Genomic DNA, 48,300 nt, shown 5'->3' with positions numbered 1-48,300 from the left:
CCACCGAGGGGTGCCGCTCGGTGAGGGCCCGCACGACGTCCTTGCGCACGTCGGTGACGACCACGTGCGCGCCCTCGGCGAGCAGGTGCTCGACCAGGTGGTGACCGACCTTGCCGACGCCCGCGATGCCGACGGTGCGGTCGCGCAGTGTCGGGTCGCCCCACAGGTGCTGGGCGGAGGCCCGCATGCCCTGGTACACGCCGAAGGCGGTGAGCACGGAGGAGTCGCCGGCGCCGCCGTTCTCGGGGGAGCGCCCGGTGGTCCACTGGCACTCGCGGGCCACGACGTCCATGTCGGCCACATAGGTGCCGACGTCGCACGCGGTGACGTACCGGCCGCCGAGCGAGGCGACGAACCGGCCGTAGGCGAGGAGCAGTTCCTCGCTCTTGATCTGCTCCGGGTCGCCGATGATCACGGCCTTGCCGCCGCCGTGGTCGAGACCGGCCATGGCGTTCTTGTACGACATCCCGCGCGCGAGGTTCAGCGCGTCGGCGACGGCGTCGGCCTCGTTCGCGTAGGGGTAGAAGCGGGTACCGCCGAGCGCGGGGCCCAGGGCGGTGCTGTGGAGGGCGATGACGGCCTTGAGGCCGCTGGCCCGGTCCTGGCAGAGCACGACTTGCTCATGACCCCCCTGGTCCGAGTGGAACAGGGTGTGCAGTACATCAGCAGGTGCGCCGGTTACGTCGGTCACGGTGGTGACTCCTGTGTAGGTTCGGCGGGTGGAGACCTGTCCCCGTGAGGGTGGCGGGGACTGTGGCACGAGATTAGAGCCTGACGGGGTCCCCTCGCCGCACCGTGCTCAGGATCACCTCCGCACGGAGTACGGGCGTGCGACGATTTGCAGAGATTCCCGCGCGTTTGTGATCGGCTCCGGCAGGTTTTCGGTGCGGAGCGCGGGGGAGGGAGCAGGCGTGCCCAAGGTGTCCTCGGTGATCGTCCCCTATGCGGCGTACCTGCGTGTGTACGAACCGCTGGCCGCCTTCCGCGAGCCGGAGCGCGAGCACTGGGCCCGCTACGCCCGCCGCCCCGACCTCCCCTCCTACCAGGTGGAGCTGCGCCGCTCCCTGGCCGCCCTGCTGCCCACCCCGCCGGTGTCGGTGCCGGTGCACGAGAGCGCCGACGCCTTCGTGGCGGAGGTCGACGGAGTGGTCTGCGTCTGCCCCTGGCGGACCCGGCTGCGTGGGTGGCAGGCCCTGGGGGAACTGGCCGGGGACTTCCCGGAGCCCGTCCTGGACGCCCTGATCCCCCCGGTCGTACGCCGTGAGACCACGCAGGACTACGAGCGCTGGCTGGAGCGCAACCCCGACGCCCGCCCCTGGATCCGTACCGCCACCTGGCAGGTCCCGATCAACTGGTTCGTACTGGTCTCCGACGCGGAGCGGGAGTACGACAAGGGTGGCGGCGACCAGGGGCCGACCGCGCCGGTGCTGCGCTACCGGACGCCGATGGTGCAGGCCCGGCGACGGGTGGCCCGGGGGCTGCGGGCCCTGAAGGAGGCGGTGGACGAGGGTCCGCTGATCGACGGGCTGACGGACGTCGGGCGCTGGCTGGAGGAGTTCCACCCGCGCTCCCTCGTGGAGCTGGACTACGGCGGGCTCGTGCACGCCGTGCCGGCGGGAGAGCTGGAGGACGACCACTCCGCGGCGGACGTGGCCGAGGGGATCGAGGCGCTGCGCGACGGCGACCCGGCCACCGCGGGGGAGGCGTACGGGCGGCTGGTGGAGCGCTGGCGGGCGGTCCGGGACCGGCGCTCGGCGAACTGACGTTTGACGTACCGCCCGTTTTGAGGTTTCGTCTTCCGATCCGACACCCGTCACGGATGTGCTGATGCCTTGTCAACAAGGGACGTAGGTCCCGATCCGGGCGTATGCGTCAAGCGTGACGGACCGCACGTACATCACTCTTGCGCCGCTTCCCCCTCCTCATGCCAAAATAGGACAAGGAGCCCGGGGAGGGCTCCTTCCGTCCTGCTGTGATGCACTGTGGGCGGAATCTCAGCATTGCACGCTTTGGGGGGTCTCGTGACTCCTGATCGCCCTGTGACTGATCGTCACAGCGGCGTGACTGTCCGCTATGGCATGGTCCATCGGCTTCCGTCGCTGATGAACACCTGGGAGGGCAATTCCATCGGTTTGGCCGACGCGGCTGGACGGATGGTGTAGTTGTAGTGCCGAGGACAAGCCGTTCGTCCTATAACCGACTCGACTCGCGTCCGCCATTTCGGGCAACGCGGGTCAAGGTGCAGAATTTAGAGGAATGAACCGAGAAGGTTCGGTTCTCCCGAGGAGGCCGCTCATGACCGCTCGCACCCCTGATGCCGAGCCGCTGCTGACCCCGGCTGAGGTAGCCACCATGTTCCGCGTCGACCCGAAGACGGTCACGCGCTGGGCGAAGGCCGGCAAGCTCACGTCGATCCGCACGCTCGGCGGGCATCGCCGCTACCGCGAGGCCGAGGTCCGCGCTCTGCTCGCGGGCATTCCGCAGCAGCGCAGCGAGGCCTGAAACAACTGAATAACCGGGCAGAACGCCAGGTCCCCCAACCTGTCGAGGCGCTCGGAACCACAGCTCCAAGCGACGCCGTTCCTGCCCCAACAGGGGTGCGTCGTTGATCGCGCTGGACTCCGCCGGGTCCAGCGCGATCTTTTTGTGTCCGGGCCTGTGTCCGGGCCTGTGTGCCGGGGCGGGGCGGCGGCCGGTTCTGTGAGCGGCCTTGTCGGAGTCTGGGGAGGGGTGTCGGATCGGCTGTGCGGGCACTGCGAGACCCAGTGCAATTGCACATATTAAATTGACCAGTTGTAGGAGAGCCGTAAGTGCCACGGTTTCAAAAACTCATGCGGTGACACCCGTCACACGACGCGGTGGTTGTTGGCCGCCCTGCCCGTGCGCTAGTGGAGGCATTGCTTCCAGGAGGTCTGCGTGGCAAGGGTGTTGGGATCCTCCGGGGATCACGCCACGGGCACGCTCTCGTCCTCGAGGCCCTCTTGACGTCCGGTCGGTGACTGTGGCCCCGGAGCGTCCAGCGCCAGGCGCAACAGCCGGTGGCAGATCGCGCAGTGGCGCGTCGCGTGCCGGTACGACGACGCGGCCGACAGATGCGCGCGGAGCAGGGCCCGCGTCTCGTGCCTGACCGATGCCGCCATACGCCACCTCCGGGGCCCTGCGCGGGACGTTCCCTGTCCTTTTGGAGTACCGACCGAATGTGACCCCGTCAAGGCCGGGAGAGGGGCGCTGAGGGCTTCGGGGGGCCGGTGGGGTGCGGTACACCTGGAGGCAACAGAAGAGGCCCGCACCAGATGGTGCGGGCCTCATACTTGCGGTCCTGACGGGATTTGAACCCGCGGCCTCCACCTTGACAGGGTGGCGAGCACTCCAAACTGCTCCACAGGACCAGGTTTCGCGGCACCCACGCGACGGAGTCGCTCATCGATTCTGTCTGCGTTGCGCTGCGAGAAGAGACTGTACAGGAGGGTTGCGTCCAGAGCGAACTCACCCTCCGCACAGGCTCCGTTACGGGGCCGCGGCTACGGTGCGAGCGCGTCGATCGCCTTCACGATCCGCTTGTCGGAGACCGGGTACGCCGTGCCCAGCGCGTGCGCGAAATAGCTGACCCGCAGCTCCTCGATCATCCAGCGGATCTCCCGCACCTGCTGCGGCACCGGCCGGCCCTGCGGCAGCTGCTCCAGCAGCCACGCGTACTCGTCCCGCATCTCGTGGACCTTCTCCATGCGCGACGTGTCCCGCTGCACACCGGTCGGCATCTGCTGCAGGCGCCGGTCGGCGGCGACCAGGTAGCGCATCAGGTCCGGCAGCCGCCTGACCCCCGCCTCCGTGACGAAGCCGGGCTTCACCAGCGCGTCCAGCTGCCCCCGTACGTCCTGGAGGTTCGCCAGCAGCGCGGGGCTCCGTACGGACTTCAGGCGGCGCTCGCAGGCCTGCCAGGCCGCCAGCACCTGCTGTACCTGGCCCACCGTGCGGACGGTGGTGTCGACGATCTCCGCGCGGACCCGCTCGTAGAGCTTCCGGTAGGACTCCTCGTCCCACGCCGGGCCCCCGAAGTCCGCGATCAGCTTGTCCGCCGCGGCCGTCGCGCAGTCGTCGAACAGGGCCTGGATCGAACCGTGCGGGTTCGCGGAGAGGTTCAGCTTCTGCTGGTTGGTCAGCTTCTCCGACGCGAACTTCGCCGGGCTGACCGGGATGTTGCGCAGGATCAGCCGGCGCGTGCCCTTCCACATCGCCTGCGTCTGCTCGGCCTCGGTGTCGAAGAGCCGCACGGAGACGGTGTCGCCGTCGTCGACCAGCGCCGGGTACGCCTTCACCGGCTGACCGGCCCGCCGCGTCTCGAAGACCCGCGACAACGTCCCGATCGTCCAGTCCGCCAGCCCCGAACGCTCCACCGACTCACCGCCGCTGCGCTCCGCGGTGGCCGCCGCGGCCTGCGACAGCGCCTTGCGCGCCTTCGGCCGCAGCCGGAGCTTCAGCGCCTCCAGGTCCTTGTCCTCGGCCAGCTTGCGGCGCCGCTCGTCGACGATCCGGAAGGTGATCCGCAGATGGTCGGGGACCTTCGCCCAGTCGAAGTCCTCCGCGTCGAACGGCACCCCCACCATGCGCTTCAACTCCCGCGCCATGGTCACCGTCAGCGGCTCCTGCAACGGCACCGACCGGTCCAGGAACGCCTGCGCGTAGTTCGGGGCCGGCACGTAGTGGCGCCGGATGGGCTTCGGCAGGGACCGGATCAGCTCCACGACCACCTGCTCCCGCAGCCCCGGGATCTGCCAGTCGAAGCCCTCGTCCGTGACCTGGTTGAGCACTTGGAGCGGCACGTGGACCGTGACGCCGTCGGCGTCCGCCCCCGGCTCGAACTGGTACGTCACCCGGAACTTCAGCGGTCCCTGCCGCCAGGAGTCCGGATAGTCGTCCTTGGTGACCGCCCCCGCCTTCTCGTTGATGAGCATCTCGCGCTCGAAGTCGAGGAAGTCGGGCTGCTCGTGCCGCTTGTGCTTCCACCACGAGTCGAAGTGCGCACCCGAGACGACGTGTTCGGGCACCCGCTGGTCGTAGAAGTCGTACAGCGTCTCGTCGTCGACCAGGATGTCCCGGCGCCGCGCCCGGTGCTCCAGCTCCTCGACCTCGGTGAGCAGCCGGCGGTTGTCCGCGAAGAACTTGTGGTGCGTGCGCCAGTCGCCCTCGACCAGGGCGTTGCGGATGAACAGCTCGCGGCTGACCTCGGGGTCGATTCGTCCGTAGTTCACCTTGCGCTGCGCCACGATCGGCACGCCGTACAGCGTGACCTTCTCGTATGCCATCACCGCCGCCTGGTCCTTCTCCCAGTGCGGCTCGCTGTAGGTGCGCTTGAGGAGGTGGCCGGCGAGCGGCTCCACCCACTCCGGCTCGATCTTCGCGTTGACCCGCGCCCAGAGCCGGGAGGTCTCCACCAGCTCGGCGGACATCACGAACCGCGGGGGCTTCTTGAAGAGCGCCGACCCGGGGAAGATCGCGAACTTGGCGTTCCGGGCGCCCAGGTACTCGTTCTTCGCGCCCTCCTTGACGTCCTTCATGCCGACGTGGGAGAGCAGCCCGGCGAGCAGGGAGACGTGCACGCGGTCCTCGGGGGCGTCCTGCTCGTCGAGATGGATGCCCATCTGCTTGGCGACCGTGCGCAGCTGCGTGTAGATGTCCTGCCACTCGCGGATCCGCAGGAAGTTGAGGTACTCCTGCTTGCACATGCGGCGGAAGGACGACGAACCCCGCTCCTTCTGCTGCTCGCGGACGTACCGCCACAGGTTGAGGAAGGCGAGGAAGTCGCTGCTCTCGTCCTTGAAGCGGGCGTGCTGCTGGTCGGCCTGGGCCTGCTTCTCCGACGGCCGCTCGCGCGGGTCCTGGATGGACAGCGCGGCCGCTATGACCATGACCTCGCGGACGCAGCCGTTCTTGTCGGCCTCCAGCACCATCCGGGCCAGCCGCGGGTCCACGGGCAGCTGGGCCAGCTTGCGGCCGGTGTCGGTCAGCCGCTTGCGTACGTCCTTCTGCGCCGGGTCCAGCGCGCCCAGCTCCTGGAGGAGCTGCACGCCGTCGCGGATGTTGCGGTGGTCCGGCGGGTCGATGAAGGGGAACTTCTCGATGTCGCCGAGGCCCGCCGCGGTCATCTGCAGGATGACGGAGGCCAGGTTGGTCCGCAGGATCTCGGCGTCCGTGAACTCCGGGCGCGCCTCGAAGTCGTCCTCGGCGTAGAGCCGGATGCAGATGCCGTCGCTGGTCCGCCCGCAGCGGCCCTTGCGCTGGTTGGCGCTGGCCTGCGAGATCGGCTCGATCGGCAGCCGCTGCACCTTGGTGCGGTGGCTGTAGCGCGAGATCCGGGCGAAGCCGGGGTCGATCACGTACTTGATGCCGGGCACGGTCAGCGAGGTCTCGGCGACGTTGGTGGCCAGAACGATCCTGCGCCCCGTGTGCTGCTGGAAGACCCGGTGCTGCTCGGCGTGCGACAGCCGCGCGTACAGCGGCAGTACTTCCGTGCCGTGCCAATCAGCGCCTCCGGCGCGGGGGTACTTCTTCTTCTCCAGCGCGTCCGCCGTGTCCCGGATCTCCCGCTCACCGGAGAGGAAGACGAGGATGTCGCCCTTGCCCTCGCCCATCAGCTCCTCGACGGCGTCGGTGATGGCCGTGATCTGGTCGCGGTCGGCGTCGTCGCCGTCCTCCTCGAGGAGCGGCCGGTAGCGCACCTCCACCGGGTAGGTCCGGCCGCTGACCTCGACGATCGGCGCGTCGCCGAAGTGCCGGGAGAAGCGCTCGGGGTCGATGGTCGCCGACGTGATGACGACCTTCAGGTCCGGCCGCTTGGGCAGCAGCTGGGCGAGGTAGCCCAGCAGGAAGTCGATGTTGAGGGACCGCTCGTGGGCCTCGTCGATGATGATCGTGTCGTAGGCGCGCAGCTCGCGGTCGGTCTGGATCTCGGCGAGCAGGATGCCGTCCGTCATCAGCTTGATGAAGGTGGACTCCGGATTCACCTGGTCGGTGAACCGGACCTTCCAGCCGACCGTCTCCCCGAGCGGCGTGTCCAGCTCGTCCGCCACCCGCTCGGCGACGGTGCGTGCGGCGATCCGCCGGGGCTGGGTGTGCCCGATCATGCCGCGGACGCCACGGCCCAGCTCGACGCAGATCTTCGGGATCTGGGTGGTCTTGCCGGAGCCCGTCTCGCCCGCCACGATCACCACCTGGTGATCACGGATGGCGGCCGCGATCTCGTCCTTCTTCTGGCTGACCGGGAGCTGCTCGGGGTAGCTGACCACGGGCACCCGCGCCCGGCGCTCCCCGACGCGCTGCTCGGCCTTGGCCACCTCCGTCTCGATCTCGGCGAGAACGGCGGCGCGCGCCTCGGGCTTACGGATCTTCCGCGCACCTTCGAGCCGCCGGCCGAGCCGGTGCGCGTCGCGCAGTGACAGCTCGGCCAGCCGGGGCGCGAGGGTACCGAGGGCGGGGGCGGGATGCGTAGACATACGGGTTCCAGGATCTCATCCCCGGGAAAAACCTGGCGAACGATTTCCGTCCGGGCACGGCCCGGGCAACGTCCGAGCAGCGTTCGGACAACACAGAACCCCCGTCGATGATCTCGACGGGGGTTCAGATGTGGCTGGGGCCGGGGTCGAACCGGCGACCTATCGCTTTTCAGGCGATCGCTCGTACCAACTGAGCTACCCAGCCGCGAGGTTTCACGTGAAACGAAACCTCAGCGGTCCTGACGGGATTTGAACCCGCGGCCTCCACCTTGACAGGGTGGCGAGCACTCCAAACTGCTCCACAGGACCAAGCTTCGTACGACAGTGTCGCACATGTACTGCGTGCCCCCAACGGGATTCGAACCCGTGCTACCGCCTTGAAAGGGCGGCGTCCTAGGCCGCTAGACGATGAGGGCTATCGGCCCGCCTGGGCGCTTCGCAGCGCGTCGGGGACGTGAGAAGCATATGGGATGGCGGGAGGTATCGCCAAAACGCTTTACGAAGGGCTGGGGGAGGGGCGGGGGGGACGGGGTGGCACCCGGCTGGTTCTCCTTGGGGAGGTGGCGGCTGACCTCGGCCGTCGTCAGGCCCAGACCGCCCAGCTTGATCTCGTCCCAGGCCTGGAGGCGCCGGGTGTCCCGGTCGAAGTAGAGGATGGACGCCTGGATCGGGTCGGGGTACTTGCCCTCGACCGCGCGCAGTCCGCTGCCGCCGGTGGAGCCCTCCACGCGCAGACGGGTGCCGTACTTCATGACCTCCATGTCCTCGCGGTGGAGATGGCCGGCGAGGACCAGCGGCACCGCGCCGTCGACCTCACGGGCGGCCGACGGCTCGTGGGCGATGGCGACGTCCACGGGGGTGCCGGCGGTGGTCTGGTCGCGCAGGGCGGAGGCGAGGCGGGCGCCGGCCAGCTCCTGGGAGGCCTCGGCGCCGTCCTGCTTGGAGCGGTCGGGGGTGAACTGGGGGTCGCCGATGCCGGCGAAGCGCAGGCCCGCGACGTTCCGGGCTCGGCCGTCGTCGAGGACGTGGACGTTCTTCAGGCTGCGCAGATACTTCTGGGTCTCCCGGGAGTCGTGGTTGCCGCGGACCCACACGTAGGGCGCGCCGAGGTCCTCGATCGGGTCGAGGAAGCCGTTCTCCGCGGCGGTGCCGTGGTCCATCGTGTCGCCGGAGTCGACGATCACGTTCACCTTGTACTGCTGCACCAGCGAGGCGATGATCTTCCAGCTCGCCGGGTTGAGGTGGATGTCGGACACGTGCAGGACACGGATCGTGGTCGGGTCGGGCTGGTAGGCGGGGAGCGTGGAGGTGACGTCGTAGAGCTTGGTCACGTTGGTGACCAGGCGGGCCAGTTCCCTCTGGTAGACGTCGAACTCGGTCACGATGCTGCGCGCGTTGCCGACCAGGGAGGGCGCGGAGGAGAGCAGGCCGGAGAACCTGGGTTCCAGGACGGAGTCGGGGTTCCAGGTCGCGTAGGCGGTGCCGCCGGAGGCGACCAGGAGGGTGAGGGCGAGTCCGCCCGCGGTCAGGGCGCGCCGGGGGCGGCGGTAGACGGCGAGGCCGAGGGCGGTGGCGCCGGTGACGACGGCGACGCAGGAGCGGACGGCGAGGTCGAGGGTGCCGTGTTCGACGTCGCGGGCGACCTCGTCCTGGAGGCCGGAGAGGCGTTCGGGGTGGTCGACGAGGGCCTGGGCGCGGTCGGGGTCGAGCTGGTCGACGTTGACGTCGAGGCGGACCGGGGCGATGTGGCTGTCGAGCTGGAGGGCGCCCAGCGGGGACACGTTGATCTTCGTGCCGCCGTTGACGGACGGGCGCAGCGTCATCGTCGTGTTCATGGGGCCGACGGGGACGCGGACGTTGCCGACGACCAGCAGGCCGAGCCAGGCGCCGAGCAGCACGACGGCGACGAGGCCGACGGCGCGGGTCCAGGGCCGGGGGTGGGCGGCCAGCTCGGGGGTGGTGGTGGGCGTCCGGCGGGCGCGGAGCCGGTGGGTGAGGGCGTGCGGGGCGTTGCGGAGGGAGGTCATCACCTGGGCCAGGGCGTGCGGGGCTGCGGCTGGGACGCGGGCCATTGGTCCCGTATGCCCATGGCCCGGGGCGGATATGCGGGTCGTACCGCAAGGTCGTACCCGACAATGGGTCTGTGCTGGAGATGACGCGCGAGGAGTTCGAGGAACTGGTCGCCGAGGCCCTGGACCGGATTCCGCCGGAGTTGACGCGGCTGATGGACAACGTCGCGGTGTTCGTCGAGGACGAGCCGCCGGCGGAGGATCCCGAGCTGCTCGGGCTGTACGAGGGGACGCCGCTGACGGAGCGCGGGGAGTGGTACGCGGGGGTGCTGCCGGACCGGATCACGATCTACCGGGGGCCGACGCTGCGGTTCTGCGAGACGCGCGAGGACGTGGTGGCGGAGACCGAGGTGACGGTGGTCCACGAGATCGCGCACCACTTCGGGATCGACGACGAGCGGCTGCACGCGCTCGGCTACGGGTGACGCGCTCGGGTCAAGTCCGCCTCGCCGGGCGCGTGTCCTCTTGTGGGTGAAGGGAGTTGGGCACGGCGACTCCTTGAACCCCGGAGGTGGCCGCCCGTGCGCCCCTTGTACGTACCCGTCCGTCTGGCCGCCACGGCCATGGCCGTCGTCGCCGCCACCGGCTGCATGAGCGTCGGCGACGACGAGTCCGGAGGGGGCGTCAGGCCGTCGCACTCCGCCGGTGAGCGGGGCGGCGAGGCGCCCGAGGGCGGCCCCGCGGGCCCGGGCGGGAGCGCCGGACACGACGCGGCGGCCGGCGGCAAGAGGGACGGCAAGGGCAAGCGGGCCAAGGACGGGGCGAAGGGCGACGGCAAGGGGAAGGCCGGGGACGCGAAGGGGAAGGCCGGGTCCGCGTCCGAGCGGCCGGAGGAAGGCGCACCCGGGACCCCGCCGCCGAAGGGCGGGGGCGCCGGGCCGGGGCCCACCTGGACGCCGCCCGCGGAGCCCTCCCGGACCGTGGAACCGGAGCCGACGCCGACCGAGCAGCCGCCGACGACCCCGGCCCCGGAGCCGACGGTGGCGGAGCCCTCCTCGTCGGCGCACGAACCGCCGGGGACCCAGCTCGCGCAGCGGGAACCGGCACCCGCCGCCGGTGCGCCGGCCTAGCCTCATCCCCCGGCTGACCTGGGCATCGCGGGCCGGTTTGCCTTCGGGGGTGTGAGGTGCGTATGGTGGTAGATCGTTTGATCCCATTTGCCCGGCGCCACCGCAGAGCGCGCCGTGTGGCGCGTTCTCTCCCCCTGCCGTGGTGGACCGCATTGAGGCGGTCGTATTGCGAATCGCGATTCACGGAGTTGACGGGCGCGTGCCGACGAGAGACTCCGGAAGGTTTCGCATTCGCATGTCCATGACCAGTACCGATCACGCCGTCATGCCCGAGAACGCCGAAGGCGTCGAGGGCGCGACGGAGGCCGTAGAGGCCGCCGAGACCCCCGCGGCCCCCGAGGTGACCTTCGCCGAGCTGGGCCTGCCCGAGGGCGTCGTGCGCAAGCTCGCGCAGAACGGCGTGACCACCCCCTTCCCCATCCAGGCCGCGACCATTCCGGACGCGCTGGCGGGCAAGGACATCCTCGGCCGGGGCCGCACCGGCTCCGGCAAGACCCTCTCCTTCGGTCTGCCGACCCTGGCCACGCTGGCCGGCGGCCGCACCGAGAAGCACAAGCCGCGCGCCGTCATCCTCACCCCGACCCGTGAGCTGGCCATGCAGGTCGCCGACGCGCTCCAGCCGTACGGCGACGTCCTCGGCCTGAAGATGAAGGTCGTCTGCGGCGGCACCTCGATGGGCAACCAGATCTACGCCCTCGAGCGCGGCGTCGACATCCTGGTCGCCACCCCGGGTCGCCTGCGCGACATCATCAACCGCGGCGCCTGCTCCCTGGAGAACGTGCAGATCGCCGTTCTCGACGAGGCCGACCAGATGTCCGACCTGGGCTTCATGCCCGAGGTCACCGAGCTGCTCGACCAGGTCCCGGCGGGCGGCCAGCGGATGCTGTTCTCCGCGACCATGGAGAACGAGATCAAGACCCTGGTCGACCGGTACCTCAACAACCCGGTCAGCCACGAGGTCGACGCCGCCCAGGGCGCCGTGACGACCATGTCGCACCACATCCTGGTCGTGAAGCCCAAGGACAAGGCGCCGGTCACCGCGGCCATCGCCTCCCGCAAGGGCCGCACCATCATCTTCGTCCGCACCCAGCTGGGCGCCGACCGCGTCGCCGAGCAGCTGCGCGACGCGGGCGCCAAGGCGGACGCGCTGCACGGCGGCATGACCCAGGGCGCGCGCACCCGCACGCTGGCCGACTTCAAGGACGGCTACGTCAACGTCCTGGTCGCCACCGACGTCGCCGCCCGCGGCATCCACGTCGACGGCATCGACCTGGTCCTGAACGTGGACCCGGCCGGCGACCACAAGGACTACCTGCACCGCGCCGGCCGTACGGCCCGCGCCGGCCGCACCGGCACCGTGGTCTCGCTCTCCCTGCCGCACCAGCGCCGCCAGATCTTCCGGCTGATGGAGGACGCGGGCGTCGACGCCACGCGCCACATCATCCAGGGCGGCGCGGCCTTCGAGCCGGAGGTCGCCGAGATCACCGGGGCCCGGTCGATGACCGAGGTCCAGGCCGAGTCGGCGGGCAACGCCGCGCAGCAGGCCGAGCGCGAGGTCGCCCAGCTCACCAAGGAGCTGGAGCGGGCCCAGCGCCGCGCCACCGAGCTGCGCGAGGACGCGGACCGACTGGTCGCCAGGGTCGCGCGGGAGCGGGGCGAGGACCCGGAGACGGTGCTGGCCGAGGTGGCCGCGGCCGCGACCGAGGTCTCGCTGCCCGAGCAGCCCGGCGCACGTGACGTGGAGAAGGTGGAGAAGCCGGAGCGCGGCGCCCCGGCAGGCCGCGACCGCTTCGCCGACCGCGGCGACCGCCGTGACGACCGCCGCGACGACCGGGGTGGCCGTTCCTTCGAGCGCCGTGACGACCGCGGTGACCGTGGCGGTTTCCGCCGGGACGACCGTCGTGACGACCGGGGTGGCCGTTCCTTCGACCGTCGTGACGACCGTGGCGGCTTCCGCCGCGACGACCGTCGTGACGACCGGGGTGGCCGTTCCTTCGACCGTCGTGACGACCGCGGTGGCTTCCGCCGCGACGACCGCCGCGACGACCGGGGTGGCCGCTCCTTCGACCGCCGCGACGACCGCGGTGACCGCAACGACCGCGGTGGCTTCCGCCGTGACGACCGGGGTGGCCGTTCCTTCGACCGTCGTGACGACCGCGGCGGCTTCCGCCGCGACGACCGCGGTGAGCGCGGCGGGCACCGCGGCAGCGACCGCCCGTTCAACCGCGACCGCCAGGGCGACCGTCCCGGCTTCCGCTCCGGCGGCCACGACCGTCCGTACGGCCGCCGTGACGACCACCGCGGTTCGTCCGGTTCGTCCTTCGGCCGCCGTGACGACAAGCCCCGCTGGAAGCGCAACGGCTGACGCCTGAACGTCCGTACGCGCCGTGGCCCCTGCCCTGACGGGTGGGGGCCACGGCGCTCTCGTTTCGGCCACAGGGTGACGCATGTCACGCCCGCCCCGAGGGAATTGCTGGGGGCATGACAGATGACGCCAAAGTGAGTGGGCTGTCGGACGAGGAACGGCTGGCCCAGCTCGGCTACACCCAGGTTCTGGCCCGTCGCATGTCGGCGTTCTCCAACTACGCGGTCTCCTTCACCATCATCTCGGTCCTCTCCGGCTGCCTGACCCTGTACCTCTTCGGCATGAACACGGGCGGCCCCGCCGTCATCACGTGGGGCTGGGTCGCCGTCGGCCTGATGACCCTCTTCGTCGGCCTGGCGATGGCCGAGATCTGCTCGGCGTACCCGACCTCGGCGGGCCTGTACTTCTGGGCGCACCGCCTGGCGCCGCCCCGTACGGCGGCGGCCTGGGCGTGGTTCACGGGCTGGTTCAACGTGCTGGGCCAGGTCGCGGTGACCGCCGGCATCGATTTCGGAGCCGCGTCCTTCCTGGGCGCGTACCTGAACCTGCAGTTCGACTTCGAGGTCACACCGGCCCGCACGATCCTCCTCTTCGCGGCCATCCTCGTCCTCCACGGCCTGCTGAACACCTTCGGCGTCCGCATCGTCGGCCTGCTGAACAGCGTCAGCGTCTGGTGGCACGTCCTCGGCGTCGCGGTCATCGTCGGCGCGCTGACCTTCGCCCCCGACCGGCACCAGTCGGCGTCGTTCGTCTTCGGCGAGTTCGTCAACAACACCGGCTGGGGCAGCGGCGTCTACGTCGTCCTGATCGGCCTGCTGATGGCCCAGTACACCTTCACCGGCTACGACGCCTCCGCCCACATGACGGAGGAGACGCACGACGCGTCCACGGCCGGACCGAAGGGCATCGTCCGCTCCATCTGGACGTCGTGGATCGCCGGTTTCGTCCTCCTCCTCGGCTTCACCTTCGCCATCCAGTCCTACGAGGGCGCCCTCAACTCCCCGACCGGCGCGCCGCCCGCCCAGATCCTCCTGGACGCGCTCGGCGCCACCGCGGGCAAGCTGCTGCTGCTGGTCGTCATCGGGGCGCAGCTGTTCTGCGGGATGGCGTCGGTGACGGCGAACAGCCGCATGATCTACGCCTTCTCCCGCGACGGCGCGCTGCCCTTCTCCCACGTCTGGCACACCGTGAACCCGCGCACCCGCACGCCGGTCGCGGCGGTCTGGCTGGCGGCCCTGGCCGCGCTGGCCCTCGGCCTGCCGTACCTGATCAACGTCACGGCGTACGCGGCGGTGACGTCGATCGCCGTCATCGGCCTCTACATCGCGTACGTCATCCCGACCCTGCTGCGGGTCCGCAAGGGCGACGCCTTCGAGCGCGGGCCGTGGCACCTGGGCCGCTGGTCCCGGGTGATCGGCGTGGTCGCGGTGGGGTGGGTCGGCGTCATCACGGTCCTGTTCATGCTGCCCCAGGTCTCCCCGGTCACCTGGGAGACCTTCAACTACGCGCCGATCGCCGTCCTGGTCGTCCTCGGCTTCGCGGCGACCTGGTGGCTGGCCTCGGCCCGCCACTGGTTCCTCAACCCCGACCACGCCCGCACCCGAGCCCGCGCGGCCGCCCGCGCGAACGCCCCCGAGCCGGTGGACCCGTAGCCCGGCGCTCCCACCGCCCTCCGACGCGGCCGGGACCCCGATACCCGATCGGCGTCCCGGCCGCGGCGGGCTATGCTCGGTGTGGCAACATCACGCAGCACCGCGTGGTACCCCCTGGGCCCTTAGCTCAATTGGCAGAGCAGTGGACTTTTAATCCATTGGTTGTGGGTTCGAGTCCCACAGGGCCTACCGCCCGGACCCCGGCTCGGCGCAGCAACGAGCCGGGGTCCCGTTCGTCTAGTTCGTCCCGCTCGTCAGGCCGGCGGAACGTCTCGGCGGCCTACTGCAGTACGGCCTCCGACACTCTGTCGACCACCGAGAGCACCGACCCTCGTTCCACGCGCAGCCGCCGGAACTCCGGCGCGTCGGAGAGCAGCACCACATGGCGGGCCGGGGGCTGGGCCCGGACGAGATCGGAGAGCATCCGCAGCTGACCGGGCCGGTCCACCGGCACGTCGCGGACCGCCCAGCCCGACCTCTTCGCCACGCCCCGCAGCGCGGACAGCTTGTCCAGGTCGGGGCAGGTGAAGAGGCGCACGCAGGGCTCACCCGCGCTCAGCCACAGACTCAGGGCGTCGAAGTCGACCACGCGGCTGCGGTGCATCTTGAGCATCTCGCGAAGCCCCCACTGGTCCACGATCAGCAGGGTGCGGTCCGATTCGAGAACGTCCGGAGCCGTGCTGGGGCGGGGCGGTGGTACGACGTCGACGAGGGTGAGCCCGGCCCGCCGGTCGCTGATCAGCAGTCCGCCGTCGACGGCCGCCGCCCGCCACGGCTGCTCCCCGGGAAACAGGACGGCGGGGACGCTGTCCGGCGAGTCGGGCCACGCCCAGGCGCAGACGTCGCCGCTGTCCGTGAAGCACGCGAGCCACGTCCCGTCGCGTGCCACCGTCACGCCGCGCACGCCACGGCCCTCCGGCCGGACCGGGAGCAACTCCGTGAACAGGACGCCGCTCTCGGCGTCCCAGACCGCCAGCCTGCCTGACTTGTCCCCCGTCGCCACATGGCCGCCGTCCGCGGTGACGGCCAGGGCCATGACCTTGCTGTCGTGGACCCCGATGAAGCGGGCGCCCCCGTCGCGTGCCAGGTTCCAGCGCATCACGCTCACCGTGTCGTTGGCGGTCACCGCCCAGTTGCCGCGTGGCGAGACGGCCACCGCGCCGATGCGTCCCCCCATGTGGTACCCGACCGTCCGCACATCGGCGGAGACGGCGCCCGGCTGACCGTAGAACTCCCAGTGCTCCACGGCCTCGTCGTCGCGGGTGACCACTGCGGCCCGGGCTCCCGGCACCGGGGCCATCGCCGTCACGTCGCGCTTGCCCCGCACCACGCCGTCCTTCAGCACGGTGCGCCGCGGTGGGTCGGCCAGCTGCCAGTGCACGATCTGTTCGCCGGAGACGACGAGGGCCTCCTCGCCACCGTCCAGGAGGACGGCGTGGCGAAGATTGGCCGGGTCGAGGGCGTCGAGTCGGACGGCCCCCTCCTCGGTCAGTGAGCCGCGGTAGAGACCCCCGGTGCCGCCGAGCAGCACCGTGGAGCAGTCCGGGGTGGCCGCCAACTGCCAGATTCCGCCCGGAGCGGTCCCGGGTTCCGGGACCGTCAGGGGGCGGCTGCCGTCGCTGACGGACACGCCCCCGTCCCGTGAGGCGCAGTACAGCGAGGCGGCGGCGGGATGGACCAGAGCGCTGACCGCCCTGGGGCGGACTTCGGCCAACTCGGGTGCGCTGCCCGGCTCGTGGGTGTTCCAGCCCAGGACGAGGCCCGACGCGTCGCCGGCGAAGACGCGGGCGCCGTCCGGGCTGAGGGCGAGGCTCCACAGCTTGCCGGGGACCGAGCCGACCTGTTCGCGGACCGGGAGGTCGACGCCGAGGCGCCACCGGTCGACCGTCCCCGAGAAGCCGGTGAGGTAGAGGTAGGTGCCGTCCCGGGCCACGGCCATGCTGGTGAAGTGCGTGACCCGGCCGTACGAGGCGAGCAGCCGGCCGCCACCCGTGCTGGGCGACCACTCGCGTATCTCGCCCCGGTCGTCGCCGGTCCACACGGTGTCGCCGAGGGCCGCGACGCAGGTGATGGTGGACTGCTCGAGAGCGGCCAGCACGGACGAGCCGCCGCCGGGCCACGGGTCCCACACGATCACCCGGCCGTCACCGGCCACCGTCAGAACCCGGCCGTCGCCGGTCCACACCACGCCGTTGACCTGCTCGGTGTGGCGAGCCTCACCGGACAGGTCGTGTGTCACCCAGACCGGGTGCGGTCCGTCGTGACGCACGCTCACCCTGACCGTACCGGCCGCGTCGCCCGAGGCGAGCATGGAGCCGTCCGGGGACGGGGAGAGGGCCAGGACCCGGTCCGGCATACGGTCCACGGCCAGTGGTTCCTCCAGCGGCGCATCAGTCCTGAGCGCGACCACCTTGCCGTCCCCGTAGGCGGTGTACAGGAGCGGCTCGGCGTCGTCCGGGGCCATCGCCCAGATCTCCTCACGGAGCATCCAGACGGCGGGGCGCGTGGAGACGGCCGCCCACCGGGTCAGCAGTTGCGGCGGCCGGGACTCGGAGTCGTCCGCGTCGCGCGTCGTCCGCAGCCGCTCCCCGGCGGGCGCCGCGAAGTCGGCCAGGGAGGGGTCGGCATGGGCGGCGTATAGCAGCTGCTGGGCGAGGGAGGCCGCCGAACCCGGGTGCAGAGCGGACGTGAACGCTCCCGACTGGGTCTCCAGCGCTTCGACCAGCCGGCCGAGGGGCACACTCACGGGGTTTCCTCCTTGCCGTGGACAGGCTCTTCTCGGGGCGCGTCGGCAGGCTCTGCCCGGGGCGCGTCGGCAGGCGTGCCGCCCGCCGGGACGAGTGCGGCCGGGGCCCTCGTCGCCGGCTGCTCGTCGAAGGTCGCCACCAGGACGAACCCGCCTTCGACCGGCTCCACGTGGAGGGCCGTCTGCCGGGTCGGGCCGGGGCCCGGGCTTCGCGTCGGATCCCACACGAGCAGGCCCAGGCGCCCCTTCCGCAGCGCGCTCGTGGCCTTCGGGTACGCGTCGCGCAGCCACCTCAGCTGGGCCTCGGCCTCCGCCCGGGAGGCGTAGATCCACGGGCGGCTCGAGGACGGGTTGCCGACCGCCCCCCGCAGGGAGCGCGTGGCGCCCCAGTTGGGGTGCGGCTTGTTCCGACGGTGGTTCCTCTGCGGATGCTGCCTGGCGGGTTCCGGGCGTTTGGCGGCTTGAACCACAGTCCTCGTGCCCCGGGTTCTCGGCGTGAGCGCCATGTAGTGGCCCTGGTAGCCCAGTCGGCGTTCGTCCGTGCTGACCCGGTAGTTCCGCACCCACAGCACCAGGGAGTCCGGCGGCTCTTCGGCGGCCCGCACGTCCGACACCTCGAAGGTCTCCCGCAGCGCCCGCAGATGGGCGAGTGCGGCGTCCCGGTCGGGGAAGTTGGCGCCCCAGCGCACTCGCTTGATCAGCGGATGGCCGATCCACGCGTACCGGTCGTCGGGGTGCCCGGGCCGACGGCCGCCGACGCCTCCGCGCGGTGCCCCTCGGTCGGCGTCGGCGGCGTCGGCGGCAGGTCGCCGCAGCCGTGCGGGTGCCCGTAGCGGTCCGGTCGGCAGGGGCAGGACAGCGGCATCCCCCTGCCCCGCGCCGGACGGCCACAGGTCCAGCGACGAGGCCGGTGCCGCCAGCCGTACGAGTCCCTTGCGCATCGCGGAGAAGCCGAGCGGGACCGGATCGGACGGGTCGTGCCAGACGAGGCAGCACTCCATCCACTCCCAGGACTCGATCAGCAGCCGGCACCGGTCCAGCCACTCCGTCACGTCCGGGTCGGAGGGGTCGTCGGCGATGAGCTCCTCGAGCAGATCGGCCAGGACCAGCGGCGTGTCCTGGACGACGGAGCGGTGCGCCTCCCCGTTCCAGGGCGTGCCGGCGGGGAACAGCGGGGTCAACGCCCGGAGGTAGCGGGCGCGTTCCGACGTGACGCTGATCGACTCGCGAGAGGCGTCGCCGCTCAGGACGGCCTCGCGGACGGTGGGGTGGAAGAGCCGGTACACGGCGGCGCCGTCGGTCCGCTGCACCGCCAGGTAGCGCCGGACCGGCCCGGCCAGGACGGAGGCCTGGGCCTTGGCCCATCGTCGGGAGCCGTCCGGCGGGGGCTCGTTGCGCCACAGCTTGGAGACCTGGTTGTAGGCCATGGGTGAGCGGGTGACCGCGAGGACGGAGAGGATCCGTTCGGTGTCGACGCGCAGGGCGGTGGACTGGCTGATCCACCTGCCCGGCTCCCACATGCGCTTCAGCGCGTCCCGGAAGTACGTGGCAGCACTGGGCAGGGCCGTGTGGGCCCACAGGTCGTCGGGCACCTGGCCGTCGAGGATCTCGTCGACGTAGCCGGCGGCGACGATGAACAGCCCGTCGGCCCGCACGGCGATGGCCCGGGCCAGTCGGTCGACGTCGGCGGGGCTCAGGTCGTCGGAGGTGCCCAGCCGGGCCCGGGCGTAGGACCGGATCTCGTCGTCCGCCTTGGCCTCGATGTCGAGGACGTCGCCCGGGAACGCTTCGCTGACGCTCTCGTGCAGCGTCTGCGCGGACAGGATCAGGCGGACGCCCGCCGCGCGCAGCGTCTGCGCGTGACTGAGAAGCTCCCGCACCACGCGATGGTGGAACTCCGGCGCCTCCCACTCCAGTTCGTCGACGGCGTCGAGGACGAGGACCAGCACGGGGAGCGTGAGGTCGGGGTGGCGGCCGAGCACGGCGGCCCGTTCTTTCAGCACCGTGACCAGCCAGCCGACGGTGTATCCGCTGCCGTGGACGTCGACCTGCCCCATGGTGGCGACGTCGAGGCTCCCGTGCAGGTTCTCGACCCGCACGTCGACGTCGAGGCGCACACCCGCGGCGATGCCCAGCTGCTCGGGCAGCCCTTGGGCGGCGAACCCCGCGGTGGCCTTGACGACCTCGTCCTCGGACGCCGTGGACACCAGTCCGGCGCCGTGGTCCCGCAGGCTCCCGTAGGCGAGGGTCAGCCGCGGATCGTCCTCGACGGTGCGCACGACCTGCCGCAGCGCGGTGGTCTTCCCACTGCCGGGGCGGCCGCGCAGCAGCAGGACACCGGCGGCGGCCGGTTCCGTCAGCCATTCGATGACCGGGTCCACCAAGTCGTCTCGTGCGTGTCCGGCAGCATCCATCCGACAGCACCCCCCGTGCTGTTCCACGTGTTCGGAGAAAGAAGGCGGGCCGATCCGGCGAGGGCCGGGGAAGGGGCGGCGGGCCGCTTCCCCGGCCGGAGTCAGGCGGGGCCGCCTCCCGCGGGGCCACCGATACGGTCGATGCGCGCGACGGTCAGCTTCCCGTCCGGCTTCACGTCCTTGGCCCGGGCGACCACATCGACGTCGCCGCTCTCGACGGTGCCGATCCGGGCGATGTCGGCCTCGCCGTAGACGTCCTCCAGCGTCACGTCCACCGAGACCCGGGCGCCGGTGGCGGGCCGGTCCCGCTCTCCTCGGAAGGTGAGGGACTGTCCGTAGACGGACTCCATGAGGGTCCGCAGCCGGGCCATCGCCAGCAGCAGCTGCTCGTCCTCGGGGCCGACGGAGCGGAACCCCTCCGCGTAGGCGTTCAGCGCGCCCCGCTCGGAGGCGATGGCGTCGGCGAGCCCGTCCAGCCGCGCCATGTCCACCCGCGTGGGGTCGAACGGGCCGTCGAGTGGGCCGGTGAGCCGGCGGGGCCCGGCCGTGTCCGCGTCCTCCGGCGCCACAGTGCCGTTCCCGGCCCTCCGGTCCCTCCACCGGTTCAGCAACTCCCCCGCCTGACCGTAGAGGAACGAGACTCCCTCGGTGAGCAGCGCACCGCCCAGCAGGGACAGCGTGACAGTTTCGATCATGAATTCCCCCTCGGAATCCGGTGGCCGATCCGGTGGCCGAGCTGCCACCGGAGGCTGTGTTCCGTGCGGGGACTATGCCACCCGTGTACGCCATCGAAACGATTGTGTGTGTTTCTGCCTTCAGTTCCTTCTTCTGATCATCGGCGCCCTCGCGCCCGATTGGGCCGGGGAAGGGCGCCGCACAGCGCCGGACGCCGGGAGGTAAGGTTGCGCGGCATGACCTCAACGTCGTTTGCCACAGGCCCGGTTGGCCGGGACTGCCGGTGAACGCGCCTCGCCGGGTCACCCCGCGCCGGCTCGGTGCCGCTGCCGTCGTCTACGGCGTGTTCGTCGCCGGCTGGTACCTGGGGCAGCCCGTCACCCCCGATTGCCCCGTCGACCGGGCCGGCCTCGGCGGGGCCGCCGGGGAGTACGGGACGGAACCGTCTCCCGCTCCGCCGCCCGCACCCACGGAGACGTCCGCTCCCACGCAGTACCCCGATCCGGACTTCAGCGTCGTGGGGGTCGCCCGGGCCACCTTGTCCGTGACGATCGACTCCTACGCCGTCGCCTGCACCGACGACACGAGTGAACGCCCACGCCTGCGAGCGTGGCTCGACGGCCACTGGCGGTAGGGAGACGCTCCGGATGCCCGGCTGGACATCTCCGCGCCGACTCGGCGCCGTCACCACGCTGTACGCCGTGTTCCTGGCCGGATGGTGGCTGGGTCAGCCCGTGCGCTCCGACGGCTGCCTCGAAGACCGGCCCTCCGCCGGGGCGGACGCCCGTCTCGCACAGGTGGAACCCGCCGACCCCGGCCGGTACCTCGGAAACCTCGACCTCGACTTCGGCATCCTCGACTGGGCCGACGACATGGACGGCTACCGCGACGGCGAGTACGGCCCCAGCGACTACGGGTACGACCTGCGGGGAGGCCCCGAAACATACGCCGCGTCCGGCACCGGCCACGCCCCGTGCTCCTACAAGAAGCGCGCCCGCCTGCTCGCATGGGTCAACGGCGACTGGGGCTGACCGCACGTCGCCACGGCCCTCGCCGTTCGCGGCGATCTTCGTCTCCGGCATCGGCATCGTCTTCTCCGCTCTCGGCACGGGCGCCCCCGGGGACGCGACCGCCGACTCTTCGTGGAACCCTTCGACGCGATGACGACCACCTTCCGATGGAGCCGCGCGTGAGCTGGCCGCATGTGGACTACGACACCGACCTGTGGATGAAGCTCCCGGACGCGTGGGAGACGACCCCCTGGAAAGGACCCAAGCAGTGGGCCCGTCACATGTCCGAGGCGTGGTGGGGGGACAGCGACCTCGAACCGACCCGCAAGGACCTCAAGGGCCTGGCCGCCACCCTGCAAGCCTGCGCCGAGCAGCTCCCGGGCAGCCACCCCGGCTTCGACGTGTACCTCCACCTGCCGGACCCGCGCCTGATGCCCCTGCCCGTGTTCGTGGCCGCCGTCGAGGCGGACGGCGACCGCGGGGAGACCCTGCGGGCACTGGTCGCCACGGAGGACACACACCTGGTGGAGAAGCCGGTGGTCGAGGACTTCACCACCGAGCGGCTCGGCACCGGCCTGCGTTCCCTGCGCCACACGCGGACGACGGAGGAGGATCGCACGATCGTCGCGGGTGTGCGCTATGCCTGGCGGGTCGAGGAGGCTGACTGCGACGTGGTGGTCGTCGTCGCGGCCCCGGACCCCCGCCGGGTCCTCAGCGCCCTCGACGACATCGACGCCTTCGCCGGTCGGATCGACGTTCCGCTGTAGTACCCGGCGCCGGCCTCTCGCCGGGCCGGCGGCCACGAGCCCCGGGGCGGCGTGAGCCCCGTCCGTCGTCGGACCGACCGCGCCGGTCCGAGAACGGTTGCTCCCGCGTCACGGCGACGCCATCCCCGGGAGCCGGGGCCCGCCGGAGCCGGTGCGGTTCGACCGTCCCACCGGCCCGAAGTACCTTCATGGTCGGCCAGCCGGTCCACACGCCCCACTGGAGCGCCCGAGATGCCCCTGCCCCACGTCCTCCTCTCCGCCGCCGTCTCCCTCGACGGCTACCTGGACGACACCGGGCCCGAGCGCCTGCTGCTGTCGTCCCCCGCCGACTTCGACCGGGTCGACGAGGTGCGGGCGTCGGTCGACGCGATCCTGGTCGGGGCCGGGACGATCCGGGCCGACAATCCGCGGCTGCTGGTGAACTCCGCCGAGCGGCGGGCCGCCCGGACCAGGGCCGGGAAGGCCGAGTACCCGCTCAAGGTCACCGTCAGCGGCAGCGGTGAGCTGGACCCGGCGGCGCGGTTCTGGCACACCGGTGGGGAGAAGGTGCTGGTGACCACGGACGAGGGGGCAGGGCGGGCCCGGGCGCTGGGGATCGCCGGCGATGTCGTCGTCCCGCTCGGCGACTCGCTCCACTGGCGGGCGGTGCTCGAGTACCTGGGCGACCGGCGCGGGGTGCGGCGGCTCATGGTGGAGGGGGGCGGGACCGTCCACACCCAACTGCTCCAGCAGGAACTCGCCGACGAGCTGCACCTCGTCCTCGCGCCCCTGCTCGTCGGCGACCCGGCCGCGCCCCGGCTCTTCGGGCCCGGCGCCTACCAGGGCGGGCGGCTGCGGCTGGTGGAGTCGCGGCGGATCGAGGACGTCGTGCTGATGCGGTACCTGCCGACCGCACCCGGTACCGGCGACCGCGTGAGCGCCGCCGACCGGCACTGGCTGGCGCTCGCCTGCGAGCTGGCGGAGCTGTGCCCGCCGTCCCGGACGGCGTTCAGCGTGGGGGCGGTCGTGGTCGCCGCCGACGGGAGCGAGCTGGCTCGGGGGTACTCGCGGGAGGGCGGCGACGCCGTCGTGCACGCCGAGGAGGCCGCGCTCGCCAAGGCCGACCGCTCCGATCCGCGGCTCGCGGGGGCGACCGTGTACAGCAGCCTGGAGCCCTGTGCGCACCGCGCCTCGCGGCCCGCGCCCTGTGCCCGGCTGATCCTCGACGCCGGGGTGCGTCGGGTGGTCACGGCCTGGCGGGAGCCGGACACCTTCGTGCCCGGGGCGGACGGCGGTGAGGTGCTCGCCGCCGGGGGCGCCGCCGTCGTCGTACTGCCGGAGTACGAAGGGCGGGCGAAGGCGCCCAACCGCCACCTGGCGGGATAGAGGGATACCGATGTGCATTCGGCCCCCGGGATGACGTACAGTGGTGAACACAACGACGCGGGGTGGAGCAGCTCGGTAGCTCGCTGGGCTCATAACCCAGAGGTCGCAGGTTCAAATCCTGTCCCCGCTACTGAAGGCCGAGGGCCGGAATCCGAAAGGGTTCCGGCCCTCGGTGCGCTCCCCGCTGCGTTCACCCGCCCGGCCCTCACCGCTCGCCGCCCACCCCCGTCGCGGGAAACCTGGAGTACGGCACGGCAAGCGGCGCGGACAGGGGGCGGCGGGAGACCAGTGGTGCGGGCAGGTGATGTGGAGGACGAGGGAGCGTACGCCAGGGCCGGCGGCCGGCTCCCCGGCGATCCCGTGCCCGACCCGGGCCTCGGCGACGAGCCGGCGCCCGTGCCGCCCGTCGGGCAGCCGCGGCCGTGGCGCACGTCCTACGGCCGGGCCCTCGCGCGCTCGCTCCCCGTACTGCTGATCGTCGTCGCCGTCCTGTACGACATCTTCACGCCGCGCTACTTCACCGCCGGTCCCCTCTACACCGCCGCGCCGCTGGTCGCCGCCCCGATCTACTCCCGGCGGGGCACCGCGCTCACCGGGGTCGCCGTGGTCGCCTCGGTGGTCGGGCTGCAGATCGGCAAGGGCGTCATCCACTACGTCGACTCCCTCACCGAGCTGATCACCATCGCGACGGTCGCCGCGCTCGCCGTCTTCGTCAACGCCTTCGTCCGCCGTACCGACGAGCGCCTCGCCATCGCCCGGGAGATCGCCGAGGCCGCCCAGCGCGCCGTCCTGCCCGAGCCGGCCGAGCGGATCGCCGGCTTCGAGATCGCCGCCTGCTACGAGGCCGCGCAGGCCGGGGCCTTCATCGGCGGTGACCTGTACGCGGTGCAGGACAGCGCGCGCGGCGTCCGGCTCATCGTGGGGGACGTGCGGGGCAAGGGCATGGGAGCGGTGGCCGCCGTCGCCGTGGTGATCGGCGCCTTCCGGGAGGCCGCCGAGCAGGAGGCGACGCTGGAGGCGGTGGCGCAGCGCCTGGAGCGGGCGCTGGCCCGCGAGGGCACCCGGCGCGACGGGCTGGACGCCTTCGAGGGTTTCACCACCGCCGTCCTCGCCGAACTCCCGCACGGCACCGGGACCGTACGCATCGTCAACCGCGGCCATCCGCCGCCCCTGCTGCTCCACGGCGACGGCACCGTGGGACCGCTGCCCGCCCGGGAGGCGGCGCTGCCGCTGGGCATGGGCGAGCTGGGTGTGTGGCCCGACCGCGCGGAGGAGACGGCCTTCCCCGGTGGGGCCACGCTGCTGCTGTACACCGACGGGCTGTCGGAAGCCCGGGACGAGCGGGGGGAGTTCTACGATCCGTACGCGCGGCTGGCCGGTCGCGTCTTCCGCCACCCGGCGAAGCTGCTCGACACCCTCGCCCGCGACGTGCGCCGCCACTCCGGGGGCGGGATGGCGGACGACATGGCGCTGCTCGCCGTACGGCGGCCACGGCGCGGCGACCATGATCATTGTCACGAGCCGTGACGGGGTGGCCTCCCTCCGCATAACAACTGACGCACCATCAGAAAAAGGTGCTGTGAAAGGGAATACCGAGCCGCGGTCAACTCGCCCGGTTTTCACCGACCGTGAGGGGTACGTCCCGCCCGTTCTCGTTAATGATCAAGAGGAACAGCTTGGAATCCGGGCCCCGGGTCTATTAACGTTCGATAACGCAGCGCGGTCGTCCCAGCCGTCACAGAAGGCGGCTCCGTGCGCACGCGCCGAATCCCGCAAGGGAACCGGGGAACCACCACATTGGGGTGAATCGGGCGTTTGACGCCGTGGCAACACGGCTGCATGCGCCCGTAGGAGACCTTCCTGCTCCGAACCCGTCAGCTAACCCGGTAGGCGAAAGGAAGGAAAGGAGTACGCCCACGTGGCGTCCAACCGGCCTGCCCCCGAGGCCCCGTTCGTGCCGAACCGGTACGACTCCGACACCTTCGGCTACGAGAACAACCGCGCCGAAGAGGGCCCTTGGGAGGAGTGGAATCCCACCGAGGACTCCATCCGCCCCGTACGCGGCCGGCACCGCGTCGCCAAGCAGCGTGGCGGACTCGCCCGCAGCTCCACCGTCCTCGGCGTCGGTGTCATAGCCGCCGTCGGCGCGGGCGGTATGGCCAGCGCGCAGACCGGCAAGCCGCCGGTGTCGATCTCCATGCCGGACCTGCCCAACGTCGGCTCGCTCATCTCCGACGAGGAGCCGCAGCCGGAGGGTTCCAGCACCCCGCTCAGCGGCATCGGCGTGACCACCGCCGCCGACACCGCGGAGGGCACCGACACGGCCGGCGCGGGCGAGTCCCTGCGGGCCCGGATCATGGCGCAGGCCGAGCAGCAGCAGGCCCAGGTCGAGACCAAGGCCGCAGCCGCGGCCGCCGCGGCCGCCGAGAAGAAGGCCGCGGAAGCCGCCGCCAAGGCGGAGAAGGAGGCCGAGGCCAAGGCCGCCGCCGCCAAGAAGAAGGCGGAGGAGGAGGCCGCGAAGAAGGCCGAGGCCGAGCGCCTCGCCAAGCTGGCCAAGCAGTTCACGCTGCCGACCTCCTCGTACACGATCTCCTCGACCTTCGGTCAGGCCGGCGCCTACTGGTCCTCCGGCCACCACACCGGCCTCGACTTCGCCGCACCCACGGGCACGCTGCTCAAGGCCGTGCACAGCGGCACCATCACGTCGGCGGGCTGGGACGGGTCGTACGGCTACAAGACCGTGCTCACCCTGGATGACGGCACCGAGATCTGGTACGCCCACCAGTCCTCGATCAGCGTCAGCGTCGGCCAGGAGGTCACCACCGGTGACGTCATCGGCCGCGTCGGCGCCACCGGCAACGTCACCGGCGCCCACCTCCACATGGAGGTCCACCCCGGCGGCGGCTCCGGCATCGACCCGATGGCCTGGCTGCAGAGCAAGGGCCTCACCCCCTGAGCCACCGGCCCCTCCGCTACCCCGCTGGTCCCCGGCGGTCCTGACGGCAACCCCCCGACGTCAGGGCTGCCGGTTTGCGGGGTTTTTGCGTCTGTGCCGGAATGACCTGATCCGGTGCGTTCGTTGACGCCCTACATGACTTCTCTGCGCAAGCTCGGCTCCTCCGACCTGGAGGTCTTCCCCCTCGCCCTCGGCGGCAACGTCTTCGGCTGGACCGCCGACCGGGACCGGTCCTTCGCCGTCCTGGACGCCTACACGGCGGCCGGCGGCAACTTCGTGGACACCGCCGACTCGTACTCCGCCTGGGTCGACGGCAACAGCGGCGGCGAGTCCGAGACCGTCCTCGGCCAGTGGTTCGCGGCCCGCGGCAACCGTGACGACGTCGTCCTCGCCACCAAGGTCAGCCAGCACCCCGAGTACCCGGGCCTGTCCGCCGCGAACATCAAGGCGGCGGCCGACGCCTCGCTGCGCCGCCTGGGCACCGATCACATCGACCTCTACTACACGCACTTCGACAAGCCCGAGGTGCCGGTCGAGGAGATCATCGGCGCGCTGGACGAGCTGGTGAAGGCGGGCAAGGTGCGGCACATCGCCGCCTCCAACATCTCCGCCGAGCGGCTCGCGGCCTCCCTGGAGTTCTCCGACCGCGAGGGCCTCGCCCGGTACGTCGCCCTCCAGCCGCACTACAACCTGGTCTCGCGCGACACCTACGAGGGCGGGCTGCGTGACCTCGCCGAGCGGTCGGGACTGGCCGCCGTGCCGTACTACGCCCTCGCGGCCGGCTTCCTCACCGGCAAGTACCGGCCCGGCGCGAGCGTCGACAGCCCGCGTGCGGGCGGTGCCGCCAAGCACCTGGAGACCGAGCGCGGCCGGCGGGTGCTCGCCGCCCTGGACGAGATCGCCGAGGCCCACGACGCCCCCGTCGCCACAGTCGCCCTCGCCTGGCTCGCGGCTCAGCCGACGGTGGCCGCGCCGATCGCGTCCGCGCGCACGGTGGAGCAGCTGCCCGCGCTGCTGGGCGTGGCGGAGCTGAGCCTGACGGACGACGAGGTCGCGCGGCTGACGCGGGCGTCGGCCTGAGCGGGACGCCGCCGGGGCCCGCCTAGGGGCGGTGGGGGTGGGGACCCGGCGGTGCGTACGGGTGGGCGTACGGGACGTACGGCACCTGGGCCGGGTGCGGCGTCTGGGATGGGTACGGCATCTGGGTCGCGTACGGAGCCTGGGCCGGGTGCGGTGTCTGGGTCGCGTACGGCGTCTGGGCCGGGTGCGGTGCCGGAGGGCCGCCGCCGTACGGGCCGTACGGCCACCCGTACGGGTGGGCCCAGGGCGGCGCGGGCCGGGGTACGGGCGGTGCCGTGGAGCGGGCCGCGTGGTCGAGGGCCGGGCGGGCCGCGCCGCGGCGGTGCCACAGGGCGTCCAGCATCTCCCGCTCCCGCACGGCGTAGTCGGCCCCCGCCCGGCCCCGGCGGCCGCGCTGCCGCAGGAACGCCAGCGAGGTCGCGTACGCCTCGTACTGGGCCACCGCGCGTGCCGCCTCCTTCCCGCCGTGGAGCCGGGCGTGCCGCCGGGCGACGCGGCGGGCCCGCATCGAGCCGAGCGCCTGCGGTTCCACGGGCGTCAGCCACCCGGCCAGGACATATGCGGGCAGCTCGGCCCGTACGGTGCCCAGTTCGCGCTGCCGGGTCCAGATCACCAGCCAGGTCAGCAGGCCGAAGGCCGGCACCATGAACGCCGCGTACACGGCGTAGAAGCCGTACGCGCCGAACGCGGCCGAGCCGTTCCACAGCGCGTGCACGCCCATCGCGAGCAGCAGGCCGGACAGCGGGAGCAGAGCGCGGCGCAGGCGGTGGCGGCCCGCGGAGAGCGCGGCGATGCCGAAGCCGATGCCGGTGAGCACCGTGAAGAGCGGGTGTGCGAACGGGGACATCACGACGCGGACGAAGAAGGTCGCCGCGGTGACGGAGGCGATGCCGCTGCCGCCGGTGAGCTGGTCGGTGCCGAACGCGGTGCCGAGGTACAGGATGTTCTCGGTGAAGGCGAAGCCGGTGGCGGTGACCCCGGCGATCACCACTCCGTCGACGATGCCGGTGAAGTCACGCCTGCGGAACAGGAAGACCAGGAGGACCGCGGCGGCCTTGGCGGACTCCTCGACGACCGGTGCTATCACCGTGGCGCCCAGGGTGTCCGCGCTCGCCGGGTCGGCGGTGGCGGTCGCTATCCATCTGGTCGCGAAGCTGTTGGCGACGATCGCTATCAGCGCCGCCGCGCAGGCGCCCCAGGAGAAGCAGAACAGCAGGTTGCGCCAGGGGCCGGGGTCGACCCGGTCCAGCCAGCGGAAGGCGGCCACGAGCAGCGGCACGGGCAGCACCGCGAGGCCGAGCCCGACCAGGAAACCCCGCGTGCCGGTCTGTTCGCGGACCAGGGCCAGGATCACCAGGCCGGAGAGCGCGAGCAGCGTGATCAGTGCGCCGTACCGCACCCAGGACCGCTGCCACCAGTGCGGATGCGTACGCGGGAACGTGGGCTGACGCGTCGGACACGGGGGACTGGCCACGGCATGGACCCTAACCGGTGGGGGACTGCTCCTCGTGGGGATCGCGGAGCTGTACGCGGCGGAAGAGCAGGTCGTTCACCACATGTCCCTTGTCCAGTCCCTGGCCCTCGAAACGGGTCAGCGGCCGGTGCGCGGGACGCGGCGCGAAACCGCCGTCCGGGGCGGTGTTCTCGAAGTCGGGGTGCGCGGTCAGCTCGTCGAGCATCTGCTCGGCGTACGGCTCCCAGTCGGTGGCGCAGTGCACGAAGGCGCCCGGCGCGAGCCGGGCCGCGGCCAGGGTCAGGAACTCCTCCTGGATCAGGCGGCGCTTGTGGTGCCGCTTCTTCGGCCACGGGTCGGGGAAGTAGACGCGCAGTCCGGCGAGCGAGCCGGGGGCGAGCATCTCGCGGAGCAGGATGATCGCGTCGCCGTTGGCCACCCGGATGTTGGACAGGCCGTTCCGCTCGGCGAGACCGAGGAGGTTGCCCTGGCCCGGGGTGTGCACGTCCACGGCGAGGATGTTGGTGCCGGGGTCGGCCTCGGCCATCTGCGCGGTGGCCTCGCCCATCCCGAAGCCGATCTCCAGGACGACCGGGTGCGCGTCGCCGAACAGCTCGCCGAGGTCGAGGTCGCGCTGCCCGTCGATGTCCAGTCCCCATAGGGGCCACAGCCTTTGCAGCGCGTCCGCCTGGCCGGCCGTCACGCGGCTGCGCCGGGGCTGGAAACTGCGGATCCGCCGCTCGAAGTGCGATCCGGCGGGATCGGCCTTCGGCCCGTCCGGGAAGCGCGGCTCCCCCTTGGCGCGGGTGTGCCTCAGGGAGGCGCCGGTGTGGGTGGCGGCCGGCTGGTGGGCGTCGGGGGCGCTGGGCGCGCTGGGGAAATCAGACACAGTGCCCCCAATTTTACGGCCCGCCCGTGCCGGGCTCACGAGCCTCCCAGCAGGGTCAGTGCCCTGCGGCCCACCTCCCGCCCGATCGGCAGGGCCGCGGTGGCCGCGGGCGACGGCGCGTTCAGGACGTGCACCGCGTGGGGGCCCTCCTTGATCAGGAAGTCGTCCACCAGCGTCCCGTCGGCCAGCACCGCCTGGGCCCGCACGCCGGCCGGCGCCGCGACCAGGTCGCTCTCCGTCACGGACGGCAGCAGTCTGCGCACGGCGGTGGTGAAGGCCGCCTTGGACAGGGACCGGCGCAGCTCCCCGGTGCCGTACCTCCAGTGCCGCCGCGCGATGTGCCAGGAGCCGGGCCAGGCCAGCGTCGCGGCCAGCTCGCGGGGGCGGACGACACCCCAGCCGTACCCCTCGCGGGCCAGCGCCGGCACCGCGTTCGGCCCGAGGTGCACGCCGCCGTCGATGCCGCGGGTGAGGTGGACCCCGAGGAACGGGAACGCCGGGTCGGGCACCGGGTACACCAGTCCCCGCACCAGCTCGGGACGGGCCAGCTCGTAGTACTCGCCCCGGAACGGCACGATGCGCATCCCCGGGTCGTCGCCGGTCAGGCGGGCGATCTCGTCGCAGTGCAGCCCGCCGCAGTTGACCAGGACGCGGGCGCGGAGCACCTCGCCGGAGCGGGTGCGGACGGCGACGCCGAGGCCGGGGCGGCGGTCGATGTGCCGCACCTCGGCGCCGTAGCGCAGCTGTGCGCCGGAGGCCTGGGCCAGCTGCCGGGCCACGGCGACGTAGTCGCAGATGCCGGTGGTGCCGACGTGTATGGCGGCGAGGCCCCTGACCTCGGGCTCGTACTCCTGGATCTGGGCGGCGCCCAGCTCGCGTACCGGAATGCCGTTCTCCCGGCCGCGCTGGACGAGGGCGTGCAGGCGGGGCAGCTCGGCGCGGTCGGTGGCGACGATCAGCTTGCCGGTGACGGCGTGGTCGATGCCGTACTCGGCGCAGAACTTGACCATCTCGGCGGCGCCCCGCACCGCGTAGCGCGCCTTCAGCGAGCCCGGGCGGTAGTAGACCCCGCTGTGGATGACGCCGCTGTTGCGGCCCGTCTGGTGCCGGGCGGGGCCCGGTTCCTTCTCCAGCACCGTGACCCGGGTGCCCGGGGCGGCGCGCGTGATGGCGTACGCCGTCGACAGGCCGACGATGCCGCCGCCGATCACCAGCACATCGCAGTCGAACACTCGTTCCATCTCCCGGTCCACCTCCCGGCTTCGATAGTGCACTGCGCCACTGACAATGCCTTCAAACCCGGAAGCGGCGGTGCATCGGCCGGCCGCGTCAGGCCGGGGTCACCAGCAGCGGCCGCGCGCGCTCGCGCAGCTCGACCACGCGCGGCTCGTCGCCGTACGGCTCCAGGCGGTGCAGGAGGTCCTTCACGTACTCGGTGGTGCGGGCCGAGGAGATGCGGCCGGCCACCTCGACCGCCCGCACGCCCTGCTCGCAGGCCGCGTCCAGATTGCCCGACTCCAGCTCGGCCACCGCCGAGACGACGAGCCTGAGGCCGTGCGAGCGTACGAACTCCTCCGTCGGTTTCGACAGGGCCTGCTCGGTGAAGCGGCGCACCTGGCGTGGCGCCTTCAGGTCGCGGTAGCACTCGGCCGCGTCGGCGGCGAACCGGTCGTAGGAGTAGAAACCCAGCCACGACGGGTCGCTGTCGCCGGGGCGGGCGCGCTCCAGCCAGCTCTCGGCGGCCTTCAGTGCGGCGCCGGCCGCCGGTGCGTCCCCCGCGCGCGCGTGGGCCCGGGCCTCCACCAGGCGGAAGAAGCTCATGGTGCGTGCCGTGGCCAGGCCCCTGTTGCGCTCCAGGGCGGCCTGGGCGAGGTCCACGCCCTCGTCCCCGAAGCCGCGGTAGGTGGCCTGCAGGGACATCGAGGCGAGGACATAGCCGCCCAGGGGGACGTCGGCCGCCGCGCGGGCCAGGCGCAGGGCCTGGATGTAGTACCGCTGGGCCGCCTCCTGCTGACCGGTGTCGAAGGCCATCCACCCGGCCAGCCGGGTCAGTTCGGCCGAGGCGCCGAACAGGGCGCGGCCGACCTCGTCGGAGTAGGAGCCGAGCAGCAGGGGTGCCGCCTCGACGCGTAAGCACTCGGGGACCATCGACGAACGCCAGTCGCCGCCCCCGTACTTGGAGTCCCAGCGGCGGGCGTCCTCGGCGGCCTCCCGGAGTTTCTGCACATCGCTGTGGCCGACTTTGAGCGGTGCGCCGGAGCCCTCGGCCGGGCCCACGTCGCGCGCCACCGAGCTGTCGGCCGGGGTTATCAGCCACCGGGAGGCGGGCGTCGCGTACGCGCTCACCGCGAAGGAACCGGCCAGCGACTGCCAGATGCCGCCCCCGGCCCGGCGGCCGGCGAGGTCGAGACGGTACAGCTCGGTGGCGGACCGCACCGCCTGGCCGACGTCCCGTGGGAAGGCGAGGCCCACTTCGGGGGCGGGATCCGCGTCCGCCAGGCCGATCTCGTGGAGCGGCACCGGGCGGCCGAGCTTCTGGCCGATGGCCGCGGCGATGAGGTGCGGTGCCGCGCCCTGCGGCACCATCCCCTTCGACACCCAGCGCGCCACCGACGTCTTGTCGTAGCGAAGTGTCAACCCGCGTTGGGCGCCGAGGTCGTTGACGCGCCGGGCGAGTCCTGCGTTGCTGATTCCCGCGAGGGCGAGAACGGCGCCGAGCTTCTCGTTCGGCCCGCGTTGCTCCCTGGACATGCGCCACCCCTCGACACAGACGGCTGCCGCGCTGGCATAACCACGCGGCATTCGTAAACCCAGCGTAGTTCGCCGGATCCCAGGCGTTAAGAGGCATTGTTCCGGATGGCGGGATTGTGGTCCGCACGCAAGTGCGGTGCGTGCACGGTCCGTTGCGGCGTGCTCCCGGTGTGTGGCCGTGCGCCCGTCCGTGCGCTCTTCTCCGGCCATCTCGGGAGCGATTCCATGGGCGGTGCGTGGGTCGGCCCGCTGTACTGGATCCAGTGGGCTGGGGGACACCGCCGCCTACATCCCCGCGGGCGGCGGACCGGCCCGGGGGGCGAGTCCCGCCTCCCGGGCCGAACGCCGGAGGGTGGGCGGGGAGCCTGTACGCAGCGTGTTCGAGTCTGTCCGCGTGTCGTCGATTTGGCTGAAAATCGTTCCTGGTATTTCGGGCGTACATCCGTCCTCACCATGGGAGTTGAGGGCGCGTGGGGGAGCCAAACGGCGCGTTGCGGGGGCGCATTCGCGTCGCTTTCGCGCCCTCGGACGGAGCGCGGACGGAGCGCGAATCGAGCACGGATCGAGCGCCGAGCGGAAGCGGAAGGGGAGTTGACGTCCTCGCGCGAGTGACCGCGAGGACGCATTCACGGGAGTCGGTGCGGCTCCGCCGCTGCTCTGTGGCGCGCCCTTCATGGCAGCATGGGGAACCAGTTCGTACGGTGCACTGGTTGTCCCCAGCCTGTGGAGGCGTCGATGCGGTGGTTGGTGGGGTGGAGCAGCGCCGCCGTGGGAGCCGCGGGGATCACCGGCGCGGCCGGCTCCGCCGGCGCCACCGGGTACGACGGCGAGACCGTGCAGCCCGTCGGCGCCCAGCCGTTGTGGGGAGACCCCGACCCTCTGTGGGCGGTCGGCGACTGGCGCCCCGACGAGGTCCGCGTCGTCGAAGCCGACCCGCAGACCCGGATCGCCGTCCTCGGCATCTGCGGCGCCTCCGACGAGCAGCTGCGGGTCGCCCTGTTCGCCGCGCGCGGCGGCGCCCTCCGGCATCTGACGGCGTGGCCCGGCAGCTACACGGCCGTCGTCCAGGTGGGGCGGCGGATCACCGTCTGCGGCGATCTCGCGGGCGCGCGGCCGGTGTTCCACACCCCCTGGTCCGGCGGCACCGCCTACGCGACCGCCGCGCTGCCCCTGGCCGACCTCGTCGAGGCCAACCTCGACTTCGGCCACCTCGCCGCGCTGCTCGCCGCGCCCGACGTGCCCGCCGCGCTGGACGACTCCACCCCCTACGACGGCGTGAAGCGCGTTCCGCCGGGGCATGCGCTGATCCTGCGCGCCGGGGCGCGCGAGATCGCCGGGTACGAGCCGGTGGCCTCGCTCGCCGTCGCGGCGCCCTCGGCCGATCCCGACCGTGCGGTGGACGGGGTGCGGGATGCCCTGGTCGAGGCCGTGCGTACGCGGCTCGCCGCGCCTCGGCACGTCCCCGGCGACGGCATCGACCCGGGACCCGTCCCGGGCATGGGGCCCGCGGAACGGCGTGCCGCGCGCGGGATGCCGGTTCCGGGGATCGGGGCCGACCTGTCCGGCGGGCCGGCCTCGGGCACGCTGGCGTTGCTGGCCGCCGGGCTGCCGGGGATGCCGGGGACCGTGCTCGGGCACGGCACCGGGGCCGGGGAGCGACTGCTGGCCGTCACCTTCAACGACCTCGCCGTGGGCGGCCAGGAGTCCGAACTGGCGCGGGCGGGCGCGCTGGCGGCCAACCCGCGACTGCACCACGTGGTGGTCACCGGCGGGGAGGACATGCTGCCCTACGCCGACCTGGACGGGCCGCTCACCGACGAACCGGGCTCGTCCCTGGTCGCGGCCGCGCGGCACCGGGCGCGGCTGGCGGCGGGCAGCGCGGACCACTTCACGGGGTACGGGGCGCGGCAGGTGCTTGACGCCCATCCGGCCCGCCTGGCCGACCTGCTGATGGACCGCAAACGGCGCCATCTCGTGCGGCCGGTCGCGGCACTGGCCAAGGCCGACGGGTCGGTGCTGGTCCCCGCGCGCGTGTACGGGGCGGCGCGACGGCTGGCGCGGACGCCGTACCGGACGGGTCTGGAGGTGCTCGCCGAGCGGCTGCTGCGGCGGCGGTTCGAGGCGCTCGGTGACGGGGCGATGGACGCGTCCCTGGCCGCGCTGACCTGGGCCGGGCCCGGGCCGGCGGCGCGGTGGCTGACCGGAGAGGCGCTGGCTGAAGTATCGGTTCGCCTCCAGACCTCGTCGCAGCGGTCGGGGGTGGGCCCCGGGCAGCGGCCGGGTGACTTCCGCGCGCGTACGGCGCTGGCGCGGCAGGCCGCGGACGTGCGGGTGCTGGAGCAGGCGGCCGAGATCCGCTTCCAGCGGCTGCACGCGCCGTTCCTCGACAACCAGGTCGTGCGCGCGTGCCGTGCCCTGCCGGAGGCGCTGCGGGTGCAGCCGGGGGCGCGGGCGTCGATTCTGCGGACGGTGCTGGAGGGGGCGGGGGTGAGCGAGCTGCCGAGCGGGTGGGGTGCGCCCACGCAGGGGCTGGCCGCGGCGGCGTCCCGGGCGGGGCTTCGGATGTCCGCGGACTCGCTGCTCGGCCTCTTCGACACGCCGTTGCTCGCGCAGGCGGGGCTGGTGGAGGCGCGGGTGGTGCGCAAGGCGGTGCGGGCGGTGGCGGCGGGCGAGGCGCTGCCGCTGGACGGGGTGGCCGACCTGGTCTCCCTGGAGCTGTGGCTGCGGCGGCTGCTGGCCCGCCGGGGCACCTGCTGGACGGGCACGCCGGCGCGGCAGCGCGCGGTACCGGGCGGGATCGCGCCGGAGCGGGGGGCGTTGGGTGGGGCGGGGGCTGTGGTGCGGCGGGGGTAGCGGCGATGCCTGCGGCGGCCTGTGCGGGTGGGGTGGGGGTGCGCGTAGCGCGGTGCGTTGCGTTGTGGGTCGGGGTCGCGCCGGAGGGTGTCCGTCCTCGGAACGGCGCGAAATCGGTCGGCCACAGAAGTGCCGTTCGTTGACGCGCCAACCGCTGCGGGCGGACACCCCCCGACACGCCCCCTTCTCGCCGTACGCGGCTCTCCGCCGTCCCAGCTGCGGGCAGTCGTGCCGCTGGGGCGGCACGGGTGGGCGCAGCGGCACCCGGCAAGCGCCGGCCCGCGACACCCACCCCCGGCCCGCACCCGCGCCGGATACCGCGTTGTGCCGGGACGTGGAACCCACCTCGTAATCCCTCCGGCGCGCGGGCCGCGTAAGCCCACCACCCGCCTCCGGCGACAATGAACCCGTGCGGTACAGAATCCTGGGGGTCACCCAGACGGAGGACCACGGCACCGTCGTCACCCCCGGCGGGCCCCGGCTCCGGACGCTGCTCGCCGCCCTCGCCCTGCGACCCGGCCAGGTCGTCACCCCCGCCACCCTGATCGACGAGGTCTGGGCGGAGGATCCGCCGAAGGACGCCCCCGCCGCCCTCCAGGCACTGGTCGGCCGTCTGCGCCGTACCGTCGGCAGGGACGCCGTCGCCTCCGCCCCCGGTGGCTACCGGCTCGACGCGACCCGGGACGACGTGGACCTGTACGTCTTCGAGCGCCTCGTACGGCACGGCACCGCCGCCCTCCAGCGCGGTGACGCCGCGGTCGCCGCCCGGCAGCTGGACGAGGCCCTCGGGCTCTGGCACGGGCCCGCCCTCGCCGACCTCCCCGACGCCGCCGCCCGCCCCGAGGCCCTGCGCCTGGAGGCGACCCGGGCCCGGATCGAGGCCGGCCTGCGCCTCGGCGACGCCCACGACGCCGTACCGCGGCTGCGGGAACTGACCGCCGCGCACCCGTACGACGAACCGCTGCACGCCCTCCTCGTCCGCGCCCTGCGCGCCGCCGGCCGCGACGCCGACGCCCTGGCCGCCTACGAGGACGCCCGGCGTGCTCTGGACGAGGGACTCGGGACCGGGCCGGGACCGCAGCTGCGCGCCCTGCACGCCGAACTGCTCGCCGCCCCCGCCGACGAACGGCGGCCGGCGCCCCCCGCGCGGACGGGCAATATCCGGCCCCGCCTGACCTCCTTCGTGGGACGCGAACGCGAACTCGACGCCATCCGTTCCGACCTGCACACGGCCCGGCTGGTCACCCTCACCGGCCCCGGCGGCTCCGGGAAGACCCGCCTCGCCGAGGAGGCCGCCGCCGCGCTCCCGCAGGCCTGGCTGGTCGAACTGGCCCCTCTCGACCGGCCCGAGGCCGTGCCCGGTGCGGTCGTCAACGCGCTCGGGCTGCGCGAGACCGTCCTGGTGAGCAGCGACCGGGGCGCCGTCCCGCACGACCCCGTCGCCCTGCTCGTCGAGTACTGCTCGGCTCGCGACCTGCTTCTCGTCCTCGACAACTGCGAACACGTCATCGAAGCGGTGGCCCGGCTCGCCGAGACGCTGCTGACCCGCTGCCCCGGCCTCACCGTCCTCGCCACCAGCCGTGAACCGCTCGGCGTCCCGGGCGAGTCGGTGCGCCCGGTCGAGCCGCTCACCCCGGACCAGGCCCAGCGCCTCTTCGCCGCCCGCGCGGCCGCCGTACGGCCCGACGCCGGGACCCTGCTGCGGGACGAGACCGCGGTCGCCGAGATCTGCCGCCGACTGGACGGGCTCCCCCTCGCGATCGAGCTGGCCGTGGCCCGCCTGCGGGTGCTCACGCCCCGGGAGATCGCCGACCGGCTCGACGACCGCTTCCGGCTGCTGACCTCCGGCAGCCGCACCGTCCTGCCCCGCCAGCAGACCCTGCGGGCGGTGGTCGACTGGTCCTGGGACCTCCTCGACGACGCCGAACGGACCATGCTGTGCCAGCTGTCCGTCTTCGCCGGCGGCTGGGAGCTGGACGCCGCCGAGGCCGTCGGCACCGGGCCCGCGGCCGACCTCGTCGGGGCCCTCGTCGACAAGTCCCTCGTCGTCGCCGCCCCCGGCACCCAAGGCGCCATGCGCTACCGCATGCTGGAGACCATCCACGAGTACGCCGGCGAACGCGCTGCCGAGGTGCCCGGGCTGCGCGCCGCCGCCGAAAGGGCCCACCGCGCGTGGGCACGCGCGCTGGTCGAGAAGGCCGACCCGCAGCTGCGGTCCGCCGGGCAGCTGCCCTGGATCGCCCGTCTGGAGACCGAGCACGACAACATCCGCGCGGCCCTCGACCGCACCCTCGACGCCGGTGACGAGCGGGAGGCCGCCGCCCTCGCCCTCGCCATGGGGTGGTTCTGGTGGCTGCGCAACTACCGGCACGAGGGCGTCCGGTGGTTCGACCGGACGCTGCGTCTCGGAGCCGCCCTGGACGCGGGCGGTGGGGAGGTGCCTACGCCGGACGTCCTCGCCCGCCGTACGGCCGCCGCCGATCCCGTGGACGCCCTCCTCGCCGTACCGGAGGGCGACACTCGGCACCCGCTGCACTCCCTGCGCATGCAGGTGCGGATGATGCACCTCCTCCTCACCTTCGAGGCCGGGCCGGGGGAGGGGCGGCTGGACGAGCGGATGCGCCGGTACGTCGTCCGGGTGCGGGACCACTTCGCCGCGGGAGGCCCGGAAGCGGCCCGGGTACCCGGCCTCATCTGGCCGTTGACCCAGTTCTTCGTCAGCGACTCCGGCGACGTGCGCGAGGCCATGGACGCCTGCGTCGCCAACTGCCGCGCCTACGGGGGCGAATGGGAGACCGCCGCCGGCCTCATGTTCCGCACGCTCTCGGTGGTCGACTCCTCCGGGGGCCTGGCCGGCGTCGACGAGGACCTGGCGGAACTGCGCGTGCTCAGCCGCCGGATCGGCGACCGCCTGGTGGAGGCCCAGGTGTGCAGCGCCTTCGGCGAGCACGCCATGGTCGGCGGCCGCTACGAGGAGGCCAGGGCCGAGTACGAGGAAGCGCTGCGGCTCGCCGACGAGGTGGGCGCCTTCGCGGAGTCGCCCCTCCTCATCGCCCGGCTCGCCGAAATCGCCTACCGCTCGGGGGACCGCGACACGGCGCTCACCGTGCTCGACCGGGCCGGCGCCGCCGCCGACCGGTACGGCGTCGTGGACTCCAAGGCGTTCGTCCTGATGCTGCGGGCCGGACTCGCGGTGGAGGACGCGGACTTCGCGCGCGGGCGTGCCCTGTGCGAGGCGGCCCGCGAGGAGTGCGTGCGGGGGACGCCCCCACCGCAGTTCCTGGCGATGCTGGGGCTGGTGGACGCCCTCGTGACGGCGGGCGAGTCGGGGCCGCGCGAGGGGCTGCCGCTGCTGGTGGAGACCTTCCGGACGGCCGTGCGCAAGCGGTGCGCCGACCTGGTCCTGGCGGCCCTCGTGGACGGCTCGGCCGAACTGCTGTGCCGCCTCGGCGACCACGCCCGGTCGGCACGGCTGCTCGGCGCGGCCGCGCACTGGCGCGGCGACCGTCCGCGCCCCATGCCCGACCGCGCGCACGCCGAGCGGGCCGGGGCCGCCGCCCGTACCGCCCTCGGCGGTGAGCGGTACGCAGCCGAGCAGGCCGAAGGCGCCGCCCTCACCCCGGGCGACGTCCTGGGCGAACTGGACGAGGCGGTGCGCGACCTCCGGCCGCGGCAGCCGGTCCCGTAGAGCGCGGGGTGGGGCGGGGCGCTACGCGCAGGTGAAGCGTGACCGCGCCCAGTCCGCCGGCACCGCCGAGTCGAGCGGCCCGTGCGGCTCGGTCACCAGGCGTACGGTCTCGCGCCCCGAGACGTCCACATGGACGGGCACCGCCGGGTCACCGCCCTCGACCGCCCCGGAGTTCCACAGCCGGACCCCGTCGGCGAACACCGAGAAGTGGACCTTGCCGAGCTTCATCGTCAGGTCGTCGACGCCGGCCAGCGCCTCGTAGGACGAGCAGGAGCGGTTGAGGTCGATGGTGACGGAGGAGCGGCCGTGCACGGTGACGCCGTGCGCGTACCGCACGCCGCCGATCGACAGTGCGGAGCGCTGCCACACCCAACTGCTCTCGGCCAGCCGCATCTCGGGCCGGGTGCCGTCACCGGTCACGTCGTACGCCAGCTCGTTCCACTGGTAGACGGTCCGGGTGGGTGGGGGCGGTGACGCGGGTGGTGGGGGTGTGGGGGAGGGAGAGGGTGCGGGGGACGACGGGGTCGGAGTCGGGGTGGGCGTGGGCTTCGGGGTGGGGGTCGGCTTCGGTGTCCGGGGCGGTTCAGGCGTCGGGGTGGGGGTCGGGGCCGGCTCGGGGGCGGCCGCCGGGGGCTGGGCGCGGGGTGGGCGCGGAGTGGGCGTGGGGGAGTCGGGGGCGGGCTGGGCCACCGGTGAGGAGGCGGGCGGGGCGGCCTTCGAGGGACGGTCCGCCGGCTCGTCGTCGCCGGCCAGCGCGAAGACCAGCGCCGCCGCGGCGGCCACCGCCACCACACCGGCCGCGATACCCGCCTTCACCGGCGCGCCCAGCCCTTCGGAGGCCGCGGCACCGCCGCCCGCGCCGCCGCCACCCGCGCCGCCGGACGTACCACCGGCCGCCGCCGCACCCGCCGCGCCGACGCCCGCCCCGCCGGCGACGATCCCGGCCGCCTTGGCGTACCCGGCGGCGCCGAACCAGCCGATGACGGCGACCGGCACCACGGCGGGGATGCCGCTCGCGACCTCCTCGATCTGAGTGGCGGCCAGCCGGCACCGCGCGCACTCCTCCAAGTGCTTGCGCAGCCCGCGTTCGGCCCGGACGCGCAGCCTGCCGCGCGCGTACGTGCCGAGCTGGTCGGCGTAGCGGGCGCACTCCTCGTCGCCGGTGAGGGTGTCGCTGACGTGGGCCTGGAGGTAGGCCTGCTTCAGACCCTCGCGGGCGCGGCTGGCGAGTACCCGGGTGCCGTTGGCGTCCAGCCCGAAGAGCAGGGCCACCTCGCTCGGGGACTCGTCCTCGACCTCGGTGTGCCACAGCACGGCCTGCCACCGCTCGGGCAGCGACCGGAAGGCCCGCATCGCCATCGACTGCTCGGCCTGGTGCATGGCCCGGACGTCGGCGCCCAGCTCCAGGGTGTCGTCGTCCGGGACTTCGGTGGTCCGCGCGGACTGCGCGGCGAACACGGCGAAGTCGTCGACCAGCTGCTCCCGCCCGGCCGACCGCGTCCAGCCCGCGGCGACCCGCCGGACCGCGGTGAGCAGGTAGGCGCGCACGGCGTGCTCGGGACCCGAACCCCCGCGCACCGCCTGGAGCATGCGGGCGAAGACCTCGGCGGTGAGGTCGTCGGCGGTGTGGGCGTCGCGGCAGCAGGTGCGCGCGTACCGGCGTACCGCGTCCGCGTGGCGCCGGAACAGCTCCTCGTAGGCCGTGTCGTCGCCCGCGCGCATGCCCTCGATCAGCTCGGCGTCGGACGACGGGACCTCGCGCGGCGGCGGCAGGACGCTGTCCTCGTGCAGTTCGCGCTGGGCCGGGACGCCGGACCCCGCCGGAGGGCCGGCCTCCGTACCCTCACCCGGGCCGGGCCGACCCGCGTCCGCCGGACCGCCGCCCCACGGGGACCTGGCCCGTCCACCCTGGCCCGGCACCTGTGGCGAGTCGGCGGGTCCCGTGTCACCGGGCCCGCCTTCGCCGTCACCGAGTGACCCGCCCCGCCCGTCAACGCTCATCGCGGAATGCCCCCGCCGCCTGCCCAGCCAGTCCGAACACGGCGCCAGAGTGCCATATTGGCTTTTGTTCAGGACCTCCTTGTGCCGATCACCACTCGTCCGTGGGGATGTGCCGCGCGGCGGTCATGACGCTCAGCCGTTCGGGGAAGGAGAAGTACCTTGGCCCCTGCCCCGACGGCCGCGGCGGTTCAGGCGGGACGCGACCGCAGTCCCTCCAGCAGGATGTCCAGCAGCCGGGCCGAGGCCGCCGCCTGCTGCGCCGGGTCCGGCAGCGAGGGCGCGGCCGTGGCTATCACCAGCAGCACGTCCGACACCGAGACGCCCGGCCGCAGTTCGCCCGCCGCACGGGCCCGCTCCACGAGCCGGCCCACGACCTCCAGCAGCGCCGCCGCACCGTGATCGACCTCCACGGACGCCGCGGCATCGGCCGGCGCACCGGCAGGACCGGGCTCCTCCGACACCAGCCGCAGCTCGCCCGAGCCCGGCTGTATCCGCTGCTGCGGCACCCGCGGCTCACCGGCCGGAACGGCGGCGCCGTCACCGCCCGCACCGTCGTCGGCGGATTCCGACACCCCGACCCGCAGCACCTGCGGCGGCAGCAGCCGGCCGGCGCCCGAGGCCACCGACGTACGCAGGAAGCGGGACAGCGCCGACCACGGTTCGTCCTCCTGCCCGAGCGCCGTCCGGGCCTGGTCGGTCAGCCGCGCCGTCTCCTCCTCGGCTATCCGCCGGACCAGCACGTCCTTGCTCGGAAAGCGCCGGTACACGGTGCCGACACCGACCCGGGCGCGCCGCGCCACGTCCTCCATGGGCGCGCCGTAACCCAGCTCGCCGAAGACCTCGCGGGCCGCGCGCAGGACGTGCTCCAGATTGCGCTGGGCGTCCACGCGCAACGGAGCGTTCCGTGCCGCGTCCCCGCGTGCGCCACCCGCCGCCGCACTCGTCGCGCCACCGGGCGCGACAGCCGACGCGGACGACCAATGAGAGTCCTGAACATGCATAGACAATCCCCCGGTAATGACGTCTCCCCCCGGAGACTCTCCCCGCCATCGAATGCCGGAGTGTGCGGAACTGGCCCCTTCCGCGGTCCGCCCGTCGCGGACCCGGTGAGCGCATCCCCCTGCACCCCGTCGGAAAGAACATAGTTGAGCGGGGGTCAATTCAGAAGGGGCACGTTCCGCCCGGAGGGCCCCCCGATCGGAGCACGGATCGCATACGCCCCGAATGTGCCGCCTGCCACCCCCACCTCCACCCCCGCTGACCTGCACGACCGCGCCTCACCACGGCCCCGCGGCCGTGGCCGGGCCTTCGCGATCTCCGGTCACACAAATCGACGAGCCTGTGGACAAACGCAAGCGCCGGGTGCGTCATGGGATGGTGAAGGAACGTGCGCGCATTCTCGTTGTCGGCGGTGGCTACGTCGGGATGTACACGGCCCTGCGGCTGCAGCGGAACCTCAGGGGTGAACTCCGGCGGGGCGACGTGGAGATCACGGTCGTCACCCCCGACCCCTACATGACGTACCAGCCCTTCCTGCCCGAGGCGGCGGCCGGCTCCATCTCCCCGCGGCACGTCGTCGTGCCCCTGCGCCGCCTCCTCGGCCAGTGCCGCCTCGTCATCGGCGAGGCCCGGTCCATCGACCACACGACACGCACCGCCACCATCACCACCCTCGCCACCGACGAGGAGAGCACCGGCGCCCGCCGGCTGACCTACGACGAACTCGTCCTCGCGCCCGGCTCGGTCTCCCGCACCCTGCCCGTCCCCGGCCTCGCCGACCACGGTGTCGGCTTCAAGACCCTCGAGGAGGCCATCGGCCTGCGCAACCACGTCCTCGAACAGATGGACATCGCCTCCTCCACCCGCGACCCCGCCATCCGCGACGCCGCCCTCACCTTCGTGTTCGTCGGCGGCGGCTACGCGGGCGTGGAGGCCCTGGGCGAGCTGGAGGACATGGCCCGCTACGCCGCGCGGTACTACCACAACGTCACCCCCGAGGACATGAAGTGGATCCTCGTCGAGGCCTCGGGCCGCATCCTGCCCGAGGTCGGCGAGGACCTGGGCCGCTACACGGTGACCGAACTGCGCCGCCGCAACATCGACGTACGCCTGGACACCCGCCTGGACTCCTGCGCCGACCGCGTCGCCGTCCTCAGCGACGGCTCCCGCTTCCCCACCCGTACGGTCGTCTGGACGGCCGGCGTCAAACCCCACCCGGTCCTCGCCGCCACCGACCTGCCCCTCGACGACCGCGGCCGCCTCATCTGCACCGCCCACCTGTCGGTCGACGGCGCCCCGCACGCGTGGGCCGCGGGAGACGCCGCCGCCGTCCCGGACGTCACCGCGTCCGGCCCCGCGCGGGAATGCGCCCCCAACGCCCAGCACGCCGTCCGCCAGGCCAGGGTCCTCGCCGACAACGTCACGCACGCCCTGCGCGGCGAGCCCCTCGACACGTACGCGCACACTTACGCCGGTTCCGTCGCCTCCCTCGGCTTCCACAAGGGCGTCGCGCACGTCTACGGACGCAAGCTGAAGGGCTACCCCGCGTGGTTCATGCACCGCGCGTACCACCTCAGCCGCGTCCCCACCGTCAACCGCAAGGCACGCGTGCTGGCCGAATGGGCCCTCGCCGGACTCTTCAAACGGGAGATCGTCTCCCTGGGCTCACTCGAACATCCCCGAGCGGAGTTCGAACTCGCGGCCGGTGGAAAGCCTTCCCAGGAACCGCCGCACAACCCGAAGGGGTCGTCCTGACCGGAGTCCGGAACTCCCCCGCCGACTGAGGCGTCTGACGGATGTCGGCCAGGCCGGCACCCTGCCAGACTGGTCCACCACCGCGGGCGCGCCGCCGCCCGCCCCGCGCGGCCCCCGGGGCCACGGCCGGTCCCGGCCGTCCCGGTCTCCGGCCGCCGACAACTACACTAGGCAAGGATTCGTGAACTTCACGCGCTGGAGCGCCCGACTCCCCGGAACGCAGCGCCGCGCCGCAGCGCGGACCGACCCGACGGTCTCCCCCGACCGGCGGAGCGACGGCTCCGTACCCGCCGCCCGCGTCGAGCAGCTGACCGAGGAGGCCCCGCCCGCCCCCGCCGTGGACGACCTGCCCGTACGCGACGTCCTCGACCGCGTCCCGGCCCTCGTCGCCCTCGTGTACGGCCCCGAACACCGCCTCGCCTACGTCAACGACGCCTACGTCGCCGCCTTCGGCATGCGCGACCTGGGCGAACGCGCCCGCGAGGCCCTCCCCGAGCTGGACGAGCCGGGCCTCTTCCCGCTCCTGGACCAGGTCCAGCGCAGCGGCCGGCCCCGCACCCTCAAGTCCCGCAAGGCCCCCGACGGCCGCTCCTACACCTTCACCTGCACCCCGGTCACCGAGCGCGACAAGGGCAGCGGCGACCACGGTGACCGCGGCGTTCTCGTCTTCGCCACCGACGTCACCGACCACGCCGAGGCCGCGGCCCGCCTCCGCGCGAGCGAAAGCCGCCAGCGCGAAACCGCCGTCACCCTCCAGCGCTCCCTGCTCCCACAGGAACTGGAGGAGCCCGACGACCTGCGCGTCGCCGCCACCTACCACCCCGGCGGCACCGAGGCCGCGGTCGGCGGCGACTGGTACGACGTGATCACCCTCGGCGGCGGCCGCACCGCCCTGGTCATCGGCGACGTCATGGGCAGAGGCGTCCGCGCGGCGGCCGTCATGGGCCAGCTCCGTACGGCGGTCAGGGCCTACGCCCGCCTCGACCTCCCCCCGCACGAGGTGCTCCAGCTCCTCGACGGCCTCGCCACCGAGATCGACGCCAACCAGATCGCGACCTGCGTCTACGCCATCCACGACCCCAACGAGGGCCGGCTGGTCTACGCGTCCGCCGGGCACCTGCCCATCCTGGTCCGCGACGAGAACGGCACCGTCCAGCGCGCTGACGAGCCCACCGGCCCCCCGCTCGGCACCGGCGGCTGGGTGCACACGTCCGGCTCGATCTCCCTGACCCCCGGCTCCACCGCCGTCCTCTACACCGACGGCCTGGTGGAACGCCGCGACGAGGACCTGGACGAGGGCATCGCCGCCCTGGAGCGCGCCCTGTCCGGCGCGACCGGCACCCCGCAGGTGATCTGCGACCGCCTGGTCCGCTCCGCCGGCGTCACCCCGGACCACGACGACGACGTCGCCGTCCTGGTCCTCCAGCATCCCGCACGCACCGGCGCGGACGCCGAACTGTTCCGCAACGCCGCCCTCGAACTGCTCGGCGGCGTGGAGGCGGCCCCACGCGCGCGTGCCTTCGCCTCCGGCGTCCTGACCAGCTGGCGCTTCCCCACCGACCTGCACGACCTGGGCGTCCTGGCCACCAGCGAACTGGTCGCCAACTCCCTCCAGCACGGCACGCCGCCCATGCGGCTGCGCCTGCGCCGCACCGACCGCCGCCTGATCATCGAGGTCACCGACGGCGACGACCACCTGCCCAGGCGCCGCCGCGCGGAGCCCGGGGACGAGTCCGGCCGGGGCATCGCCATCGTCGCGACCATCGCCACCAACTGGGGGTCCCGGCGCACACCCGGCGGCGGCAAGGCCGTCTGGTGCGAGTTCGTCCTGCCGAAGCCGTGACGGACCGGAGTCCGCCACGGCTTCACACCCGGCTCACGCCTCCGCGGCCGCCACCGCGTCCGCGGGCGTCCGGCCCTGCGTGACCACCCGGCTCCGAGCCAGCGACGGCTGATTCTGAACGTCGGTCAGCTGCCGCCCCAACCGCACCGCCAGCACTGTGATGCCCAGCGAGAAGAACAGGAACGCCACGATGTACGGCGCGTGCAGCGAGGCCCCGAGCGGCCCGCCGACCGCCGGCCCGATCGCCAGCGCGAGCTGCTTCACCAGGGCGAAGGCGGAGTTGTACTGCCCGGCGAGACCGGTCGGCGCCAGGTCCGCGACCAGCGGGGCCAGCGTCGGCGACAGCATCGCCTCACCCAGCCCGAACAGCGCGTACGTCGAGATGAAGGCGGCCGTCGCCATCGTCTGGCTGCCGTGCCCGAGCCCGGCGTACCCGGCCACGGCCCACGCCACGGCCCAGATCAGACCCACGGCGGCGATCACGCGCGACCGCTTCCGCCGCTCCACGAACTTCAGCACCGCGAACTGCGCGATCACGATCATCAGCGTGTTCGCGGCCAGCGCCGTCCCCAGCGCGGACGTGGTGATCCCGGCGGCCTCGACGCCGTACGCGCTCAGCCCCGACTCGAACTGTCCGTAGCAGGCGAAGAACAGCACGAAGCCCAGCACGCACAGCTGCACCATCGCGCGGTTGCCGAGCAGCTGCTTCCAGCTGCCCCCGGCGGCCTGGCCCGGGACGGCCTCGACATGCGGGGCCCGCGGCACCCGCACGGTGGCCATCACCGCGACCAGCACCAGGAACATGGCCGCCTCGATCGCGAACAGCAGCGTGAAGGACGAGGCGCTGGTGGTGTCGACCAGGTGGCCGCCGATGAGTCCGCCGACGCCGAGTCCCAGATTCTGCAGGAAGAACTGCATGGCGAAGGCCCGTGACCGGGTCTCCGTCGTGGAGCAGTCCACGATCATCGTCGCGAGCGCCGGCTGCATCACGGCCTGCCCCGCGCCCAGCGCGGCGGCGGACAGCAGCACGGTGGCCGCCGAGGCAGAGAGCCCCAGGCTCAGCGCACCGAGCGCGGCGGTGACCAGGGCGATGAGCAGCACCGGCAGCGGGCCCCGCCGGACGATGGCCCGCCCGGCGAACGGCAGCACGATCAGCGCGGCCACCGCGAAGACGGCGAGCACGAGACCCGCCGTCATGGAGCCGAGCCCCCGGACCTGCGCCACATAGACGTACAGGTAGGGGACGGTGAAGCCGAGTCCGAACGCGCTGAGTGCGTTGCCCACGTGAATCCGGCGCATCGCGGCGCCCATTGCCCTGGTCACGTTCACCCTCTCTTGGGTCGATCGCTCCAGCCGTTAGAGCTGAAGACTTAGAAGCTAAAGTTCGAAGGTAAAGAGTACATAGTGAAGGACTTCGAGGCAAAGGAGCGGCGTGCCATACTGCGGCCATGGGCGACACCTCCGGCGCCGGCGAACCGCCACTCGAAGAACAGATCGCCGCCTATCAGCGCGAGTTCCAGGGCCTCGACCCCCAGGTCGAGAAGATCGTCTCGGCGCTGTCCCGCCTCAACCGCCGCATGAACGTCGCGTACGGCCGGCAGACCGCCGAGCTGGGCATCAGCAACACCGACTGGGAAGTACTCAAGGCGCTGGTCCTCTCCGGCGCCCCCTACCGGCTGGGCCCCGGCGACCTCGCCAAGCGTCTCGGCCTGACCCCCGCGGCGATGACCCACCGCATCGACCGCATGGTGACCGAGGGCCTGGTCACCCGGGAGCGCGACGAGTCGAACCGGGTCCGCGTCATCGTCGAGCTGACGTCGGAGGGGCGCGAGAAGTGGCTGGAGGCCATGCGCCTCGCCTCGGTCTTCGAGGAGGACCTGCTCCAGGACCTCTCCCCGGACGACCGGACCGCGCTCGGCGAGGTGCTCACCCGCCTCCTGCGCCGGGTCGAGCACGCCCAGCCCGACGCGGGCGGTCGGCTCAGCGACCTCGAATAAAGATCTTGACAGAGATGGTTGACAGCCCCCTACGGGGTCCGTACACTTCTTCGGGTTGCCACGGCACCGTAACGGTTCTGCGGTAGCACCTCCGCCGCAGCAGCGGCACCCAAACCACCAGCACGAGCCCCCAGTGGGAATGGCTTCGGCATGTCCGAATTCAATTCCGATTGTCGCTCGACGGCCCGGTAGCCCCCGATTGGGAAACACCGAGACGGTCCGCTAAGGTTTGAGACGTCGGAACGGCCCGAGGGCCGGGAAGACAACCCCCTCTGACGGGGAATCAGAGCCCGAAAGGATCTGATAGAGTCGGAACCGCCGGAAAGGGAAACGCGAAAGCGGGAACCTGGAAAGCACCGAGGAAATCGGATCGGAAAGATCTGATAGAGTCGGAAACGCAAGACCGAAGGGA

The 48,300-nt window shown here is 72.8% G+C and carries 32 protein-coding genes, 6 tRNA genes and 1 riboswitch; of the genes, 20 read left to right on the top strand and 18 right to left on the bottom strand.

What is annotated here, in order from left to right; translation table 11 throughout:
* A partial coding sequence (locus ACFW01_RS34155) for a Glu/Leu/Phe/Val dehydrogenase dimerization domain-containing protein (protein ID WP_384510127.1) occupies positions 1-691 on the bottom strand: 691 nt, incomplete at its 3' end.
* Between the two features lie 220 nt (positions 692-911).
* Between ACFW01_RS34155 and ACFW01_RS34150 the strand changes: the two genes are divergently transcribed.
* Positions 912-1,763 (top strand): hypothetical protein, encoded by an 852-nt coding sequence (locus tag ACFW01_RS34150; RefSeq protein ID WP_234956234.1) that lies wholly within the window; start codon positions 912-914, stop codon positions 1,761-1,763.
* Between the two features lie 532 nt (positions 1,764-2,295).
* Positions 2,296-2,502, top strand: a complete 207-nt coding sequence (gene bldC, locus ACFW01_RS34145) for a developmental transcriptional regulator BldC (RefSeq protein WP_003949541.1) — start codon at positions 2,296-2,298, stop codon at positions 2,500-2,502.
* Positions 2,503-2,945: 443 nt separating this feature from the next.
* Here bldC and ACFW01_RS34140 read toward each other — a convergent pair whose 3' ends face one another.
* From ACFW01_RS34140 to ACFW01_RS34110, 7 genes are all read right to left on the bottom strand, one after another.
* On the bottom strand, positions 2,946-3,140 hold the full coding sequence (locus ACFW01_RS34140) for a DUF6274 family protein (RefSeq protein ID WP_125492939.1): 195 nt from the start codon (positions 3,138-3,140) through the stop codon (positions 2,946-2,948).
* Positions 3,141-3,314: 174 nt separating this feature from the next.
* A tRNA-Asp gene (locus ACFW01_RS34135) sits at positions 3,315-3,389 on the bottom strand.
* A 132-nt stretch (positions 3,390-3,521) separates the two neighbouring features.
* Positions 3,522-7,490, bottom strand: coding sequence for an ATP-dependent RNA helicase HrpA (gene hrpA / locus ACFW01_RS34130; protein WP_234956232.1), 3,969 nt, complete (start codon positions 7,488-7,490; stop codon positions 3,522-3,524).
* 131 nt (positions 7,491-7,621) lie between these two features.
* A tRNA-Phe gene (locus ACFW01_RS34125) sits at positions 7,622-7,695 on the bottom strand.
* A gap of 29 nt (positions 7,696-7,724) precedes the next feature.
* Positions 7,725-7,799 (bottom strand) — tRNA-Asp (locus ACFW01_RS34120).
* 34 nt (positions 7,800-7,833) lie between these two features.
* A tRNA-Glu gene (locus tag ACFW01_RS34115) sits at positions 7,834-7,906 on the bottom strand.
* Entirely contained in the window at positions 7,892-9,562 is a 1,671-nt protein-coding gene (locus tag ACFW01_RS34110) for a metallophosphoesterase (protein ID WP_384510122.1), read from the bottom strand. The genes ACFW01_RS34115 and ACFW01_RS34110 overlap by 15 nt, the downstream gene beginning before the upstream one ends.
* Positions 9,563-9,633: 71 nt before the next feature.
* Here ACFW01_RS34110 and ACFW01_RS34105 point away from each other — a divergent pair, with 71 nt between their 5' ends.
* The 5 genes from ACFW01_RS34105 (at position 9,634) to ACFW01_RS34085 (ending at position 14,835) form a co-directional block, all read left to right on the top strand.
* Entirely contained in the window at positions 9,634-9,984 is a 351-nt protein-coding gene (locus ACFW01_RS34105; RefSeq protein WP_064728673.1) for a metallopeptidase family protein, read from the top strand.
* A gap of 96 nt (positions 9,985-10,080) precedes the next feature.
* Positions 10,081-10,629, top strand: coding sequence for a hypothetical protein (locus ACFW01_RS34100; protein ID WP_234956228.1), 549 nt, complete (start codon positions 10,081-10,083; stop codon positions 10,627-10,629).
* Positions 10,630-10,864: 235 nt separating this feature from the next.
* Entirely contained in the window at positions 10,865-12,994 is a 2,130-nt protein-coding gene (locus tag ACFW01_RS34095; RefSeq protein WP_384510117.1) for a DEAD/DEAH box helicase, read from the top strand.
* A gap of 116 nt (positions 12,995-13,110) precedes the next feature.
* A complete protein-coding gene (locus ACFW01_RS34090; RefSeq protein WP_384510114.1) occupies positions 13,111-14,646 on the top strand; it encodes an amino acid permease in 1,536 nt (511 codons plus the stop codon).
* Between the two features lie 116 nt (positions 14,647-14,762).
* Positions 14,763-14,835, top strand: a tRNA-Lys gene (locus ACFW01_RS34085).
* Positions 14,836-14,926: 91 nt separating this feature from the next.
* On the opposite strand, the gene ACFW01_RS34080 is transcribed toward ACFW01_RS34085, so the two are convergent.
* The 3 genes from ACFW01_RS34080 to ACFW01_RS34070 all read right to left on the bottom strand — a co-directional run bounded on the left by ACFW01_RS34080 (position 14,927) and on the right by ACFW01_RS34070 (position 20,501).
* The gene (locus ACFW01_RS34080) at positions 14,927-17,392 is read right to left on the bottom strand and encodes a WD40 repeat domain-containing protein (protein WP_384510111.1); all 2,466 of its coding nucleotides are present in this window, start codon (positions 17,390-17,392) and stop codon (positions 14,927-14,929) included.
* Positions 17,389-19,806 carry a hypothetical protein gene (locus ACFW01_RS34075; protein WP_384510108.1) on the bottom strand — a complete coding sequence of 806 codons (2,418 nt, stop codon included), beginning with the start codon at positions 19,804-19,806 and terminating at the stop codon, positions 17,389-17,391. The genes ACFW01_RS34080 and ACFW01_RS34075 overlap by 4 nt, the downstream gene beginning before the upstream one ends.
* Positions 19,807-19,907: 101 nt before the next feature.
* A complete protein-coding gene (locus ACFW01_RS34070; RefSeq protein WP_384510105.1) occupies positions 19,908-20,501 on the bottom strand; it encodes a hypothetical protein in 594 nt (197 codons plus the stop codon).
* A 263-nt stretch (positions 20,502-20,764) separates the two neighbouring features.
* Here ACFW01_RS34070 and ACFW01_RS34065 point away from each other — a divergent pair, with 263 nt between their 5' ends.
* From ACFW01_RS34065 to ACFW01_RS34030, 8 genes are all read left to right on the top strand, one after another.
* Complete coding sequence (locus ACFW01_RS34065; protein WP_234956216.1) at positions 20,765-21,115, top strand: hypothetical protein; 351 nt, start codon at positions 20,765-20,767, stop codon at positions 21,113-21,115.
* 13 nt (positions 21,116-21,128) lie between these two features.
* Complete coding sequence (locus ACFW01_RS34060) at positions 21,129-21,512, top strand: hypothetical protein (protein ID WP_384510102.1); 384 nt, start codon at positions 21,129-21,131, stop codon at positions 21,510-21,512.
* Between the two features lie 158 nt (positions 21,513-21,670).
* A complete protein-coding gene (locus tag ACFW01_RS34055) occupies positions 21,671-22,258 on the top strand; it encodes a hypothetical protein (RefSeq protein WP_234956212.1) in 588 nt (195 codons plus the stop codon).
* Between the two features lie 231 nt (positions 22,259-22,489).
* On the top strand, positions 22,490-23,623 hold the full coding sequence (locus ACFW01_RS34050) for a dihydrofolate reductase family protein (protein WP_384510099.1): 1,134 nt from the start codon (positions 22,490-22,492) through the stop codon (positions 23,621-23,623).
* 56 nt (positions 23,624-23,679) lie between these two features.
* Positions 23,680-23,753 (top strand) — tRNA-Met (locus ACFW01_RS34045).
* Between the two features lie 176 nt (positions 23,754-23,929).
* Positions 23,930-25,150, top strand: coding sequence for a PP2C family protein-serine/threonine phosphatase (locus ACFW01_RS34040; protein WP_384510096.1), 1,221 nt, complete (start codon positions 23,930-23,932; stop codon positions 25,148-25,150).
* A 224-nt stretch (positions 25,151-25,374) separates the two neighbouring features.
* Positions 25,375-25,530: riboswitch (cyclic di-AMP (ydaO/yuaA leader) on the top strand.
* An 11-nt stretch (positions 25,531-25,541) separates the two neighbouring features.
* Positions 25,542-26,579 carry a M23 family metallopeptidase gene (locus ACFW01_RS34035; RefSeq protein WP_384510093.1) on the top strand — a complete coding sequence of 346 codons (1,038 nt, stop codon included), beginning with the start codon at positions 25,542-25,544 and terminating at the stop codon, positions 26,577-26,579.
* A 135-nt stretch (positions 26,580-26,714) separates the two neighbouring features.
* Positions 26,715-27,659 carry an aldo/keto reductase gene (locus ACFW01_RS34030; RefSeq protein ID WP_384510091.1) on the top strand — a complete coding sequence of 315 codons (945 nt, stop codon included), beginning with the start codon at positions 26,715-26,717 and terminating at the stop codon, positions 27,657-27,659.
* A 22-nt stretch (positions 27,660-27,681) separates the two neighbouring features.
* Here ACFW01_RS34030 and ACFW01_RS34025 read toward each other — a convergent pair whose 3' ends face one another.
* From ACFW01_RS34025 to ACFW01_RS34010, 4 genes are all read right to left on the bottom strand, one after another.
* Entirely contained in the window at positions 27,682-29,133 is a 1,452-nt protein-coding gene (locus ACFW01_RS34025; RefSeq protein ID WP_384510089.1) for a PrsW family glutamic-type intramembrane protease, read from the bottom strand.
* A gap of 10 nt (positions 29,134-29,143) precedes the next feature.
* Positions 29,144-30,001, bottom strand: a complete 858-nt coding sequence (trmB, locus tag ACFW01_RS34020) for a tRNA (guanosine(46)-N7)-methyltransferase TrmB (RefSeq protein ID WP_384510087.1) — start codon at positions 29,999-30,001, stop codon at positions 29,144-29,146.
* Between the two features lie 35 nt (positions 30,002-30,036).
* Positions 30,037-31,242: an L-2-hydroxyglutarate oxidase gene (gene lhgO, locus ACFW01_RS34015; protein ID WP_384510085.1), complete on the bottom strand. Its 1,206-nt coding sequence runs from the start codon at positions 31,240-31,242 to the stop codon at positions 30,037-30,039.
* 88 nt (positions 31,243-31,330) lie between these two features.
* Positions 31,331-32,752, bottom strand: a complete 1,422-nt coding sequence (locus ACFW01_RS34010) for an MFS transporter (RefSeq protein WP_234956199.1) — start codon at positions 32,750-32,752, stop codon at positions 31,331-31,333.
* Between the two features lie 735 nt (positions 32,753-33,487).
* Here ACFW01_RS34010 and ACFW01_RS34005 point away from each other — a divergent pair.
* Positions 33,488-35,605 (top strand): asparagine synthase-related protein, encoded by a 2,118-nt coding sequence (locus ACFW01_RS34005; RefSeq protein ID WP_384510082.1) that lies wholly within the window; start codon positions 33,488-33,490, stop codon positions 35,603-35,605.
* Between the two features lie 409 nt (positions 35,606-36,014).
* The gene (locus tag ACFW01_RS34000) at positions 36,015-39,293 is read left to right on the top strand and encodes a BTAD domain-containing putative transcriptional regulator (RefSeq protein ID WP_384510080.1); all 3,279 of its coding nucleotides are present in this window, start codon (positions 36,015-36,017) and stop codon (positions 39,291-39,293) included.
* Positions 39,294-39,314: 21 nt separating this feature from the next.
* Here the strand turns inward: ACFW01_RS34000 and ACFW01_RS33995 are convergent, their stop codons facing one another.
* Together ACFW01_RS33995 and ACFW01_RS33990 are read right to left on the bottom strand one after the other, a co-directional pair.
* On the bottom strand, positions 39,315-41,294 hold the full coding sequence (locus ACFW01_RS33995; RefSeq protein WP_384510077.1) for a sigma-70 family RNA polymerase sigma factor: 1,980 nt from the start codon (positions 41,292-41,294) through the stop codon (positions 39,315-39,317).
* A 188-nt stretch (positions 41,295-41,482) separates the two neighbouring features.
* Positions 41,483-42,295, bottom strand: coding sequence for a TetR/AcrR family transcriptional regulator (locus tag ACFW01_RS33990; protein WP_384510074.1), 813 nt, complete (start codon positions 42,293-42,295; stop codon positions 41,483-41,485).
* Between the two features lie 373 nt (positions 42,296-42,668).
* Between ACFW01_RS33990 and ACFW01_RS33985 the strand changes: the two genes are divergently transcribed.
* Both ACFW01_RS33985 and ACFW01_RS33980 read left to right on the top strand, forming a co-directional pair.
* Entirely contained in the window at positions 42,669-44,048 is a 1,380-nt protein-coding gene (locus ACFW01_RS33985; protein WP_384510072.1) for an NAD(P)/FAD-dependent oxidoreductase, read from the top strand.
* Positions 44,049-44,229: 181 nt separating this feature from the next.
* Complete coding sequence (locus tag ACFW01_RS33980; protein WP_234956188.1) at positions 44,230-45,891, top strand: SpoIIE family protein phosphatase; 1,662 nt, start codon at positions 44,230-44,232, stop codon at positions 45,889-45,891.
* Between the two features lie 33 nt (positions 45,892-45,924).
* Here ACFW01_RS33980 and ACFW01_RS33975 read toward each other — a convergent pair whose 3' ends face one another.
* Positions 45,925-47,202: an MFS transporter gene (locus ACFW01_RS33975; RefSeq protein ID WP_384510130.1), complete on the bottom strand. Its 1,278-nt coding sequence runs from the start codon at positions 47,200-47,202 to the stop codon at positions 45,925-45,927.
* Positions 47,203-47,339: 137 nt separating this feature from the next.
* On the opposite strand from ACFW01_RS33975, the gene ACFW01_RS33970 reads away from it, so the two are divergent.
* Positions 47,340-47,888 carry a MarR family winged helix-turn-helix transcriptional regulator gene (locus ACFW01_RS33970; RefSeq protein ID WP_125495612.1) on the top strand — a complete coding sequence of 183 codons (549 nt, stop codon included), beginning with the start codon at positions 47,340-47,342 and terminating at the stop codon, positions 47,886-47,888.
* Positions 47,889-48,300 lie beyond the last annotated feature (412 nt).

The sequence above is a fragment of the Streptomyces sp. NPDC058985 genome, assembly GCF_042740985.1.
Lineage (GTDB): Bacteria > Actinomycetota > Actinomycetes > Streptomycetales > Streptomycetaceae > Streptomyces.
The sequence above is the reverse complement of the archived record's forward strand: the minus strand, read 5'-3'. Positions and strand labels throughout refer to the sequence as shown.

Excerpts from the sequence above, each read along its gene's own strand:
- hrpA (WP_234956232.1), bottom strand. The coding sequence starts at position 7,490 with ATGTCTACGCATCCCGCCCCCGCCCTCGGTACCCTCGCGCCCCGGCTG.
- ACFW01_RS34005 (WP_384510082.1), top strand. The coding sequence starts at position 33,488 with ATGCGGTGGTTGGTGGGGTGGAGCAGCGCCGCCGTGGGAGCCGCGGGG.
- ACFW01_RS34110 (WP_384510122.1), bottom strand. The coding sequence starts at position 9,562 with ATGGCCCGCGTCCCAGCCGCAGCCCCGCACGCCCTGGCCCAGGTGATG.
- ACFW01_RS34050 (WP_384510099.1), top strand. The coding sequence starts at position 22,490 with ATGCCCCTGCCCCACGTCCTCCTCTCCGCCGCCGTCTCCCTCGACGGC.
- bldC (WP_003949541.1), top strand. The coding sequence starts at position 2,296 with ATGACCGCTCGCACCCCTGATGCCGAGCCGCTGCTGACCCCGGCTGAG.
- ACFW01_RS33985 (WP_384510072.1), top strand. The coding sequence starts at position 42,669 with ATGGTGAAGGAACGTGCGCGCATTCTCGTTGTCGGCGGTGGCTACGTC.
- ACFW01_RS34140 (WP_125492939.1), bottom strand. The coding sequence starts at position 3,140 with ATGGCGGCATCGGTCAGGCACGAGACGCGGGCCCTGCTCCGCGCGCAT.
- ACFW01_RS33975 (WP_384510130.1), bottom strand. The coding sequence starts at position 47,202 with ATGGGCGCCGCGATGCGCCGGATTCACGTGGGCAACGCACTCAGCGCG.
- ACFW01_RS33990 (WP_384510074.1), bottom strand. The coding sequence starts at position 42,295 with ATGCATGTTCAGGACTCTCATTGGTCGTCCGCGTCGGCTGTCGCGCCC.
- ACFW01_RS34030 (WP_384510091.1), top strand. The coding sequence starts at position 26,715 with ATGACTTCTCTGCGCAAGCTCGGCTCCTCCGACCTGGAGGTCTTCCCC.
- ACFW01_RS33995 (WP_384510077.1), bottom strand. The coding sequence starts at position 41,294 with ATGAGCGTTGACGGGCGGGGCGGGTCACTCGGTGACGGCGAAGGCGGG.
- ACFW01_RS34010 (WP_234956199.1), bottom strand. The coding sequence starts at position 32,752 with ATGTCCAGGGAGCAACGCGGGCCGAACGAGAAGCTCGGCGCCGTTCTC.
- lhgO (WP_384510085.1), bottom strand. The coding sequence starts at position 31,242 with ATGGAACGAGTGTTCGACTGCGATGTGCTGGTGATCGGCGGCGGCATC.
- ACFW01_RS34070 (WP_384510105.1), bottom strand. The coding sequence starts at position 20,501 with ATGATCGAAACTGTCACGCTGTCCCTGCTGGGCGGTGCGCTGCTCACC.
- ACFW01_RS34090 (WP_384510114.1), top strand. The coding sequence starts at position 13,111 with ATGACAGATGACGCCAAAGTGAGTGGGCTGTCGGACGAGGAACGGCTG.
- ACFW01_RS34060 (WP_384510102.1), top strand. The coding sequence starts at position 21,129 with ATGCCCGGCTGGACATCTCCGCGCCGACTCGGCGCCGTCACCACGCTG.
- ACFW01_RS34095 (WP_384510117.1), top strand. The coding sequence starts at position 10,865 with ATGTCCATGACCAGTACCGATCACGCCGTCATGCCCGAGAACGCCGAA.
- ACFW01_RS33970 (WP_125495612.1), top strand. The coding sequence starts at position 47,340 with ATGGGCGACACCTCCGGCGCCGGCGAACCGCCACTCGAAGAACAGATC.
- ACFW01_RS34075 (WP_384510108.1), bottom strand. The coding sequence starts at position 19,806 with ATGGATGCTGCCGGACACGCACGAGACGACTTGGTGGACCCGGTCATC.